General features: G+C 45.9%; 45 protein-coding genes and 6 tRNA genes (1 of these 51 only partly in view). 31 read left to right on the forward strand and 20 right to left on the reverse strand.

The features are described from left to right. Positions 1-22 precede the first annotated feature (22 nt). The 6 genes from rplJ (at position 23) to gorA (ending at position 13,010) form a co-directional block, all read left to right on the forward strand. Positions 23-526, forward strand: coding sequence for a 50S ribosomal protein L10 (gene rplJ / locus ACFBZI_RS04930; RefSeq protein WP_375715305.1), 504 nt, complete (start codon positions 23-25; stop codon positions 524-526). A 57-nt stretch (positions 527-583) separates the two neighbouring features. Continuing rightward, positions 584-958, forward strand: coding sequence for a 50S ribosomal protein L7/L12 (rplL, locus tag ACFBZI_RS04935; protein WP_375715306.1), 375 nt, complete (start codon positions 584-586; stop codon positions 956-958). 421 nt (positions 959-1,379) lie between these two features. Further along, complete coding sequence (rpoB, locus tag ACFBZI_RS04940; RefSeq protein ID WP_375715307.1) at positions 1,380-5,471, forward strand: DNA-directed RNA polymerase subunit beta; 4,092 nt, start codon at positions 1,380-1,382, stop codon at positions 5,469-5,471. A gap of 95 nt (positions 5,472-5,566) precedes the next feature. Further along, complete coding sequence (gene rpoC / locus ACFBZI_RS04945) at positions 5,567-9,799, forward strand: DNA-directed RNA polymerase subunit beta' (RefSeq protein WP_375715308.1); 4,233 nt, start codon at positions 5,567-5,569, stop codon at positions 9,797-9,799. Positions 9,800-10,133: 334 nt separating this feature from the next. Next, positions 10,134-11,360 carry a phosphoglycerate dehydrogenase gene (gene serA / locus ACFBZI_RS04950; RefSeq protein WP_375715309.1) on the forward strand — a complete coding sequence of 409 codons (1,227 nt, stop codon included), beginning with the start codon at positions 10,134-10,136 and terminating at the stop codon, positions 11,358-11,360. A 279-nt stretch (positions 11,361-11,639) separates the two neighbouring features. Further along, positions 11,640-13,010 carry a glutathione-disulfide reductase gene (gorA, locus tag ACFBZI_RS04955; RefSeq protein WP_375715310.1) on the forward strand — a complete coding sequence of 457 codons (1,371 nt, stop codon included), beginning with the start codon at positions 11,640-11,642 and terminating at the stop codon, positions 13,008-13,010. A gap of 107 nt (positions 13,011-13,117) precedes the next feature. On the opposite strand, the gene ACFBZI_RS04960 is transcribed toward gorA, so the two are convergent. Both ACFBZI_RS04960 and nagZ read right to left on the reverse strand, forming a co-directional pair. Next, a complete protein-coding gene (locus ACFBZI_RS04960; RefSeq protein ID WP_375715311.1) occupies positions 13,118-14,077 on the reverse strand; it encodes an arginase family protein in 960 nt (319 codons plus the stop codon). Between the two features lie 41 nt (positions 14,078-14,118). Further along, positions 14,119-15,192, reverse strand: coding sequence for a beta-N-acetylhexosaminidase (nagZ, locus tag ACFBZI_RS04965; protein ID WP_375715312.1), 1,074 nt, complete (start codon positions 15,190-15,192; stop codon positions 14,119-14,121). 408 nt (positions 15,193-15,600) lie between these two features. On the opposite strand from nagZ, the gene ACFBZI_RS04970 reads away from it, so the two are divergent. Further along, entirely contained in the window at positions 15,601-17,772 is a 2,172-nt protein-coding gene (locus ACFBZI_RS04970; RefSeq protein WP_375715313.1) for a carboxy terminal-processing peptidase, read from the forward strand. A 68-nt stretch (positions 17,773-17,840) separates the two neighbouring features. Here the strand turns inward: ACFBZI_RS04970 and ACFBZI_RS04975 are convergent, their stop codons facing one another. The 10 genes from ACFBZI_RS04975 to gatC all read right to left on the reverse strand — a co-directional run bounded on the left by ACFBZI_RS04975 (position 17,841) and on the right by gatC (position 27,038). Further along, positions 17,841-18,218 (reverse strand): type II toxin-antitoxin system VapC family toxin, encoded by a 378-nt coding sequence (locus ACFBZI_RS04975; RefSeq protein WP_375715314.1) that lies wholly within the window; start codon positions 18,216-18,218, stop codon positions 17,841-17,843. Next, positions 18,215-18,451: an antitoxin gene (locus tag ACFBZI_RS04980; protein ID WP_375715315.1), complete on the reverse strand. Its 237-nt coding sequence runs from the start codon at positions 18,449-18,451 to the stop codon at positions 18,215-18,217. Before ACFBZI_RS04980 ends, ACFBZI_RS04975 begins: the two co-directional genes overlap by 4 nt. Positions 18,452-18,659: 208 nt before the next feature. Beyond that, a tRNA-Pro gene (locus tag ACFBZI_RS04985) sits at positions 18,660-18,736 on the reverse strand. Positions 18,737-18,851: 115 nt separating this feature from the next. Beyond that, positions 18,852-20,876, reverse strand: coding sequence for a UDP-glucose:protein N-beta-glucosyltransferase (locus ACFBZI_RS04990; RefSeq protein WP_375715316.1), 2,025 nt, complete (start codon positions 20,874-20,876; stop codon positions 18,852-18,854). Positions 20,877-21,081: 205 nt separating this feature from the next. Beyond that, positions 21,082-22,770, reverse strand: a complete 1,689-nt coding sequence (locus ACFBZI_RS04995) for a DUF262 domain-containing protein (RefSeq protein WP_375715317.1) — start codon at positions 22,768-22,770, stop codon at positions 21,082-21,084. 66 nt (positions 22,771-22,836) lie between these two features. Further along, positions 22,837-24,309, reverse strand: coding sequence for an Asp-tRNA(Asn)/Glu-tRNA(Gln) amidotransferase subunit GatB (gene gatB / locus ACFBZI_RS05000; RefSeq protein WP_375715318.1), 1,473 nt, complete (start codon positions 24,307-24,309; stop codon positions 22,837-22,839). A gap of 14 nt (positions 24,310-24,323) precedes the next feature. After that, on the reverse strand, positions 24,324-24,722 hold the full coding sequence (locus ACFBZI_RS05005) for a type II toxin-antitoxin system VapC family toxin (protein ID WP_375715319.1): 399 nt from the start codon (positions 24,720-24,722) through the stop codon (positions 24,324-24,326). Beyond that, entirely contained in the window at positions 24,719-24,976 is a 258-nt protein-coding gene (locus ACFBZI_RS05010; RefSeq protein ID WP_375715320.1) for a hypothetical protein, read from the reverse strand. Before ACFBZI_RS05010 ends, ACFBZI_RS05005 begins: the two co-directional genes overlap by 4 nt. A 129-nt stretch (positions 24,977-25,105) precedes the next feature. Next, entirely contained in the window at positions 25,106-26,590 is a 1,485-nt protein-coding gene (gene gatA, locus ACFBZI_RS05015; protein ID WP_375715321.1) for an Asp-tRNA(Asn)/Glu-tRNA(Gln) amidotransferase subunit GatA, read from the reverse strand. 154 nt (positions 26,591-26,744) lie between these two features. Then, a complete protein-coding gene (gene gatC / locus ACFBZI_RS05020; RefSeq protein WP_375715322.1) occupies positions 26,745-27,038 on the reverse strand; it encodes an Asp-tRNA(Asn)/Glu-tRNA(Gln) amidotransferase subunit GatC in 294 nt (97 codons plus the stop codon). Between the two features lie 375 nt (positions 27,039-27,413). Between gatC and ACFBZI_RS05025 the strand changes: the two genes are divergently transcribed. The 7 genes from ACFBZI_RS05025 to tuf all read left to right on the forward strand — a co-directional run bounded on the left by ACFBZI_RS05025 (position 27,414) and on the right by tuf (position 31,977). Continuing rightward, positions 27,414-28,013 (forward strand): Maf family protein, encoded by a 600-nt coding sequence (locus ACFBZI_RS05025; protein ID WP_375715323.1) that lies wholly within the window; start codon positions 27,414-27,416, stop codon positions 28,011-28,013. A gap of 148 nt (positions 28,014-28,161) precedes the next feature. Then, positions 28,162-29,817: an Rne/Rng family ribonuclease gene (locus tag ACFBZI_RS05030; RefSeq protein WP_375715324.1), complete on the forward strand. Its 1,656-nt coding sequence runs from the start codon at positions 28,162-28,164 to the stop codon at positions 29,815-29,817. Between the two features lie 219 nt (positions 29,818-30,036). Next, positions 30,037-30,112: transfer RNA gene (locus ACFBZI_RS05035), tRNA-Thr, on the forward strand. Positions 30,113-30,195: 83 nt separating this feature from the next. After that, positions 30,196-30,279 (forward strand) — tRNA-Tyr (locus ACFBZI_RS05040). Positions 30,280-30,306: 27 nt separating this feature from the next. Then, positions 30,307-30,380: transfer RNA gene (locus tag ACFBZI_RS05045), tRNA-Gly, on the forward strand. 14 nt (positions 30,381-30,394) lie between these two features. Beyond that, a tRNA-Thr gene (locus ACFBZI_RS05050) sits at positions 30,395-30,469 on the forward strand. Positions 30,470-30,786: 317 nt separating this feature from the next. Then, on the forward strand, positions 30,787-31,977 hold the full coding sequence (tuf, locus tag ACFBZI_RS05055; protein WP_375715300.1) for an elongation factor Tu: 1,191 nt from the start codon (positions 30,787-30,789) through the stop codon (positions 31,975-31,977). Positions 31,978-32,218: 241 nt separating this feature from the next. On the opposite strand, the gene trxB is transcribed toward tuf, so the two are convergent. From trxB to aroE, 4 genes are all read right to left on the reverse strand, one after another. Beyond that, a complete protein-coding gene (gene trxB / locus ACFBZI_RS05060) occupies positions 32,219-33,163 on the reverse strand; it encodes a thioredoxin-disulfide reductase (protein ID WP_375715325.1) in 945 nt (314 codons plus the stop codon). Between the two features lie 141 nt (positions 33,164-33,304). Then, the gene (locus ACFBZI_RS05065) at positions 33,305-35,128 is read right to left on the reverse strand and encodes an acyl-CoA dehydrogenase C-terminal domain-containing protein (protein WP_375715326.1); all 1,824 of its coding nucleotides are present in this window, start codon (positions 35,126-35,128) and stop codon (positions 33,305-33,307) included. A gap of 315 nt (positions 35,129-35,443) precedes the next feature. Continuing rightward, a complete protein-coding gene (locus tag ACFBZI_RS05070) occupies positions 35,444-35,590 on the reverse strand; it encodes a hypothetical protein (protein ID WP_375715327.1) in 147 nt (48 codons plus the stop codon). 159 nt (positions 35,591-35,749) lie between these two features. Next, positions 35,750-36,553, reverse strand: coding sequence for a shikimate dehydrogenase (aroE, locus tag ACFBZI_RS05075; RefSeq protein WP_375715328.1), 804 nt, complete (start codon positions 36,551-36,553; stop codon positions 35,750-35,752). A 199-nt stretch (positions 36,554-36,752) separates the two neighbouring features. Between aroE and ACFBZI_RS05080 the strand changes: the two genes are divergently transcribed. The 9 genes from ACFBZI_RS05080 (at position 36,753) to ACFBZI_RS05120 (ending at position 44,843) form a co-directional block, all read left to right on the forward strand. After that, positions 36,753-37,352 carry a hypothetical protein gene (locus ACFBZI_RS05080; RefSeq protein ID WP_375715329.1) on the forward strand — a complete coding sequence of 200 codons (600 nt, stop codon included), beginning with the start codon at positions 36,753-36,755 and terminating at the stop codon, positions 37,350-37,352. Positions 37,353-37,358: 6 nt separating this feature from the next. Continuing rightward, complete coding sequence (locus tag ACFBZI_RS05085; RefSeq protein ID WP_375715330.1) at positions 37,359-38,243, forward strand: aminotransferase class IV; 885 nt, start codon at positions 37,359-37,361, stop codon at positions 38,241-38,243. 179 nt (positions 38,244-38,422) lie between these two features. Beyond that, entirely contained in the window at positions 38,423-39,532 is a 1,110-nt protein-coding gene (gene mltG / locus ACFBZI_RS05090) for an endolytic transglycosylase MltG (RefSeq protein ID WP_375715331.1), read from the forward strand. Between the two features lie 52 nt (positions 39,533-39,584). Further along, positions 39,585-40,208 (forward strand): dTMP kinase, encoded by a 624-nt coding sequence (tmk, locus tag ACFBZI_RS05095; protein ID WP_375715332.1) that lies wholly within the window; start codon positions 39,585-39,587, stop codon positions 40,206-40,208. A gap of 327 nt (positions 40,209-40,535) precedes the next feature. Then, positions 40,536-41,444: a 4-hydroxy-tetrahydrodipicolinate synthase gene (gene dapA / locus ACFBZI_RS05100; protein ID WP_375715333.1), complete on the forward strand. Its 909-nt coding sequence runs from the start codon at positions 40,536-40,538 to the stop codon at positions 41,442-41,444. A gap of 92 nt (positions 41,445-41,536) precedes the next feature. Then, on the forward strand, positions 41,537-41,809 hold the full coding sequence (locus ACFBZI_RS05105; RefSeq protein ID WP_375715334.1) for a hypothetical protein: 273 nt from the start codon (positions 41,537-41,539) through the stop codon (positions 41,807-41,809). A gap of 88 nt (positions 41,810-41,897) precedes the next feature. Beyond that, complete coding sequence (purC, locus tag ACFBZI_RS05110; protein WP_375715335.1) at positions 41,898-42,608, forward strand: phosphoribosylaminoimidazolesuccinocarboxamide synthase; 711 nt, start codon at positions 41,898-41,900, stop codon at positions 42,606-42,608. 140 nt (positions 42,609-42,748) lie between these two features. Further along, on the forward strand, positions 42,749-43,069 hold the full coding sequence (locus ACFBZI_RS05115) for a YqfO family protein (protein WP_375716316.1): 321 nt from the start codon (positions 42,749-42,751) through the stop codon (positions 43,067-43,069). Between the two features lie 268 nt (positions 43,070-43,337). Then, positions 43,338-44,843, forward strand: coding sequence for an anthranilate synthase component I family protein (locus tag ACFBZI_RS05120; RefSeq protein WP_375716317.1), 1,506 nt, complete (start codon positions 43,338-43,340; stop codon positions 44,841-44,843). Positions 44,844-45,065: 222 nt separating this feature from the next. Here ACFBZI_RS05120 and ACFBZI_RS05125 read toward each other — a convergent pair whose 3' ends face one another. Next, complete coding sequence (locus tag ACFBZI_RS05125; protein WP_375715336.1) at positions 45,066-45,500, reverse strand: Mpo1 family 2-hydroxy fatty acid dioxygenase; 435 nt, start codon at positions 45,498-45,500, stop codon at positions 45,066-45,068. A 295-nt stretch (positions 45,501-45,795) separates the two neighbouring features. Here ACFBZI_RS05125 and ACFBZI_RS05130 point away from each other — a divergent pair, with 295 nt between their 5' ends. The 4 genes from ACFBZI_RS05130 to ACFBZI_RS05145 all read left to right on the forward strand — a co-directional run bounded on the left by ACFBZI_RS05130 (position 45,796) and on the right by ACFBZI_RS05145 (position 49,537). After that, entirely contained in the window at positions 45,796-46,023 is a 228-nt protein-coding gene (locus tag ACFBZI_RS05130; protein ID WP_375715337.1) for a PspC domain-containing protein, read from the forward strand. Between the two features lie 116 nt (positions 46,024-46,139). Then, positions 46,140-47,093, forward strand: a complete 954-nt coding sequence (glyQ, locus tag ACFBZI_RS05135; RefSeq protein WP_375715338.1) for a glycine--tRNA ligase subunit alpha — start codon at positions 46,140-46,142, stop codon at positions 47,091-47,093. 174 nt (positions 47,094-47,267) lie between these two features. Continuing rightward, the gene (gene glyS / locus ACFBZI_RS05140) at positions 47,268-49,334 is read left to right on the forward strand and encodes a glycine--tRNA ligase subunit beta (RefSeq protein ID WP_375715339.1); all 2,067 of its coding nucleotides are present in this window, start codon (positions 47,268-47,270) and stop codon (positions 49,332-49,334) included. Positions 49,335-49,446: 112 nt separating this feature from the next. Beyond that, positions 49,447-49,537: transfer RNA gene (locus ACFBZI_RS05145), tRNA-Ser, on the forward strand. An 88-nt stretch (positions 49,538-49,625) separates the two neighbouring features. Here ACFBZI_RS05145 and aat read toward each other — a convergent pair. The 3 genes from aat to ACFBZI_RS05160 form a co-directional block, all read right to left on the reverse strand. After that, positions 49,626-50,372: a leucyl/phenylalanyl-tRNA--protein transferase gene (gene aat, locus ACFBZI_RS05150; protein ID WP_375715340.1), complete on the reverse strand. Its 747-nt coding sequence runs from the start codon at positions 50,370-50,372 to the stop codon at positions 49,626-49,628. Between the two features lie 134 nt (positions 50,373-50,506). Beyond that, complete coding sequence (glyA, locus tag ACFBZI_RS05155; protein ID WP_375715341.1) at positions 50,507-51,769, reverse strand: serine hydroxymethyltransferase; 1,263 nt, start codon at positions 51,767-51,769, stop codon at positions 50,507-50,509. 173 nt (positions 51,770-51,942) lie between these two features. Beyond that, positions 51,943-52,422 carry a chorismate--pyruvate lyase family protein gene (locus ACFBZI_RS05160; RefSeq protein ID WP_375715342.1) on the reverse strand — a complete coding sequence of 160 codons (480 nt, stop codon included), beginning with the start codon at positions 52,420-52,422 and terminating at the stop codon, positions 51,943-51,945. Between the two features lie 271 nt (positions 52,423-52,693). Here ACFBZI_RS05160 and ACFBZI_RS05165 point away from each other — a divergent pair, with 271 nt between their 5' ends. From ACFBZI_RS05165 to ACFBZI_RS05180, 4 genes are all read left to right on the forward strand, one after another. After that, positions 52,694-52,828, forward strand: coding sequence for a hypothetical protein (locus ACFBZI_RS05165; protein ID WP_375715343.1), 135 nt, complete (start codon positions 52,694-52,696; stop codon positions 52,826-52,828). Between the two features lie 24 nt (positions 52,829-52,852). Then, positions 52,853-54,451 carry an isocitrate lyase gene (locus ACFBZI_RS05170; RefSeq protein ID WP_375715344.1) on the forward strand — a complete coding sequence of 533 codons (1,599 nt, stop codon included), beginning with the start codon at positions 52,853-52,855 and terminating at the stop codon, positions 54,449-54,451. 166 nt (positions 54,452-54,617) lie between these two features. Next, positions 54,618-56,783 (forward strand): malate synthase G, encoded by a 2,166-nt coding sequence (locus tag ACFBZI_RS05175; RefSeq protein WP_375715345.1) that lies wholly within the window; start codon positions 54,618-54,620, stop codon positions 56,781-56,783. 291 nt (positions 56,784-57,074) lie between these two features. Beyond that, positions 57,075-57,671, forward strand: the 5' portion of a protein-coding gene (locus ACFBZI_RS05180; protein ID WP_375715346.1) for an N-acetylmuramoyl-L-alanine amidase. Its footprint extends 249 nt past the window's final position; the window shows 597 of its 846 coding nt (coding positions 1-597); the start codon lies at positions 57,075-57,077; its stop codon lies off the right edge, out of view.

A 57,671-nucleotide genomic window follows, 5' to 3' on the forward strand; every position in this document is an offset into this window, starting at 1 on the left:
GCAATAATAATGGAGACAACCCATGGCACTAAATCTTCAAGACAAACAAGCAATTGTTGCTGAAGTAAATGAAGCTGCCAAAGGTGCGCTCTCTGCTGTAGTTGCCGACTCGCGCGGCGTTGCAGTAGCACAGATGACCGAACTTCGTAAAGCTGCTCGTGAAGCAGGTGTTGATATGCGTATCGTGCGTAACACTTTGTTGCGTCGTGCCTTGGCAGACACTGCTTTTGAGTGCATGAACGACACATTCGTTGGTCCTACTTTGATTGCATTTTCTAACGAACACCCAGGTGCAGCAGCACGCTTGTTCAAAGAATTTGCCAAGGCCAATGACAAGTTCGAAATCAAAGGCGCAGCTTTTGAAGGTGAATTTATTGACGCAAAATCTATCGATCGCCTAGCAACCCTACCAACTTACGAAGAAGCTATCGCTCGTTTGATGGGTACAATGAAAGAAGCAGCAGCTGGCAAATTGGCTCGCACCTTGGCTGCTCTACGCGACAAGATGGAATCAGAAGCGGCATAATTTACCGTTTAATTTTACTTTTATTTACTCTCATACCTTTATTTAGGAATAATTGCTATGTCACTAACTAACGAACAAATCCTAGACGCAATCGCTGAAAAATCAGTAATGGAAATCGTTGAGCTTATCTCTGCGATGGAAGAAAAATTTGGTGTATCTGCAGCAGCTCTAGCAGCAGCTCCAGCAGCTGGCGGCGACGCTGGTGCAGCAGCTGAAGAAAAAGACGACTTCAATGTTGTTCTAACCAGCGGCGGCGATAAGAAAGTTGCTGTAATTAAAGTTGTGCGTGAAGTTACTGGTCTAGGTCTAAAAGAAGCTAAAGACCTAGTTGAAGGTGCTCCACAAACTGTTAAAGAAGGCGCATCAAAAGCTGAAGCTGAAGAGCTTAAGAAAAAGCTTGAAGAAGCTGGCGCAAGCGTTGAGCTTAAATAATTTAACCCAAATTGCTTTGGCTGCATAGCCAGCAGTTAAATTATTTATCCAAAAAGCCAATAATGTATTGCATTATTGGCTTTTTTTTATTATAATTTATTATTTGACCTTTTGTGTAACTGTTTTAGCTTTGAGAGCAAAATGGCCAGCACATTCCAAAAGGACAAACGCACCCATGCAAGCTGAACGAGACATTCATTTTTAGCATTTTTGCTAAATACCTAAGGGTATTTGGCGTTTTGTTGTGTCTGTATGATTTGCTCGGTGTGATTTTTCCAAAAAAAGTTCAAAAACGGGTGCATATTTGTGCGAATTGCAATGATTCGCAAAGAAGATTTTAGAAATCGTCCGTCAGTTGGGCAATTTCTTTGGCGGTGTTTGCCTAGCGGCGACATAATTTTAGTTAATCTAAGGAATCTTAATGGCATATTCTTATACCGAAAAGAAACGTATTCGCAAAAGTTTTTCAAAGCTTCCAGATGTCATGGATGTGCCGTATCTGCTTGCCATCCAAGTGGATTCTTATGAGCAATTTCTGCAAGAGCATAAGAAGCCAAAAGCGCGTGCCAATGTCGGCCTGCAAGCGGCATTTTCATCGATTTTCCCAATTGAGAGCCACTCTGGCAGTGCACAGTTGCAGTTTGTTGAGTACCATTTGGGCGAGCCTGAATTTGACGAGCGTGAATGTATCATGCGTGGCTCGACTTTTGCCGCACCACTGCGTGTAAAAATTCGCTTGGTTATCAAAGACAAAGAGAACAAAACCGCCATCAAAGATGTCCGAGAACAAAGCGTCTATATGGGCGAGATTCCTTTGATGACCGATAACGGTACTTTTATTATCAATGGTACTGAGCGTGTGATCGTTTCGCAGTTGCATCGTTCGCCAGGCGTGTTTTTTGACCACGACAAAGGCAAATCACACTCTAGCGGTAAGGTTTTGTACAATGCTCGCATCATTCCTTATCGTGGCTCGTGGCTGGATTTTGAATTTGATGTCAAAGATTTGGTATATGCTCGTATCGACCGCCGCCGCAAGCTGCTTGCCACCATCATTTTGCGTGCCATCGGCATGGATACGGCACAGATTTTGGATGCATTCTTTGAAAAAGTTGAAGTTTTTAAAGGCACTGAATCGTTTGAAATTGAGCTGATTGCTGACCGTCTAAAAGGCGAAATGGCACAATTTGACATCGTCAGCCCAGAAGGCAAGGTGATTGTTGAGCAAGGTCAGCGTATCAACGCACGCCGTGTCAAGCAAATCGTGGATTCTGGCATGACCAAACTTGCCGTGCCTGATGAATATCTGTACGAGCGTATCATCGGCGAAGATGTGATCGTTAATGGCGAAGTACTGGTGCGTGCCAATGCCTTGATTGACCACGAAACTTTGGTTAAATTGGCAGAAAACAATGTCCAATCATTCAAGATTTTGTTCACCAATGACATTGACCACGGTTCATTTATTGCCGATACTTTGCGTGCCGATACAGTTTTGACTCGTGAAGAAGCGTTGATTGAAATTTACAAAGTGATGCGTCCGGGCGAGCCACCAACGCTAGAAACTGCCGAAAAATTGTTTGAATCAATGTTCTTTAGTCAAGAGCGTTATGATTTGTCCAATGTTGGTCGTATGAAGTTTAACCGCCGCTTGGGTCGTGATTTTGTCGATACTGATGATATTGATATTCAGCGTGAGCAGGGTGTTTTGTCAAACCAAGACATCGTTGATGTGCTAAAAGAGCTGATCGAAATTCGCAACGGCCGTGGCGAAGTTGATGACATTGACCATTTGGGCAACCGCCGTATCCGCTCGGTCGGTGAGATGACCGAAAACCAATTCCGCATTGGCTTGGCTCGTGTTGAGCGTGCGGTCAAAGAGCGTCTGACGATGGCGGACTCTGACAATTTATCACCGCAAGATTTGATTAACTCAAAACCTGTGGCAGCGTCTATCAAAGAGTTTTTTGGTTCATCGCAGCTGTCGCAATTTATGGATCAAAACAACCCACTGTCTGAGATTACTCACAAACGCCGTGTTTCAGCCCTTGGCCCAGGCGGTTTGACTCGTGAGCGTGCTGGCTTTGAAGTGCGTGACGTACACCCAACCCACTACGGTCGTGTGTGTCCGATTGAAACGCCAGAAGGTCCAAACATTGGTTTGATTAACTCTTTGGCGACTTTTGCCAAAACCAACAATTTTGGCTTTTTGGAAACGCCATACCGCCGTGTCGTTGATGGCCGTGTGACTGATGAAATCGAATATGTCTCCGCCATCGAAGAAGTGGGCATGGTGATTGCACAGGCTGACTCGCCAATGAACGAAAATGGCGAATTGACCGAAGAGATGGTTAGCGTGCGATATGACGGCGAATCTGTTCGTATGAGCAGCGACAAAGTTACGCACATGGACGTATCGCCACGCCAAGTGGTATCGGTGGCGGCCAGTTTGATTCCATTCTTGGAGCATGACGATGCTAACCGTGCTTTGATGGGTTCGAACATGCAACGCCAAGCCGTACCAACTTTGCGTTCGGACAAGCCATTGGTCGGTACAGGCATGGAACGCCATGTGGCGCGTGATTCAGGCGTGTGTGTGGTTGCCAAGCGTGGCGGTGTCATCGAAGAAGTGGACGCCAGCCGAATCATCGTGCGTGTCAATGAAGACGAGATGACCGCAGGTGAAGCAGGTATTGATATTTATAACTTGATCAAATACACTCGCTCAAACCAAAACACCTGTATCAACCAGCGTGTTATCGTCAACGAAGGCGATGCCATCGCTCGTGGCGACATTTTGGCCGATGGCCCATCGACTGACCTTGGTGAACTTGCTTTGGGTCAAAATATGCGTGTGGCGTTTATGCCGTGGAATGGCTACAACTTCGAAGACTCCATCTTGCTGTCTGAGCGTGTGGTGCAAGAAGATCGCTTTACCACCATTCACATTCAGGAATTGACTTGTGTGGCACGAGATACCAAACTTGGCCCTGAAGAAATCACAGGCGATATTCCAAATGTTGGTGAAGCTGCTCTTGCCAATTTGGACGAAGCGGGCATCGTGTATATCGGTGCTGAAGTTGATGCTGGCGATATTTTGGTCGGTAAAGTAACACCAAAAGGTGAAAGCCAACTGACACCAGAAGAAAAGCTATTGCGTGCGATTTTTGGCGAAAAAGCCGCCGATGTCAAAGACACTTCATTGCGTGTGCCATCATCAACCAAAGGTACAGTCATCGATGTTCAGGTCTTTACTCGTGATGGCCTAGAAAAAGATAGCCGTGCCAAGTCTATCGAAAAAGCGATGCTGGATAACTACCGCAAAGACTTAAAAGAAGAGCTGGTCATTTTTGAAGCGGCAGCAAAAAGCCGTATCCTAAGCCTGCTTGATGGCAAAAAAGTCAGCGGTGGTGCAGGCTTTAAGGCAGGCACAGTATTGAGCATTGCTGATATTGAGAATTTGCCACTGGAAAGTTTGCTGGACATTCAGCCTGCTGAAGAAGATGTGTCAGAGCGTTTGGGTCAAATTGCCGAGTTCTTGAGCGACAAGCAAAAAGACATCGACAATAAATTTGCTGAGAAAAAACGCAAACTGACCCAAGGCGATGATTTGGCACATGGCGTACAAAAAATCGTCAAGGTGTATTTGGCGGTGAAGCGTCGTATCCAGCCGGGTGATAAGATGGCGGGTCGTCATGGTAACAAGGGTGTGGTTTCACGCATTATGCCTGTTGAAGACATGCCTTATGACGAAAACGGCAACCCAGTTGATATCGTGCTAAACCCATTGGGCGTACCATCTCGTATGAACATCGGTCAGGTACTTGAGACGCATTTGGGCATGGCGGCTCGTGGATTGGGCGATAAGATTAACGAAATGCTGCGCGCCCAAACCAGCATCGCCGAACTTCGTGAATTTTTGGATAAAATTTACAACAAAGTTGGCGGTGAGCAAGTGGACTTAGACAGCTTGTCCGATAAAGATTTGTTGGCACTTTGCCAAAACCTAAAAGGCGGTGTACCAATGGGTACGGCGGTCTTTGATGGTGCCAAAGAAACCCAAATCAAAGAATTGCTAAGTTTGGCAGGTCTATCAACCACAGGTCAGCAAACACTGTATGATGGCCGTACTGGTAAGAAATTTGACCGTCCTGTTACCGTGGGCTATATGTACATGCTCAAGTTGAACCACTTGGTTGATGACAAGATGCATGCTCGTTCAACTGGCTCGTACTCGCTGGTAACGCAGCAACCATTGGGTGGTAAAGCCCAATTTGGTGGTCAGCGTTTCGGTGAGATGGAAGTCTGGGCATTGGAAGCTTATGGGGCAACTTATACCCTGCAAGAGATGCTGACTGTGAAGTCGGACGATGTTGAAGGTCGTACACGCATGTACAAAAACATCGTTGATGGTGAGCAGTACATGAGTCCGGGCATGCCAGAGTCATTCAATGTCTTGACCAAAGAAATTCGCTCGCTGGGTATCAACATTGACTTAAAAGAAAAAAAGTAAGTTGAACCCAAGACCAAATTTACCCAGCCGCTCATTGCCTGCATTGCCTTGAGTGGTTGGCTATAAAATTACGACGAATACAACGGAGAAACCTTTTGAAAGATTTATTAGATATCATGAAAGGCCCTGCCGACAGTGGTGTAAAAGAGTTTGACAGCATTCAAATTTCCCTAGCATCACCTGAAGCGATCAAATCTTGGTCACATGGCGAAGTCAAAAAGCCTGAAACCATCAACTACCGCACCTTTAAGCCAGAGCGTGACGGTCTGTTTTGTGCCAAAATCTTTGGTCCGGTCAAAGACTTTGAATGCTTGTGTGGCAAATACAAACGCCGCAAATTCCAAGGCATCATCTGCGAAAAATGTGGCGTTGAAGTTACCGCTGCCAAAGTTCGCCGTGAACGCATGGGGCATATTGAGCTTGCCAGCCCTGTGGCGCACATTTGGTTTTTAAAATCATTGCCAAGCCGTATCGGTTTGCTGCTGGATATTACTTTGCGTGATATTGAGCGTGTGCTTTATTTTGAAAGCTACATCGTTACCGATCCGGGTATGACCAGTCTTGAAAAGTACCAACTGCTTGACGATGAAGAATATTTCACCGCACTTGAGCAATACGGCGATGAATTTGTCGCCAAAATGGGTGCTGAAGCGGTGCAAGATTTGCTGCGTGATATTGATGTTGATGGCGAAATTGACGAGCTGCGTGCTGCCATTCCGCAGACTGGCTCTGAAACCAAGCTGAAAAAAATGTCAAAACGCTTGCAATTGCTAGAATCTTTCCGTGATTCAAACAACAAGCCTGAATGGATGGTGATGACGGTTTTGCCGGTGTTGCCACCAGATTTGCGTCCTTTGGTACCGCTAGAAGGCGGTCGTTTTGCCACATCGGATCTGAACGATCTGTATCGCCGTGTGATCAACCGTAATAACCGCCTAAAACGCCTGCTTGAGCTAAACGCCCCTGACATCATCGTGCGTAACGAAAAGCGTATGCTGCAAGAAGCGGTGGACGCCTTGCTTGATAATGGTCGCCGTGGACGAGCCATCACAGGTTCAAACAAGCGTCCGCTAAAATCTTTGGCAGATATGATCAAGGGTAAGCAAGGTCGTTTCCGTCAAAACCTATTGGGTAAGCGTGTGGACTACTCTGGCCGTTCGGTCATCGTGGTTGGCCCAACGCTACGCCTGCATCAGTGCGGTCTGCCAAAGAAAATGGCACTAGAATTGTTCAAGCCGTTCACTTATGCTAAGTTGTTACAAAATAACATTGCCAGCACCATTAAAGCTGCCAAAAAAATGGTTGAGCGTGAAGAGCCGGCCGTTTGGGATATGTTGGCGATGGTTATCCGTGAACACCCAGTATTGCTAAACCGTGCGCCGACTTTGCACCGTTTGGGCTTGCAAGCCTTTGAGCCAGTTTTGATTGAAGGTAAAGCCATTCAGTTGCACCCATTGGTCTGTGCGGCATTTAACGCCGACTTTGACGGCGACCAAATGGCGGTGCATGTGCCGCTGACCTTAGAAGCCCAGCTAGAAGCTCGTGCTTTGATGATGTCCACCAACAACATTTTGTCGCCAGCCAATGGTGAGCCGATCATCGTACCATCTCAAGACGTTGTTTTGGGTCTGTACTATATCAGCCGTGCCTGCGTGAACGCCAAAGGCGAAGGCATGGTGTTTAGCACCGTGAATGAAGCGTTGCGTGCCATCGGTTCTGATGATTTGTCGGTCAATGCCAAAATCAAAGTGCGTGTATCTGAGACCGTTTTGGACGAAAAAACTGGCGAAAAAACCAGTCGTACCACCGTACAAGACACCGTTGCTGGCCGCTTGCTCATCTGGAATATCATGCCTGAAGGTATGGCGTTTAGCGAATGCAACAGCGAGATGACTAAGAAAAACATCTCAAAATTGCTCAACTCATGCTACCGCAAATTGGGCGTCAAAGAGTCGGTTTTATTTGCTGACCACTTGATGTATTTGGGCTTTGCGCAAGCAACTTTATCAGGCATCTCAATTGGTATGGAAGACATGGTTATTCCACCGACCAAAAAAGAAATCGTCGATGCTGCCGACGCTGAAGTGCGTGATATTGAGCAACAATTTGAGCAAGGCTTTGTTACTGCTGGTGAACGCTACAACAAAGTTGTTGATATTTGGGCAAGAACTTCAGACAAAATCGCCAATGCAATGATGGATAACTTATCCACTGACGAAGTTGTCAATGCTGATGGTGAAACCGAACGCCAAAAATCGTTCAACTCCATTTATATGATGGCCGACTCAGGTGCTCGTGGTAGCGCAACCCAGATTCGTCAGTTGGCTGGTATGCGTGGCTTGATGGCAAAACCAGACGGCTCGATTATCGAAACGCCAATTAAAGCCAACTTCCGTGAAGGTCTGACGGTGCTTCAGTACTTTATCTCAACGCACGGTGCTCGCAAGGGTCTGGCGGATACGGCACTAAAAACCGCAAACTCTGGTTATTTGACTCGTCGCTTGGTCGATGTGGCTCAAGACTTGGTCATCACCCAAGACGACTGTGGCACTGAAGCAGGTCAGCGCATGACGCCAGTGATTGATGGTGGTGAAATCGTTGAACGCTTGGGCGACCGTGTATTGGGTCGTGTGGCTGCCAAAGATGTGATTAATACCGATGGCGAAGTGGTGGTTGCTGCAGGTACTTTGATTGATGAACGCTTGGTCGAAAAATTAGACGCCAATGCCATTGATGAAGTGTATGTGCGTTCGGTCATCACCTGTGAATCATCTCAAGGTGTTTGTGCCAAGTGTTACGGTCGTGATTTGGCACGGGGTCATTTGGTCAATATCGGCGAATCTGTCGGCGTCATGGCGGCACAGTCTATCGGTGAGCCGGGTACTCAGCTGACGATGCGTACTTTCCACGTGGGTGGTGCAGCGTCTGCAGCGTCAGTGGATAACAGTGTGTCTGTGGGCAACACAGGCTCGGTGCGTTTCCATAACATGAAAACCGTAGAACATGCAGACGGTCATTTGGTTGTTGTTTCTCGTTCTGCCGAGCTTGGTATCGCTGATAGTCAAGGCCGTGAGCGTGAGCGTTATAAAGTACCTTATGGCTCAAGCGTACTGGTGCGTGATGGTGATGCGGTTGAAGCTGGCCAAGTGATTGCCAAATGGGATCCGCACACCCACCCAATCATCACCGAGTTTGCTGGTACGGCACGCTTTGCTGACATCACCGATGGCATGACTGCCACGGTTAAGGTTGATGAGATGACTGGTGTTAGCTCATTTGAAATTTTGGCAAGCAAAGACCGCCCAAGTATCGCCAAAGATTTGCGTCCTGCGATTATTTTGGACACCGAAGGCGGCAAAGAAGTTGTGTATTTCTTGCCAAACGACACCATTATCCGTGTTGCTGATGGCGAGTATGTTGCTGCAGGTTCGGTGTTGGGTCGTGTACCGCAAGCCACTTCAGGCACTAAAGATATTACCGGTGGTCTGCCACGAGTGGCTGACTTGTTTGAAGCACGCCGTCCAAAAGATCATGCCATCATGGCTGAGATGAGTGGTGTGGTGAGCTTTGGCAAAGAAACCAAAGGCAAAAACCGCTTTATCATCACTAACGAAAATGGCGATGTACACGAAGAGCTGATTCCAAAATGGCGTCAAATCAACGTGTTCGAAGGTGAAACGGTTGAGCGTGGCGAAGTTATCTCTGACGGTCCACAAAATCCGCACGACATTTTGCGTCTAAAAGGCGAAACGGCATTGGCAAATTATATCGTCAATGAAGTGCAGGAAGTTTATCGCTTACAAGGCGTAAAAATCAACGACAAGCACATCGAAGTTATTGTGCGTCAGATGCTTCGCAAGGTCGAAATCCTTGACGGTGGCGATTCAAGCTACTTCAAAGGCGACCAAGCTGAGTACTCAAAAATTCGTGCATTGAACGCCGAATTGGTGGCGAATAACAAATTCCCAGTACAATACGAGCGTCAGCTTTTGGGTATCACCAAAGCTAGTTTGGCGACCGAAAGCTTTATTTCTGCAGCGTCATTCCAAGAGACCACTCGTGTCTTGACCGCTGCTGCTGTGATGGGCAAAGTCGATGACCTAAGCGGTCTAAAAGAGAATGTGGTCGTGGGTCGCTTGATTCCTGCAGGTACAGGCTTGGCATATCACCAAAATCGCCAACGCAAAGCCCAAAATGCCGCTGCCGAGACCGCACAGGTGGACGCTTTGTTAAGTGGTTCGGCCGAACCAGCTGCCAGCGAAGCTGCACCAAGCATCGAAGACAGCTTTGCCAAAGCCTTTGCCGATGAGCTGGGTTCACAAGAATAAACCACACTTAGGCACAAAAAAGCTCGTTTTGATAAACGGGCTTTTTTATTGGGCGGTGTGAGCATTGTCGGTTGTAATTTTAGGTGGTCAAATTTTATTACTTTAAAAATTTAAAATTATCGCTGATTAAAAGCGACAATGAAACGGTTAAAAATTGACAAAATTTATCAGCTGGCTAAATTTTCACCACAACAATTGGCCGAATAAAACGACTAAGTGCTTTATGTTATGGCATTATTCCAAGATTTTATAATGAACATATTAGTAACTTATTGCAAATTTTTGTTAATAAGTGTATAACAGTAGTTTGATTTCACCTGCAAGGACTTTTGCCATGACTTTATCTCTGCACAAAGACAAAATCCGCTTTTTGCTTTTGGAAGGCGTTCACGAAAACGCCCTAAAAGTACTGAACGAAGCGGGCTACACCAACATTGAATACATCAAATCTGCCCTTGATGAAGCCGAATTGATCGAAAAAATCAAAGACGCACATTTTATCGGCATTCGCTCTCGCACGCAGCTGACTCGCAAAGTGCTGGAAGCTGCCGAAAAACTGATCTGCATCGGCTGCTACTGCATCGGCACCAACCAAGTGGACTTGCAAGCGGCATTGGAGCTGGGCATTCCTGTTTTTAATGCACCATATTCAAACACTCGCTCGGTGGCTGAATTGGTCTTGGCAGAGACCATCATGCTGATGCGTGGCGTTCCTGAAAAAAATGCCGTTGTGCATCGTGGCGGCTGGAACAAATCAGCCAAAGACAGCTACGAAGTGCGTGGCAAAACCATGGGTATCGTCGGCTATGGCTCTATCGGTTCGCAGCTGTCTGTGCTTGCCGAAAGTTTGGGCATGAATGTCATTTATCACGATGTAGTAACCAAATTGCCATTGGGCAATGCCGTGCAGGTGGGCAGTCTGGACGAGTTGCTTGCCAAGGCAGATGTGGTAACTTTGCATGTGCCTGATTTGCCAAGCACTCGCAACATGATCACTGCCAAAGAGCTATCACAGATGAAAGACGGGGCGTTTTTTATCAATGCGGCTCGTGGCGGCTGTGTGGACATTGACGCACTGGCGGCGGCACTGGCAAACAAAAAAATCTTGGGTGCAGCGATTGATGTGTTCCCAAAAGAGCCAAAATCTGCCGATGAAGAATTTGAATCACCATTGCGTGCCTTTGACAATGTGATTTTGACGCCGCATGTGGGCGGTTCAACCCAAGAAGCCCAAGCCAATATCGGTCTGGAAGTTGCCGAAAAATTCGTCCGCTATTCTGATCAAGGCGACACCACCAGTGCGGTCAATTTCCCAAATGTCGCCATTCCATTTAGCGAAGGCACGCACCGCCTGCTACATATTCACCGCAATGTGCCGGGCGTGTTATCGCAAGTGAACGCATCATTTGCCGATGCTGATATTAACATTGTGGCACAGTCATTGATGACCAAAGGCGATGTCGGCTATCTGGTGATGGATGTCGATGATAACGATTCTGAAAAAGCCTTGCAGCGTCTGCGTGCCGTGCCTGAAACCATTCGTGTGCGTGTGCTGTTCTGATTGCTTTTTGCCAAACAGTCATCAAGTAATTATCCAAACAGTTATTAAATAAACAACACCCAAAACCGCTGGCAAACTGCTGGCGGTTTTTTGTGGATCATTTGCCCTTGAAATTGCCCATCGGCGTAGCCATTTAAGATTTAGCTTGTTGATTTAGTCAATTTATCGGATAATACTGATAAGATAAATTGAATAAATGCAAGCGGTTTTTAAGGCGGTTTATTAAAAATATTTCTAAGATGTATTTACTATAAATTAAACAGATTGATAGGAAAAATTATGAGCAAGCATTATGATTATATCGCCATCGGTGGCGGCAGTGGTGGCATTGCGTCCATCAACCGTGCCGCCAGTTATGGCAAAAAATGTGCCATCATCGAAGCCAAACACATTGGCGGTACTTGCGTCAATGTCGGCTGCGTCCCAAAAAAAGTGATGTGGTATGCCGCACACATTGCCGATGCGATCAATAAATACGCCCCAGATTATGGCTTTGATGTCAAGCAGGGCAAGTTTGATTTTACCAAACTCATCACGGCACGCCAAGCGTACATTGAGCGGATTCATCAATCTTATCAAAATGTCTTTGACAAAAACCAAGTGGACATCATCAAAGGATTTGCCAGATTTGTCGATGCTCACACCGTAGAAGTGCTGGACGATCAGGGCAACAGCGAGATTATCACCGCTGATCATATTTTGATTGCCACAGGCGGTCAGCCACATCGCCCAGCGATACAAGGGGCGGAATATGGCATTGATTCTGATGGATTTTTTGAATTGGACGAATTGCCAAAATCGGCAACGGTCATCGGTGCAGGCTACATTGCCGTTGAATTGACAGGTGTACTAAACAGCTTGGGCGTGCAGACCAATTTGGTTATCCGTGGCGATAGACCGCTTAAGCAGTTTGATGCAGCGATTGTTGATGTGCTGATGCAGGTGATGCAGACCGATGGCATCAAGGTGCATACTCGTGCCGTGCCAGAGCGGATTTGTCGCCATGATGATGGCACGCTGTCGGTTGTGGCAGCAGATGGGCGACAGATCAAGAGCGATTGTGTGATTTGGGCGGTGGGGCGTAAGCCTGCGACCGATAAGCTCAATCTGGACGCAGCAGGTGTGGCAACCAATGATAAAGGTCAAATCCGAGTGGATAAATTCCAAAACACCACCGCCAAGCACATTTATGCAGTGGGCGATATTGTCGAAAATGGCATTGAGCTGACGCCAGTGGCGGTCGCTGCTGGTCGCCGTTTGTCCGAAAGACTGTTTAATCACAAAACCAACGAGCATTTGGATTATCAACTGGTGCCGACGGTAACTTTTAGTCACCCACCGATTGGCTCGATTGGACTGAGCCAAGAAGCTGCCATTGCTCAATACGGCGAAGCGGCGATTAAGGTTTATACTTCCAACTTCACGCCGATGTACAGTGCGGTCACCACGCATCGTGAGCCTTGCCGTATGAAATTGGTTTGCCTAGGCGATGATGAAAAAATCATTGGCTTGCACGGCATTGGTTTTGGCGTTGATGAGATGATTCAAGGCTTTGCCGTGGCGATAAAAATGGGTGCAACCAAGGCGGACTTTGACAATACGGTAGCGATTCACCCCACAGGTTCTGAAGAATTTGTTACCATGCGATAATTTTGTTACCATGTGATAATACCGGCAAACAAAAACCGAGCTTGCGTGGCTCGGTTTTTTTAAGGTAAATTGGTTCAATCAGCAAACCAATCAATAGATACCTTAAATCATGCTTGACGCTGATTGATGCGGTCTAAGGCATAATCCAGCAAGGCAAAGATGGTTTGGTGTTTGTCGCTGTCATCGTCCAAAGTTGGGTTAAATTCGGTAATTTCAAACAATTTCACCGAATCAAGACCAAGCAGGGCGTCAAATATCGAGCGAGTCTCATCGGCAGTGTAGCCGTGCGGCTCTGGCGTGCCAGTGGCTGGAATCAGGCTGGCGTCCAGTGCATCAACATCAAAGCTGACATAGACGGCATCGAGAGTTTGTAGTTTGTCGATAAGTTGGTCTAAGATGACGGTCAATGGCTTGTTGCTGTCATTGCCACCAATGCTTGCTCCTTGAGCAGAATAAGCAAAAATTTGCTGACTGGCGATGATATGCTCTTCGGGTGCTTCATAGCTTCTTAGCCCCAAGAAAAACACATCGCTTGGGCGAATGCCTGCGTGGGTAGATAATGCCTTTAAAGACTGCCATTGATTGGCCAAATTGGCATCTGGCGTGTTAATTTGGCAGTCCAAATTATCAAGACGCAAGGCAGTTGCCAAAGGCATGCCGTGCATATTGCCAGATGGTGTGGTATAAACAGAATGCAAATCGGCATGGGCATCAATCCACACCACACCAATGCGAGCGTCTTTGTGGTGATTCATAAATGCTGCCAGATTGCCGATGGCGTTTGAGTGATCGCCACTGATAATCACAGGAAAATGTTGGCTTTGCTTGCTGTTATCAAGCAGACCTTGAACTGTTGGCATCAGTTTGTCTTGAAAAAACGGCAACAAATGCTCAATGTATTTGGCAGATGGCTGCTTTGGCGATTCATCGACTGGCTGAGCAAAAATTTTATGCACAGCAGCAGGCTGATGCTGCTCACAATGCTTGGATAACATATCAACGCCATGCACAGTGCCGTGTTTGCCAGCACCGATGTCAGAATATACTTCAATCAATTCAATATTCATAAAAAACCACAAAATATCCGTTTGGTTGCTACATTTGGTTGTTAGGATTTTTGGTAATGGGTGGGGTCGCTGCCTGTTGTCTGGCAAGCATCGGCAAAAAATGCCGCTTGCACACGCTCACGCACCGCTTGATAATCGGCAAATTGCTCGCAGGTCTTTTCTAGGCTGCCTTGCCATGTGGGGATATTGCCTTTCATGCGAAGGAAGCGATTGTGCGGCGGTGTATGCAGGCGTTTGGCAGCGTCGATGGCAAGCAACGCCCCTTCTCGGTGGTTGCACACCAACGCCATATCGCAGCCTGCGTCAATGGCGGCAAGCACTCTGGCATCGACATCGCCAGCAATGTGTGCCGCCTTCATGCACAAATCATCAGAGAACACCACGCCGTCAAATTTTAGCTGACGGCGGATAATGTCGTCAATCCAAATTTTTGAAAAGCCCGCTGGCTTGTCATCCACTTGGCTAAAAATCACATGGGCAGGCATCAGTGCATCGAGCTTGTCCAGTGTTTTGACAAAGGTCTGGGTGTCAAAATTAAAAATCTCATCAAAGCTGCGAGTATCGATGGCATCAGCCACATGCGAATCTGGAGCGATAGATCCATGACCGGGAAAATGCTTGCCAGTGGTCGCCATGCCAGCATCTTTCATGCCGTCCATAAATCGAGCAGACAGGGCAATGATAGCATCTGGCTTGGCGTGAAAGGCACGATCGCCAATCACTAGGCTGACACCATTAATATCCAGCACAGGAGCAAAACTAAAATCAACGCCAACCGCCAGCACTTCGCACGCCATCAGATAGCCGCAGTCATACGCCAATGCTAAAGCACGCTCAGGCTCATTGTCATAAAGCTCGCCCAGTTTTCCCATCGCAGGCAACGGCGAAAACCCTTGGCGAAAACGAGCCACTCGCCCGCCTTCTTGATCGACAGCGATTAGCACATTAGGGTTTGCCGCCCGCATCGCATCGGTGAGCTGCCGCACTTGCTGTGGTGATTCGACATTGCGAGCAAACAAAATCATGCCGCCGATTTCTGGATTTGCCAGCAGTGCTTTGTCGCTATCGTCCAGTGTTTTGCCGGCGACATCTGCCATGATAATACCTGTTGCCATCATTTCCCCTTGTTGGTGAATTTATTCAAGCCAGTTTACCAAAGTCAGTTTATTGAAGTAAATTGCCAAAGTAAACCACTAAAGTAAATTTATTAAAATCATTAAAGTCATGCAAATTGAGCCAATTGTCAAAAATTTGCTCAATCATTTGGACAATTATCGGTGTATTATGCCACGAAATTGACCAAAAAATACGGTTTTTGTGCGTGCCAAATGCGATTTTGTGGATAATTTTGAGTTTTTGTAACGATTGCTTAGGCTGTTTGTACAAAAACCATCACTTATGTAAAAAATTTTCTAAATTTTTGTGGTAATATAGGACTGATTTTCATTTAGGCAAATGCCTTTTCGTAATAAAGTAGATTTTCTAAATTTTTATTGTAACATTGATAACATAAGGATATCCGTATGTCCAAACAGTTTTTTTTCTCGTCCGTTGCGGTGGCGGTGGCTGGTATTTTATTCACCAACAGCCTAGTATCGGCACAGGCTGCCGACCGCACCGCCTTTGAGCCGACGCCAGAGCAGCGAGTGACGGCTCGGCAGGTGTCGGTGTTGCTTGATCGCACGCATTATACTGGTCAAAGGCTGGATACGGCGATGGGTGAGCAAGTTTTGATGATGTATTTTGACAAACTTGACCCGAATCACACGATGTTTTTACAGTCGGATATTGACGAATTTACCGCCAAATACGCCAAAACCTATGCCGAGCGACTGTTGCGTGGCGACATTCAGCCGGGTATTGAGATTTATGAACGCTACCACACTCGCTCTTTGGAATATTTTGAGCTTGCCAAAGCGTATCTGGCAGGCGACATTGATTTAAATACCGATAAGAGCATTATTTTAGACCGTGAAGATGAGCCGTATTTTCAGACCAAAGCTGAGCAAGAAGAATATTGGAAAAATCAAACCGCAGCGTCTTTGATTACCATTACCCTAAACCAAGAAGACGACAAAGCCAAAGACCAAGCCTATCTGGACAATCCAGAGCTGACTCGTGGTCAGGATTTGGTTAAGGCGGAGCAACGCACGCCTGTTGAGATTTTGTTAAACCGCATCAAGCGACAACAAGAGCAGCTGATTCGTGTCAAAAATGATGAAATCATGGAAAAAGTGCTGGACGCTGCCACCAGTGCTTACGATCCACACAGCAATTATTTTGCCCCTGTGCAGGCCGAAGACATGCAAATCCAGTCCAGTTTACAGCTAGAAGGTATCGGCATTTCTATCCGCCCAGACCGCAAAAATCCTGACTATATCCGTGTGATTAGCTTGGTTGATGGTGGACCTGCTGCCAAGTCTGGGCAAGTGTACGCCAACGATTTGATTATCGGTGTCGCTCAAGCAGGCGGCGAGATGGTTGATACGGTCGGTTATAGCACTCGTGAAATTGTCGCCTTGATTCGTGGGGCTCGTGGCACCGAAGTTACCATCAAAGTGCGTCAGCCGAACACGCCAGACTCACAAGCTCGCACAGTAACGCTGGTGCGAGATGTGGTACAACAAGAAGAATCTGGCGTACAGCATCGCATTATTGAGCTGCCGTACCAAGGACAAACCAAGCGTGTGGGCGTGATTGAAATCCCCAGTTTTTATCTGAATTTTAAGGCACGCCGTGAAGGTTTGGACATCAACCAATATCGCAGCGTCAGTAACGACACCGAAAAAGCCCTAAAAGCGTTAAATGCCCAAGGCATTGATGGCTTGGTGGTGGATTTGCGAAATAATCCGGGCGGCTCGCTGGACGAAGTGGTCAAAATGCTCAGTATGTTTGTAAAAGAAGGCCCGCTGGTGCAGATTCGCAACAATCGTGGCGATGTGCAGATTTATACTGACAAAGACGGCGGCCGTCAGTTGTATGATGGCGATTTGGCAGTGCTGATTAATTTGGGTTCGGCGTCTGCTAGCGAGATTTTTGCCGCAGCGATTCAGGACTATGGTCTGGGCTTGGTGGTGGGCAGTACAACCACAGGCAAAGGTTCGGCACAGGTGCAGCGTGATGACATTGCACTGGGTTCAGCGACTTTGACCCAGAGCAAATTTTATCGTGTCAATGGCGGCAGCACCCAAAACAAAGGCGTGGTGCCAGATGTTGAACTGGTAAATATTTATGAAGGGATAGAATTTGGCGAGCGTGAATACAAAAATCCGCTGCCGTGGGACACCATCAAATCCACCAATTATCAAGCGGTGGGCAAATATTCTGCCAACACCATTGAGTCGCTGAACGAGCAATCCAAAGCTCGCCAAGCTACCGATCCGCAGTTTGTGTATTTGTCAGAGCTAAACGCCATTCGTGCTTTGGACGATGATAAAAAACCGTCAGAAATTAATCTGCAAAAACGCCGTGCCAAGATGCAGATGATAGACAATCGCACGCTGATTGCCGAAAATGCTCGCCGCCAAGCGACTGGCGAAGCACCATTTGCCAATTGGTCAACTTATCAGGCAAATCTAGAAGCACTGGCCGAAGAGCGTGGTGCGATGAAAGAAAACGAACGCCCAAAACTGCCAGAGAGTGAAGCTTATGTGCTTGAAGCGGCACGCTTGATGTTTGATGCTAATCAGCATTAATCACTTGATAAATCGATAAATCAAAACCACTGCAGACTTTGGGTTTGTGGTGGTTTTTTTAAATACCATCACGTCTGTACCCAGTTTTCAACGTGAATATCATACCGCTCAAAATCTTTGGCATTGTTCGTTACCAAAATCAATCCGTGGGCTTTGGCGTGGCAGGCAATCAAGGTGTCAAAACTGGGTTTGTGGTTTGCTGTTTGCATATATTCACCAAAACACATCGCACATTTTTCATCAAAGGGTAAAACGCCAATCAATGCTCGCAGGCGTGCAAATTCCGCCTTAGGTTCGTATTTATCCAAGCCACGCAATAGCTCCGCCCATGTGATGGCACTGATACCGACTTCACCAACTTGACAACTGGCAAAACGCTCCAGCACGCTTTTTGGTTGGTGTTTTAGCAGATAAATACAAATGTTGGTATCTAACAAATATTTCACCAATCACGCTCCGTATCGTCCAGTTCCATGCGTTCAAAATCACCAGTCATCTTATCGCCCAAGGCGTGAAAAATGCTCGGTACATCGGCTAAACTGGTAACAGGTCGGATAGTGATAACGCCATTTTCTTTGTTCAAAATCAAAGGTGTATCGGCAGGGTAGGCAAATTCTTTGGGCAATCTTACCGCCTGTGAATTGCCAGCCATGAATGGCTTTGTGTGAATGGTCGGCATAAAATAGCCCTTTTGTAATTACGGTTTGTGATTACATTATAGGGTGGTTGGGTAAAGTGTGCAAGATTTTTCGCTCTTTTTCCCTTGCTTTTTCAAGTACAAAAAAAGGTGTATAGTTTGCATGACACCCCATAGGACAAGCAAAAGGGCGAAAAGCCTTGAAAATAAAAGGGTGTCGCACCAAAGTGGACACCCTGAAATAATAAATTGGTCGGAATGATAGGATTTGAACCTACGACCCCTTGCACCCCATGCAAGTGCGCTACCAAGCTGCGCTACATTCCGATGGGGTATATTTTAGCGGATTTTGGCAAATTGGCAAGTGTTTTGTGTGTTTTGTGCAAAATTTTTGCCAAAAATCCCCAAGCGATAAACTTGGGGATTGGCTTAAGACGCTTGATTATGCTTTGTCTGTCTTGGCGGTTTTAGTGGTTTTACGGCGAGTGGCTGGTTTTTTGGCAGCGGTTGCCGTGTCGGCTAACTTTTTGGTTGGTTTTTTGGTGGCTTTGCCGTCCGCTTTTTTGGCAGTTTTGCTACCAGTTTTGCGGGTGGTCTTTTTGGCAGGCGTGCCGCCCAATAAGCCACGCTCTTTGACTTTTGCCAAAAGCTGCTCGCCCATCGGTTTTGGATTGCCAGTAAATAGCGTCGCCAAGCCGTTATTTTCGATAATATGGCGGCGAAGTTCTAGGCGTTCTTCGTGATTTTCAATCAGCTCAATGGTGCGTTCGACATATTCGTCCACTGTTTTGGTGACCAATTTATCCATCGGCAAGCCCAGACGCTGGAACAGACCTTCATCGATATGCTCATGCACTTCAGGGCCAGTTTTGCACACGCCGACCAAGCCCAGCGTTACCATATCAATGATGCCATTGGTATTGCCAAATGGGAATGGGTTGATCATCATGTCGCACTGGTGCAAGATGCGTAGATAGTTATGATACGGACTGTGTGCGTGTGCGGTCGCATCATCGCCCAAATAGGTCTTGATAAAGCGTGTCACATAAGGGTGCGTAACGCCGCTGGATTGACCCAAAGCAAAATGGAAATGCACTTTGACCTTGGCACGATCTCTGATGGCTTGGCAGGCTTGCAAGAAGTATGGGTTTAGTTTCATCGTGGTTGATGCCACGCCGATATTGACCACTTCTGGGTTTTGGCGTAGGCGGTATTCGACACTGCTTGGTGCCAGTGCTGATGGCACATACGGCAGGGCATCTTTTGGCAGGCGAATCAGTTTTTCGCTAAAGCAGTCTTCTGAGCCGACATAATCATCTTCAACGATGACATAATCAATGAATGGTGAATGTGTGGTCGCAGGGTGTCCTAGGGCAATTGCTTGCACTGGGGCGATTTGAGTATTGCTTAAGAAAATGGTGGTCAAATCCATGCCGATACTTGGCATGTATAGCACGGCAGGCTGTAGCTCATCGGCGATTTTTTTGATTTCAATCAAATTGCCCACGGTTGAGCTGGTGCCAATTTCGTGAAATTCATCAAACACTTGGCGACCTGCTTCATCGACCGCCGAGCCGCCGATCCCCACCAGATAAAAATGCTCACGAGCAGCAACCATCGAAGTTGAATGCGTGCGATAGATGGAATGGGCATTGTGGAAATGCTCAAGCACAACCAACATCACAGGTTTGCCATTTTTTTCGCCGATTTGGCCGACATCACGGTCTTGCCAGTCCAGCTTAAGCAAGTGCTTGCGGATCACTTGGTTTAGGCTTTCTTTGACACGGTGCTTGTCGACATCGACATCGTAGCTACAATGCATATACACATCGTGCGAGATGGCAGACGGCAAATCAGACAAATCTTCAAAGGTTGCCAATTTTGCTGGGAACCATCTTAGGATATTGGCACGCTTATTAAAGGCAGCTTCTGTACCGATAAAGCGTGGCGACTGCAAGGCAAAGCACAGCGAGCCGCACAGCTCTGGGCTGCTGCCCCACAGTGCGTCCAGTGATAGTGGAATGTTGGATTCGCCAGTGTACAAGACGCAGAATTTTTTCCAGACATTTAAATTGTCTGGCAGGTGGAAGTTGTTGATGTCTTTGCTGGGATTGACATTATAAGTGGCAAGAATGTGGTCGGCATTGACATAGCTACTGGCAGCAAAAATCAAGCCCAGCCAGCGATGCAAAGTCATAAAGCGTGAAAAACCTGAGTCCGACAGCCCAAAGTCGTTTTGACCATCAAATAAGGCAGTGGTCGCCACGGCAACACGAGTACAAAAATGCACCGTGCATTCGTCTTTAGAATGGGTCAGCTGCACTGGGTAATCGCATTCGATATCGTGCGTATCACCAAAGTTGCTGTCAAGTTTGCTTAAAATAGACAAAAGTTCATTACAAGCGGTTTCAAAATCTTTGTTGGCAACCGCTTGTTCGTAGCGGATTACACTGGCTTGGGTTGTCATAGTTACACTCATCTATAAAATCAAATAATCGCATCTAAAAATTGCAACGGCATATTATAATCTGTTTTTGGTCAGATACAGAGCGATTTGTGTACTTAAAATGTTAATTTTGGCAAAAGTTGCACCACGTCTAGGCTGCACCAAAATCAGCCAAGCTAAATTAAAAATCATACCATTTTACAAAAGGTGATGGTGCTGTCTATGTTTATTTTGCTCGATTTTTATGAAAAAATGCAATCAAATCTTCTTTGATTTGCTGTTCTCTTTTGAAGATATCATCTTTTAACCAATCATCTTTTGGGTAATTGGCGAGTTCTTTAACGACTTCAATAGATGATTGGCTATATTTCTCTTTTTTCTTGCCAAAATAACCATTGCCTGCTTGGGTGTTGAGCTTTTTTTCAAGGACAATTTTGTTGCCAAGATTGTTAAGATAAGCGTCAGCATCGTCTTTTTGCCAGCCATTGTAATTGGTATTTTGCCATTTGACTGGAAAAATATGCTCAATATCAAAATTATTTAAAATAAGTTTTTCTTGGCTTTCATTTAAATAAGCGTGCAATAACAATAAAGCTTTGGTCATTCTTGATGACGAATGCTCACTAATTTTCTGGGCAAAAATTTCACTATCCAACTCTATTTTATACTCATAATGATAATCGCTAGATTTTTCAAAACCAACATAGGTTTTAAAAATGTCATCTTTAATTGCATTAACGGTTGGTTTGTCAATAAATTTGGCAAATAAGAATGCAGTTAATTTTTCTAACATTTTTTCAAAGATAACTGTAAAATTATCACTATCTTTATATTTCATAAAAAATACACTAACCGCATACTTCCAGTACTCATTTGGATAGTGCCACAAACAGTCTATCCATTGTTTGGATTTTTGTGATACTTTATAATCAATATCGTCGATTGTATAATCCAAGAAAATAAATTTCCAAAAATTTGCCAGAGTAATGAGTTCTGTGATATCCACTTTATTGAGCTGGGCAGATTTGTCATCCATATAAAATCTACGCAAGGCAATTTCTTTGCCTGAGTTGTTGTCTCTTGCTCTTAAGATATGCATATAATAGCGAAAAATATCATCAATGGTGATATTGGCTTTTTCGCAAATCTGTGCTAATTCTTTCCAAGTCTCAGAAAATTCTTTCCTGTCTTTGCTTTTGCGATATAATTGAGCTTTAAAAATGTCAGAGTCGGATAATGGCAATCCTCTGTCATTCAATGTTGAGAAGATGGTTAAAGCGGTATCTTGAGTGTCGCATTCAATGGGTAATATGATGCATTTTTTTAAAATGCAAATACAAAACTTTTTCCAATTTAATGGTGCGTTTTTAGCATATTCATCACATTTGTCTTTAAAGAATAGGTAATTGGTAGAGTAAGCATCTTTACTTTTGTTGTCTGCATTACCTGTTTGCAATATATGATGAAAAATCTCGTTATTTTCTTCGGTTACCACTTCGGATAAGATATGAATGGTAGAAAAATCAGTAACGTTCTCCGATAATTCATCAATATCCCAAAGACATTTTCCAATTTGCTTTTTTAACCCATTGACTTCATCATCTTGTGGCATATTTTCTAATTTTTTATAAAAAGCTCGCAATAATAACATTAGAGAAGTGATGCGCTGTTGCCCATCGATGATTTCTTTATTGCCCTTTTCGTTGCCATGAGAAACGATAGTGCCTAAAAAATAGGTTGATTCTTTTTTATTTCCTTCATTTTGAAAGAAAAATTCCAAATCATTCCAAAGTGTTTCACAGTTTTCAATTTCCCATTTATAGGGTCTTTGATAATCTGGAATAATGAATCTTTTGTTATCCATAGAACCAAAAAATTCTGCAATCGTCTTTTTGCTTACATTTAATTCTGCCATTTTAATTTCTCCAAGATGTCTGTAACAAGCAAACCTAAGCTCATTTTGAACTTAGGTTTGTTTTTCTTAACCAATCAATTTTTTCATCAATTCATTGACTTGGGCAGGGTTTGCTTTGCCACGGCTGGCTTTCATCACTTGTCCCACCAGTCCATTAAAGGCTTTTTCTTTGCCGCCTTTATATTCATCAACCATCGCTTGGTTATTGGCAAGCACTTCTTTGATAATCGCTTCGATTGCTCCAGTGTCGGTTTCTTGCTTCAGCCCATGTTCGGCGATGATGTCATCGGCACTCTTATCGGTGCTGTCCCACAGATGGGCAAAGACTTGTTTGGCAATCTTACCGCTGATGGTGTTATCAGTGATGCGGACAATCATGCCGCCCAAACGCTTAGCACTGATGGGTGATTGGCCGATGGTCAAATCGGCTTTATTCAACGCCCCAGACAGCTCGCCCATCACCCAGTTGGCGGCGATTTTGGCGTTATTTTTACCAATAATTTCAATCACTTGCAAGAAATAATCCGACAACTCACGGCTGCCATTTAGCACATTGGCATCATAAGTGGGCAGCCCCAACTCATTGACAAATCGCTCTTTTCGCACGCTGGGCAGCTCTGGCATATCGGCTTTGACTTTTGCCAAGGTTTCATCGCTAATCACCACAGGCAGTAGGTCGGGGTCAGGGAAGTAGCGGTAGTCGTTGGCTTCTTCTTTGGTACGCATGGCACGAGTTTCGTCACGCTCAGGGTCATATAAGCGAGTGGCTTGCACGACTTTACCGCCGTCTTCAATGACATCGATTTGACGCTCGATTTCTGATTTGATGGCTCGTTCAATAAAGCGGAATGAGTTGAGATTTTTTAGCTCGCAGCGTGTGCCAAATGGCGTATTTGGCTTATGCACCGACACATTAATATCAGCACGGAATGAGCCTTCTGCCATGATGGCGTCCGAGATACCAAGCCATGTTACCAGCTCGTGAATGGTCTTGACATAGGCGACCGCTTCGGCAACCGATCGCATATCAGGCTCAGAGACGATTTCGATCAGTGGCGTGCCAGCACGGTTAAGATCCACGCCTGTCATTTGCGGTACAGCGTCATGCACCGATTTGCCAGCATCTTCTTCTAGATGGGCTCGTGTGATGCCGATGCGTTTGCTGTATTCGTTTTTTTCGCCAGCATTGACTAGAATATCAATGTAGCCTTCGCCGACGATGGGGTTTGCCATTTGGGTGATTTGGTAGCCTTTTGGCAAATCTGGATAAAAATAGTTTTTGCGGTCAAAGGTGTTATACATGCCCAATTTGGCATTGACACCCAGACCAAATTTTAAGGCGCGCTCAATCACGCCTTCGTTTAGGACAGGCAATGCCCCAGGAAAGCCCAAATCCACGATGGTCGCTTGGGTGTTGGCATCAGCACCAAAAGCGGTTGGTGCATTTGAAAAAATCTTACTGTCAGTGTTTAATTGGCAATGAATTTCAATACCAATCACGACTTCATAGCCGTCAATTAGGGGAGCTTGGTTTGTCATAAATTTTCCTATAATTAAGTTAAGTGATTTACGCCATCTGTTTTGGATAATTTTTTATCAAATGTCCAAAAGGAATAACCGTTGTCTTGACTATTGGTAAATATTAGATAGTCTGAAAAATCGGCATTGCTATTTTTAAATAAAGACAAAGCGGCCTTGAATTGATTGGGTTTTTCCAAAACAAACACCGAATGTTTCATCAGTGTTTCTAACACAAAAACAACTTGCTCTTTTGCAAATTGATAGCTGCTCTCTAGCACCCAGACCAATTCCAATTGCACAATTTGCGAAATATAAACTTCGCTTTTATCTTTTAAAAGATTTCTGACGGCTGTAATTTGTTTTTGGTTGCTGTCATCTTGCACAAAAAGACGAACCAAAACATTGGTATCAATTGCGATTGCCTTTGTCATAAACTACCGCCACGCATTTTAATGGCATTGCTCATATCGTCTAAACTGATATTTTTATCACTTTGTAAAATACCAAAAAATTCATCAAACGCCCCCTGTGGTTCGGCGGCTTGGGTCTGATGATTGATATTTTTGATAAAATCAATATGCGGTTTTAGCGTATCAAGAATAAAGCTCTCTACATTTTTTTGACCTGCATAATTAATCAGATATTCATAATCTGCATTATCCAGATGTAAAGTAATCGTCTGCATTTGCTATTCCTTAATTCTTGCCATCAATGCCCAATGTCCAATGCCAAGCACAGCTCAACCGTCAGATTGACCAATCAGCTGTCAAATTAATGACGGTTGCATGGCTTGGCTTATCAATTTGGCTGATAATCAGCTTTGGGCAATCAAAGACAGCTGTTTATGAAACTGTGTGTTCGCCTGATAAATGTGTGCCGTCTGCAAAAGCTCACTTTCTGCCCAGTGCTTACCGATTAGCTGCAAACCCACAGGTAGGCCATTTGCTGTGCCGACAGGGTGGCTTAGTGCAGGTAAGCCTGCCAAGTTTACGCCGATGGTATAGACATCACCCAGATAGATGGTCGCAGGATCCAGACTTTCGCCAAGTTTATAGGCGGTGGTCGGTGCGGTGGGGCTGGCGATGATGTCGCATTTTTCAAAGGCTTTGTTAAAATCTTCAGCAATCAAGCGGCGAACCTTTTGGGCTTTGATGTAATAAGCATCAAAATAGCCTGCCGACAGGGCGTAAGTTCCCATGATGATGCGGCGTTGCACTTCTGCCCCAAAGCCTTCGGAGCGGCTACGAGTATATAGGTCTGCCAAGTCTTTTGGATTGTCACAGCGATAACCAAAACGCACGCCATCATAGCGAGATAGGTTTGAGCTGGCTTCGGCAGGGGCGAGCAGATAATAAGTGGCAAGCGTGATGGCAGGATCGGTGATGTCCACTTCCACAATCTCTGCCCCCAGTGCTTCATATTGGGCAAGGGCGGCACGGATAGACTGCTCAACTTCGCCATCAAGTCCAGCACCAAAATATGCTTTTGCCACACCGATTTTTTTGCCAGCCAGTGGCTTATCGCTGTCGGTATCGGTTGCCAAAATGTCCGACACTAGGCTGTCGGTTGGGCGGTTGATACTGGTGGCGTCTTTGGCGTCATAGCCTGTCATCGGCTCAAGTAGATAAGCACAGTCTAGGGCAGATTTGCCAAATGTCCCAGCCTGATCAAGGCTTGATGCGTAGGCAATCATACCATAGCGAGACACTCGCCCATAGGTAGGCTTGATACCTGTCACACCACAAAAACTGGCTGGCTGGCGAATCGAGCCGCCTGTATCTGAGCCAGTCGCCACAGGCACAAAGCCACTGGCAACGGCAGCGGCACTACCGCCTGATGAGCCGCCCGGCACTCTGTCCAAGTCCCAAGGATTATGCACCGCCCCAAAATGCGAGCTTTCGTTATCCGAACCCATGGCAAATTCGTCCATGTTTAGCTTGCCTAGGCTGATAAAGCCAGCATTGGCGATGTTTTCGACCACAGTGGCGTCATAAGGCGAGACGAAGTTATGCAGCATCTTTGAGCCTGCGGTGGTCAAAGTACCCTTAGTGCATAGGTTGTCCTTATGAGCCATCGGCACGCCAAGCAGCACACGAGTGTCGCCATCATGACGCAGTTTGTCGGCAAGTTCAGCGTGTTTTAGAGCGTTATCAAAATCTTTGGTGATAAAGCTGTTGGTCTTGGTGTCCAGACTATCGATGCGATTGGCAAAATGCTTAACCAAATCGCTGCTGCTAAAAGTTTTGTCTTTTAGACCTTGGGCAAGTTCGTGAACGGATAGGTGATGAAGTTGTGTCATATAAAAATCGCTTATCAATCAATTGCTTATAAATTAATCACTGATAAAATCAATGTCGTTAATTGGCACTACCAAATTGCCGCTAAATATTTATCACTAACTACCATTTTTAAATATTGTCTTTAAATATCGCAGCAATAGCAAAATTGCCTGTTTATTCAATCACTTGTGGCACCAAGTACAGCCCATCTTGTGCATTGGGAGCGATTGCCTGAAAAGCATCACGGTTAATCTTGGCATCGGGCGTATCGGCACGCAATGCTTGGCAGGCTTCGTGAATATTGGCAAGCGGCTTGATGTTATCGGTGTCCACGGCGTCCAGCACGTCCATCATGGCGAGAATTTTTTGTAAATTATCGGCATAGCTGGCGGCGGTTTGCTCATCAACGGCCAATCGGGACAAATTGGCAGCGTTTCGGATATCGTCTGTGGATAACTGCTGACTCATAATACATTCCTTAAAAACAAAAACATCGTCTGGTAAAAATGCCTTAATTGTACCATAGCTTGACACAGGCTCAAAACAAAGTTTAAATCTGTTAGTAAAATTAGTAAAATTAGTAAAATTAGTAAAATTAGTAAAATTAGTAAAATTAGTAAAATTAGTAAAATTAGTAAAATTAGTAAAATTAGTAAAATTAGTAAAATTAGTAAAATTAGTAAAATTAGTAAAATTAGTAAAATTAGTAAAATTAGTAAAATTAGTAAAATTAGTAAAATTAGTAAAATTAGTAAAATTAGTAAAATTAGTAAAATTGCCGTAGAATTTGACCGCATGGCATAAAAGGGCGATAATGTCGCTTTTGGACAAATGGCGATAACGATGAATCACACCCAACTGCCGATTATTTTGGCGTCCACTTCACCACGCCGCCGAGAGCTGCTTACGACTGCTGGCGTCAATTTTCAGACTTTGGCGGTGGATATTGACGAAACTTGGCAACACGGCGAGCAGCCAGTGGACTACATTCGCCGCATGGTCGAACAAAAAGCAGTGCAGGCGAGTTGTTTGGCGACTTTGCCCACATCTTGCCTACTCATTACCGCCGACACCATTGGCGTCAAGGACGGCACGGTTTTGACCAAACCGCTTGATAAAGCCGATGCTTATCGCATGTGGGCGATGCTGTCTGATAGCACGCACGAGATTTGGACGGCGGTCTGTGCCAGTTTGGTTGAGTGCGGCAAAATTTGCCAACAAAAGATGATTTGTGAATGCACGCAGGTGGATTTTGTCGCTATCAGCGAGTCGATGAAACAACGCTACTGGGAGACTGGCGAACCTAGCGACAAAGCAGGAGCGTATGCAATCCAAGGCGGTGCGATGGCGTGGGTGAAGGGCATTCGTGGCAGTTATACCAATGTGGTGGGCTTGCCATTGTCGCAGACGCTGGCGTTGATTGATGAATTTATCAAGCCATAAATGATGACTGCATTTAAATAAGGCAATTTTTAAGTTAAATTTAAATAAATAAATCCGATAAATTGGCAGAAAAAAGCTGTCTGGCTTGCACATTTGGCAAATATCGCTTACTATAACAACCATTAAAATTATCAATCAAAGAATCAAAATGTCAGAAGAGCTGTTGATTAATTATACTCCGATGGAATCTCGGGTGGCGGTGCTAAGTGATGGCGTAACCAGTGAGATTTTAATCGAACGCCATCAAAAACTGGGCTTGGTCGGCAATATCTATCTGGGTACGGTGGTGCGAGTATTGCCCGGAATGCAGGCGGCGTTTATTGACATTGGACAGGCACGCACGGCATTTTTGCACGCCAATGATATGCAAAAACCCAAACGCCTAACCGACAATCTGGACGAGCCATCACAGACGCCCATCACACGGCTGTGCATCGCCCATCAAGGCACGACTGCCAATGCCGATACGCCGATACCAAGTGATGATTTTGCGGATATGGCGGACAAAGGGCATAGTCCTGCCATCAATATCAAGCCGCCAGCGGTGATTAAGCGTGCCGAACCACAATCCGAACTGATTCAGCACCGCCTTCGAGAAGGCGATAAAATCTTGGTGCAGGTCATTAAAGACGAACTGGGCAGCAAAGGGGCAAGGCTAACCACCAACATTTCTTTGCCATCACGCTATTTGGTCTATTTGCCGACCAGTGATGAATATGTCGGCGTGTCCATTCGCATCGAAGAAGCTGACGAACGCATACGGCTCAAAGAATCTTTGGCGGTTTTGATGAAAAATGCCAAACTGCAAGGTGGTCTGATTGCTCGCACTGCTGCCGAAAAGATGAGCGATGCCAAACTTGAAGAAGACATTTATTATCTGATGCAGCTGTGGCGTACCATCATCGCTCGCCAGTCGTCTGCCAAATTGCATTCTAATAAGCGGTTTGAGCTGATTTATCAAGAGCTGTCCTTGCCTTTGCGGTGCATTCGTGATTTGGTCAATGAAAAAACCACCAAAGTGCTGATTGATCATGAGATGATGTATCATGAAGTGGCACATTTTGCCCGTGAATTTGTCCCAGCGATTGCTCCGATGGTGGCACATTACACTGGTGAGTTGCCGCTGTTTGACTTATACCGTGTCGAAGAAGATTTGCAAAACGCCCTAAAACGCCGTGTGGATCTCAAATCTGGCGGTTATTTGATCATTGACCAAACCGAAGCGATGACCACCATTGATGTCAATACTGGCTCATATGTCGGTGCTCGCTCGCTTGAAGATACGGTGTACAAGACCAATCTAGAAGCAACCCATGTCATCGCACGCCAAATTCGCCTAAGAAATATCGGCGGTATTATCATACTTGATTTTATTGATATGGCAGAAGAAGAGCATCGCAGCGATGTGCTGGCAAGCCTACAAGAGCAGCTGGCACACGACTATGCCAAGACTAACATCACGCAAGTCAGTGAGCTGGGCTTGGTGGAGATGACTCGCAAGCGTACCCGTGAATCGCTGCCGCAGCAGCTGTGCGAGCCGTGTCCTGTGTGCGAAGGCAGGGGGCATGTCAAAACTGCCGAAACGGTATGCTTTGAGATATTCCGTGAAATCATGCGATACGCTCGCACCTACAATACCCCACGCCAGTTCACGGTGATTGCTCATACTAAGGTCATCGAGCTGATGCTAACAACAGAGACGGCAACGGTGGCGGATTTGGAATATCTAATCGGTAAGCCGATTCGCTTTGAAGCAGACGAGCGTCTGCACGCCCAAGAAAAGTATAATATTATTTTGGATTGATGGATTTTTGGTAAATTTGCCAATTGTATTGCTTGTTAATAAGCAAGAAGGGCATTGATTGTGGTTTTAAATAGCCATTTTTCAGCCAAATGATATTTAAAAAAATAAATAAAAATCAACAACTTACAAAATATTCTGCATTTTTGCCAAAAATTTTAAAAAAAAGACTTGCACAATCTGAAAAATTTGATATTATATGCACCACTTAGGAAATACACCGCCGGCTTAGCTCAGTTGGTAGAGCAACTGACTTGTAATCAGTAGGTCGCCAGTTCGACTCCGGCAGCCGGCACCATTCCTAAGAAAGCATTAGGTCAAGCCCACCACATTCAGTGGGCTTAACTTTTACCAGACCAGTAAAAGATACCTATCCGTTTTGGTGGGGTTGGGGAGCGGTCAAACCCAACAGACTGTAACTCTGTCGCGAAAGCTTCGAAGGTTCGAATCCTTCCCCCACCACCATTATTTCCCTACCTAGGTTACTACCCTGCGGGTGTAGTTTAGTGGTAGAACCTCAGCCTTCCAAGCTGATGGTGCGGGTTCGATTCCCGCCACCCGCTCCAGATATTAGCATTTTGCTCTTGTAGCTCAGGGGTAGAGCACTCCCTTGGTAAGGGAGAGGTCACGAGTTCAATTCTCGTCAAGAGCTCCATATCTAAAAGCCTTGCAACCGTTGTGTTTCAAGGCTTTTTATTTACTCATGCCAATTGGCGTTAGTGCTTTTGCGTTGTTTTAAAAACTCTTAAAACAACGCAAATCGGATTAAATAACGCCAAATACTGATAATTTATGGCTTGGCATGAGTCATAACATAAGTTATATAAACCATTTTATCCAATTCTGATAAATAAATCCATCTAATGTATTTCAATCAAAAATCTTGTATGGTATAATGCGTCAGAATATGGTTGGTTTTTGGTATCGCCAAAGACTGACCATGGATTTTAATTCACAATCGAGGAAACCATCATGGCAAAGGCCAAGTTTGAACGTGTAAAACCACACGTAAACGTTGGTACCATCGGTCACGTTGACCATGGTAAAACCACTCTAACTGCTGCTATCGCAACCGTTGCTGCTAAGCACCACGGTGGTGAAGCAAAAGACTACGCTGCGATTGACTCAGCTCCTGAAGAAAAAGCTCGTGGTATTACCATTAACACTTCTCACATCGAGTATGACACTGCAAACCGTCACTACGCACACGTTGACTGCCCAGGCCACGCTGACTATGTTAAAAACATGATCACTGGTGCAGCACAGATGGACGGTGCTATCCTAGTTGTATCAGCAACTGACGGCCCAATGCCACAAACTCGTGAGCATATCCTACTATCTCGTCAGGTTGGCGTACCATACATCATGGTATTCATGAACAAGTGCGACATGGTTGATGACGAAGAGCTACTAGAATTGGTTGAAATGGAAGTTCGTGAACTTCTATCTGACTATGACTTCCCAGGTGATGACACTCCAATCATCAAAGGTTCTGCTCTAGAAGCCCTAAACGGTTCAGATGGCAAATACGGTGAGCCAGCAGTTCTAGAACTACTAGACACGCTAGACAGCTATATCCCAGAGCCTGAGCGTGACATCGATAAGTCATTCCTAATGCCAATCGAAGACGTATTCTCAATCTCTGGTCGTGGTACTGTTGTTACTGGTCGTGTTGAATCAGGTATCATCAAAGTGGGTGACGAAATCGAAATCATCGGTATCAAACCAACTGCCAAAACTACCTGTACTGGTGTTGAAATGTTCCGCAAACTGCTAGACGAAGGCCGTGCCGGTGAAAACTGTGGTATCCTACTTCGTGGTACTAAGCGTGAAGAAGTTCAGCGTGGTCAAGTATTGGCAAAACCAGGTTCAATCACACCACACACCAAATTTGACGCAGAAGTCTATGTACTGTCAAAAGAAGAAGGTGGCCGTCACACCCCATTCCTAAATGGCTATCGTCCACAGTTCTACTTCCGTACCACTGACGTAACTGGTGCAATCACCCTACAAGAAGGCACTGAAATGGTTATGCCAGGCGATAACGTTGAGATGAGCGTTGAGCTAATCCACCCAATCGCTATGGACAAAGGTCTACGCTTTGCTATCCGTGAAGGCGGTCGTACCGTAGGTGCTGGTGTTGTTGCAAGCGTTAAAGACTAATACGCTCAACAAACCAAAAACACAAAAAGGCAAACTCATTTGGGTTTGTCTTTTTTTTGATTAAATAAGTGGGAAAATTGTTGGGTGAAATTTATTAAGATTAATCCAAAAATGATTGGTTTACTTTTTTTTAACTTGATAAAAAATATCCGCCCATTTGGACGGATATTTAAAAAACAACATTGAGATTGGATATTGTCGATTAACTAATTTTAATCAAGATTGGCTAAAAATTTAAAAATCACAAATTATCCAAATATTTCTCAGCGTCCAGTGCCGCCATACAGCCTGTGCCTGCTGATGTGATGGCTTGACGGTACACATGGTCAGCAACATCACCAGCGGCAAACACACCAGCGATACTGGTTGCTGTGGCATTGCCATTTAAGCCGCTATTGACCACCAGATAGCCATCATTCATTGCCAGCTGATTTTCAAATAGGGCGGTATTTGGCTTATGGCCGATGGCGACAAACATGCCCATCACATCAAGCTGCTTTATGCTGCCATCTTCGGTGGATTCGATAATGATGCCAGTCACGCCCATCTCATCACCGACAACTTCTTTGACCTGATGATTCCACTCGATTTTGATGTTGCCGTTTTTGACTTTTTCAAACAATTGATCTTGCAGGATTTTTTCGGCACGCAGGCTGTCACGACGATGCACCAAAGTGACTTCACTGGCGATATTGGACAAATACAGAGCTTCTTCGACAGCGGTATTACCACCACCGACGACTGCAACTTTTTGATTTTTATAAAAAAATCCATCGCAGGTGGCACACGCCGAGACGCCTTGCCCCATGAATTTTTGTTCAGAATCCAGACCCAAATATTGAGCGGTCGCCCCTGTGGCGATAATCAGTGCATCGCAGGTATAAGTGCCACTATCGCCAATTAGGGTAAATGGGCGATTTTGTAGATCCACTTGGTTGATGCTGTCATAAATCAGCTGTGTGCCAAAGCGTTCGGCATGTGCTTTCATGCGATCCATCAGCCCGTTGCCAGTCAGTCCGTGAGCATCGCCCGGCCAGTTGTCCACTTCGGTGGTGGTGGTTAGCTGACCACCGACTTGTAGTCCTGTGATAATCACAGGGTTTAGGTTGGCACGAGCGGCATAAACAGCGGCAGAGTAGCCAGCAGGCCCTGAGCCTAAGATGATAATGCGGTGATGATTTGACATAACGATTCCTATTTTTAATAAACGATTGGCAAAAAATGATTAGTCATATATCTGCCTTAGTATATAGGGCAATTAGGAATAATTGCAAGCCAAAGCCCAAACCAAGATGATTTGGGCAAGTGATTTATCCGATTGAAAAAATCAATCCAAGAAAGCAAAATGCTCAATATCCATCTGCATCATGATTTCGCTTGGCGTGGTCATGCTCTCAGCGTGTGCTGAGCTGCGTGGCAGGATTTTTTCAAAATAAAATTCGGCAGTTTGGGTTTTGGCGATATAAAATTCTTTGGGCTGTTCGCCATCGCCATTTTTGATTTTTTGGAAAGCGACTGCCGCCATGCGAGCCCAGTGGTACGCCATCATCACATAGCCTGAGTACATCAAAAAGTCATCAGACGCCGCCGAAACAATATCACGATCTTTGCGAGCGGTCAAAAGTAGGCGAGCAGTCAGCATGTTCCATTCGGCACACAGCTTGGTCAGTGTCCAGACAAATTTACGCATGTCTTTATCTAGGGCATATTCACCGCACCATTTCATGATGCCAGCGGTGTAGTCACGGATTACCTTGCCACCGCCGTGCAGCAGCACTTTGCGACCGAGTAAATCCAATGCCTGCACGCCTGTTGTGCCTTCGTATAGAGTTGAGATGCGAGCATCACGAGCGATCAGCTCCATGCCAGATTCTTTGATGTAGCCGTGTCCGCCGTAGATTTGCTGGCCGTGCTTGGCCGCTTCGATGCCCAATTCGGTCAAAAAGCCCTTTAAAATGGGGGTATAAAAGCCCATTTTGTCGTCCCATTTTTTGATGGCGGCTTCATCACCTTTGGCGACCGCTTCGGTCAGCTTATCAGCGTAGCGAGCGGTATGGTAAATCATCGAGCGAGCCCCTTCGCTAAACGCCTTTTGGGTAAGTAGCATTCGTCTGACATCGGCATGATGAATGATGGCATCGGCGGCTTGCTCTGGCTCTTTGGTGCCTGACAATGCACGCATGGAGCGGCGTTCTTTGGCGTATGGCAGGGCGTTTTGGAATGCCAATTCCATGTGCGACAAGCCTTGAATGCCTGTGCCGATGCGTGCGGTGTTCATATAGGTAAACATCGCTTTTAGCCCTTTATTTGGCTGACCAATCAAAAACCCTGTCGCCCCATCAAAGTTAATCACGCAAGTGGCCGATGAAGTGATGCCCATTTTATGCTCAATCGAGCCGCAGCTGACAGCATTACGCTCGCCGACCCCGCCTTCGGCATTTGGCAAAAATTTTGGCACGATAAACAGCGAAATGCCCTTGGTGCCAGCAGGAGCATCTGGCAAGCGAGCCAGCACGATATGCACGATGTTCTCGGTCAAATCATGCTCACCTGCCGAGATAAAAATCTTACTGCCAGTGATGGCGTAACTGCCGTCATCGTTTGGCACAGCTCGAGTTTTCATTTGGTTTAGGTCAGTGCCGCATTGTGCTTCGGTCAGACACATGGTTCCTGACCATTCGCCAGAGATGAGTTTTGGCAGATAAGTGGTTTTTTGGCTTTGATCACCGTATTGTAAGATGGTATTAATCGAACCTGTGGTTAGCCCCGGATACATCGCCCATGGCCAGTTTGCCGTTCCCATCATTTCAGATTTGATGAGATTGAGCGACATGGGCAAGTTCATGCCGCCGTACTGCTCAGGATAACTGATGCCTTGCCAGCCGCCTTCAACGAACTGCTGATACGCTTGCTTAAAGCCTGTTGGCGTGGTTACTTCACCGTCTTTGAAGGTGCAACCTTCGGCATCGGCAGGCTGATAAAGTGGCGATAACACATTTTCGGCAAAGTCGGCAAAACCTTGTAAAATCATCTCCACCGTCTCAGGATCGGCAGCCGAGCCATTATCCAAGGATTGATAATGGGCTTGATAATCAAGCATTTCATTCATCAAAAATTTGATATCACGCAAAGGAGCTTTGTAACTTAGCATAGACAATTTCCTTATTCATCAAGATGGGTAAAAGTTGGGTAGAACAGCGAAAAACGACAAAATCGCTGTCGATTGCTATCCACTATACAGGGATTTTTGGCTTTGTAAAAGGGCAAAAGCCCAATTCATAACTTATTTTCATATAAAAATAGATTTATTCTAATACTTTTTTATAAATTAATTGATAAAAAAGCGTTGATTGATGCCAGATACCATCAATCAACGCCTTAAGTTTAATTTAAGTTTAATTAAATTGACAAAGCAGAAAATGACTGCAAGATAAATTTAATCGGATAATTTGTATTATGGTTGATATTACAATTTGCAAGCACCGCCTTCGCAGCCGTCATCGTTGATGCTGTCCACGCCACCTTCGACAGCGATGCCGTCAAAGTCATCAAACAAATCGTCCAAATTATCAAAATCCAAATCATCGCTTTGGGCGGCTAGATTGTCAGTCATGAGATTCTCCAAATGGTCTGTGATTGATTTTAAAAATACTTAAAATAAAAGCTAAAAATTTAAAAGAAATGGTAAATTGTCAAGAATGAGTATGCAAAATGGGTAGTTTGCCACAAATTTCAAGGCATTTTTGTACATTTGGCAGAGTTTGGGCGAAATTTATGACGGTTTGGCAAGATTGACTTGGGACAAATCTAGCGTTTTGCCCGTCCACTGCTCAAATGCCAGCTTGGCTTGATGAATGAGCATGCCGTAGCCGTCAGAAGTAGTTGCACCTTGGTGGGCAAAATGTGCCAAAAACGCTGATGGCTTGCCGTACATCATATCATAGGCAAAATCAGCACGACAGTCGCCCAAATCCAGCGTCTGCCCTGTGGTGGTCGCTGAAGTGGCGTTGATGATGATGTCAAATTTATCGGCACATTTTAGCTCATCAAGCGAGCCTGCACGGACAGTGTCGTAGCCTAGGGTGTGAATCAGATTTTCGGCTTTGGCTTTGGTGCGGTTATAGATGCTCAGTTGGCAACCTGCGTCCAGTAGCGGCAATATCGCCCCACGAGTCGCACCGCCAGCACCGACGATGGCGACTTGTTTGCCGCTCAAGGCGATATTTTGGGCAAGCAAATCCGCCACCAAGCCACGGCCATCGGTGTTGTCGCCATAAGGCTTGCCATCGACGAGCATCAAGGTATTGACCGCACCAGCAGCGGCAGCATAAGGGCTTAGCTTGCCATGCGATTTTACCCAGTCAAAGGCGATTTGTTTAAAGGGCAGAGTCACATTTGCACCCACACCACCGCCAGCAAAAAACGCATTGACCACCGCCACAAAACTGTCGGCATCATTTGGACAAAATTGCCGCTGATAACTGATGGGCAGATTGACGCTATCAGCAAAAGCTGCATGAATTTCTGGACTTTTTGAATGATTGATGGGATTGCCGATGACGATAAAATGTTGCATAAGAATCACTCCGCTGCATAAAAACCAAGACCAATTGGACGGATAAATAAAAACCGATAAATCGATACACTGACAAATTGATAAATAAATTAATCAATCAAATAAACAGCGTAATTTTACCAAAAATCGCCACCGATGGGGTGGTGTGTGTCAGCTTTTGTGTTAAAATTGTCAAAATTTTATTGTTTAAGGTTTTTGCATGGCAGCTGACCCAACCACACCCCAAAAATCCACGCCCACTCGCAAGGGGCGAAAAATCCGCTTTGTCGGTGCTGTTGTATTGGCATGTGTCGTGGTGCTGTGGCTGATTTTTCGCCCAGTTGCTGATGATGAAGTGGTATTGGACGATACACCAAAGACTTATGAGCCTGTGGTTTATGACACCAGCGACTGGCAACAGGCCAGCACCCAAAGCAGCGACATTGAGCAGCTAATCGCTGAGCTTGGCAGTGTGGCAACCACCGAAGATGCGTTGGATTTTTATGGCAATCACGCCACACGCTACCGTTACAGTGCGGTGCATGAGCCACCGCTGTATGCCACTTGGTCGCCCAATTTGCTAGAAGTGGTGTGGTATTATGCCGACACTTATGATGACGAAGCAACCAAAGCACGCTCGGTGGATTTTGCCAAGCGAAGTTTTCGCCTGATGAGCATGGCAGGCGGTGAAACAGGGACAAATGTCATCCATCAAATCCTGCACGGTACAGAGATGGGCGTGCAGCCAGTGGGGCAATTTGTCCTACAAAAAGCAGCGTGCGGTAATTATCGTTGTCAAATTGTGCTGAAAAAATCTTAAATTCAAATGACTTTAAATCAAAACCATATGGACAGCGGCAATCAATTTTATCAATGGCAACAATCGGCATTATTCGCCTGTGATGCTCGCATGGACGAGCGTGCTTTTGCGTTCGGCGATGGATTTTTTAGCACCATTGGCGTGTATGATGGGCAGATGATTTGTGCCGATTTGCACCAAAAGCGGATTTTGGCTGGGCTTGCGGCATTTAAGCTGGGGCTAGATGATGAGTGGCTGATGTCTGATTTGGCAGAGCTTGCTTGGCAAATCAATCAAGGCATCATCAAAATCATCATCACCCGAGCGGTGCAGTCGGTGCGAGGTTATGGCTTTGTTGCCGACCACCAGCATGGCAACACTGCCCAAGTTTTTATCAAAGTGATGCCATCGCCCATCTATCGGCAGGTGGCGTTTGTCCGTGGTATCCCAGTGCAGCCAGTGCAGCCACGCAGTATGGTGCTACTAGATAGCCAAATTGCCCATCGTCCAGCCAGATTGTCAGGGATTAAGCTGATTGGTTGTGCCGAGCAAGTACTGGCACACAGCGAACTTTTGGCACATCAGCAGGCAGATGGTAGTATTGCCGATGGCTTGGTTGCCAATGTGCATGGCGACTGGGTATGTGCCACGATGGGTAATATTTTTTATCAATTGGGCGAGCAGTGGTACACGCCGCCAGTGGACAAATCAGGTGTTTTGGGGGTGATGCGTACCGCTATTATCCATCAAAATCTCTTGGGTGCAGTCAGTGAGCGAGTGCTAACCACAGCGGATTTGGTGAGCGTTCGCAAACTTATCAGTACCAATGCGGTGCGTGGCGTCACACCGATGAGCCAGCTGTGCGTTGGTGATGACAGATTGCCATTGGATAGCCAAATTTTATTAAGCTGATTGGGCGGTGATTTGGGCGGTTTATTTGTTGGATTGTTGGCATTAAATTGGCATTAATCCGATTTGTATTTACATTTTTTTAACAGTTTTTACAAAAGCATTACCATATTTTATTGGTCGCTTGTGGGGGATTTTTGTTAAAATGGTCAGATTTATGACGATAAAGATTGATAATTCAGATGACCAAATCTCCCAAAAAATCTCACAATCACCGACAAAGCAGCAAGCGAAAACAGCCAAGCCGCTCTAATAAACTGTCATTTGCCAAAGTGCTTTTGGTGGCGGTGACAGCGGCAGTACTATTGGCTTTGGTGATTTTATACCAAAGCATCTACGCCAAGACCAGCCATGCAGCACAGACCATCGTGGTCAATCAAGGCGACTCTTATCACAGCTTATTATCCACCAAGCCGTGGTCGGATTCACGCTTGGCATCGACTTTGGTGATTAAGGGTTATTTGGCATTGACAGCAGATAAGCCGCTGCAGGCAGGCAGTTATCAAATCCCTGAGAATGCCAGTCTGGCACAGGTGGTGGAGATTTTTAATCGTGGCGCTAAGGCGGAGCATTTTACGCTGCGGATTATCGAAGGCAAGACGCTCAAGGACTTGTACAACACCATCAAAAACACTGATGGCGTGTCGTTAGAGTTGTTATCGCCACCTGCTGACGGCTATGCTTGGGCAGATGTGATGCGTGATAACGAAGCGGTCGCTAAGGCGTTGGAGATTGACACGCCCAATGGCAATTTGGAAGGTTGGTTTGCCCCAAACACTTATCAATTTGTCAAAGGCACAACAGATACGGCGATTTTAAAGCGTCTGTATGCCGATCAGCAGCAGATTTTGGAGCAGGCGTGGCAGGCTCGTGATAAAGATTTGCCTTATGATACGCCGTACCAAGCCTTGATTATGGCAAGCATCATCGAAAAAGAAACAGGCATTAAAGATGAGCGGCATTTGGTGTCGGCGGTATTTGTCAATCGCCTGCGTCAAGGCATGAAATTACAAACCGATCCGACCATCATTTATGGGTTATTTGACCGCTACGATGGTAAAATTTATCGCAGTAATATCCGTGAAAAAACCGAGTACAACACTTATCAAATCGAAGGTCTGCCGCCAACACCGATAGCCCTACCGTCAGCGGCAGCGATTGAAGCGACCATGCACCCTGCCGAGTCTGATGTGCTGTTTTTTGTGGCGACAGGGCGTGGCGGACACACCTTTAGCCGCACTTATCAAGAGCATGAGCAAGCGGTGGCACAATACCGTGCTACTCGTAAATAAACCTTAAACAAATATGAAACAAATCTTAAATCATAAATAAGCGAGCAACACCATGAGCATGGGGCGATTTATCAGCTTTGAAGGAACCGAAGGCGTGGGCAAGACCACAGCGATCGATGGCTTGTGCCAGCGGCTGACGCAGCAGGGCATCGAAGTGTTGCGGACTCGTGAGCCGGGCGGCAGTGAGCTTGCCGAGCATTTGCGGCAGATTTTTTTGAATCCTGCTCATCACATTGATGCTGATACGGAGATTTTATTGCTGTTTGCTGCTCGTGCCGACCACTTGCACCGTGTGATTGTGCCAGCACTGAATATGGGCAAATGGGTAATCTGCGATCGATTTTTTGACAGCACCGTTGCCTATCAAGGCTTTGGGCGTTATCATGGCGATGCCAAGGCGTTGGCAAAGATTGAGCTTTTGATTGAGCAATTTGTCCAAATTCAGCCTGAGCTGACTTTATGGCTGGATTTGGATATTCGCCTAGGCATGCAGCGTGCCGCCAAACGCAGCACCGCCGACCGCCTTGAAGCCAATGACATTGCGTTTTTTGAGCGTGTGCATCAAGGCCTAAGCTATCAACAACAAAAGCACCCCAAGCGAATCTGCCGTATCGATGCCAGTGGAAGCAGCGAGCAAGTTGCCCAGCGTATCGATGCTGCTTTAGGCTTGTCCTGACCATTGCCAAGGATTGAATCATGGATTCAATCCTTGATAAAAATCATGGCTTTGATGATTTTTTGATAAAAATTCAATCAATCATTTGGCAAAATCGAACACACATCGGACAAAATTCAGTGGTTTTTTGCTATCGCATATAAAGCATGTATGATTTGGCATAAACTTGGCGTATCGCCCAAAGATTATCAACAAAAGATTAAAATAACTACAAAAACACCGCTCAAATATGATACACTAGCAAAAGCGAATGATAAAGTTTTTGATGCTTTGTTATTCGGCACTGAATCTTGAGAATTTAATAAAACCGATTAATCGGGGCTTTTTATGACAGATACCTATCAAGAGATAAAATCCAAGCTCAAAGGGGCGATCACCGCCCTTGTTACGCCGATGAAACCAGATGGCTCGGTGGATTATGATGCCCTTGCTGGCTTGATCGATTGGCAGATTGACCAAGGGATTCATGCACTGGTGGCGGTAGGGACGACAGGCGAATCGGCGACTTTGTCGATGGACGAGCATACCGAAGTGATTCGTTTTTTTGTCAAGCAAGTGGCAGGGCGTGTGCCAGTCATCGCAGGGACAGGTGCCAATTCCACGCATGAAGCGATTGCTCTGACTGCCCAAGCCAAGCTGGCTGGTGCTGATTGTGCGTTGCTTGTCGCACCTTATTATAATAAGCCAACCCAAGAAGGCATGTATCAGCACTTTAAGGCAATCGCCGAAGCGGTGGATATGCCGCAGATGCTGTATAATGTGCCGGGTCGCACGGTGGTGGATTTGTCCGAAGATACGGTCAATCGCTTGGCAGATATTGACAATATCGTCGCCATCAAAGATGCCACAGGCGACCTTGAGCGTGGTATCAGCTTGATTCGCCGTGTTGGTGATCGCATGGTGGTGCTGTCAGGCGACGACCCAACGGCACTTGAGTTGGTAAAATACGGTGCTAAGGGCGATATTTCGGTAACTTCCAATGTCGCACCAGCGGCGATGAGCCAAGCGTTTGCTTTGGCACTACAAGGGCGTTTTGATGAAGCGGCCAAAGTCCACGAAACTGTCGCTCATTTGCACAAAGATTTGTTTATTGAGTCCAGTCCGCAGCCAACCAAATACGCCCTGCACAAGATGGGCAAAATTGACACAGGGATTCGCCTGCCGATGCTGTGGCTGTCTGAGCAGTACCATGCAGCGATTGACAACGCCCTAAAGCAAGCTGGACTAATTGATTAATCAATCACTGATTATTGGGCGATTTGTATAAGATAAATTTATTCATTTTATTGATAAAATAATCTTATCAATGCCAAAAACTGGAATGTTTTATGAAATTTATAAAGACAACCGCAAGCGTGATGGCTGCCATCGTGATGCTGACAGGCTGTGCGGCAACCAAAAATATCCTAGCCAAGCGTGATAATGGCAGCTTGGATTATCGTTCCGTGCAGCCACTGGCTCCGCTAAAGTTGCCTGCCGATCAGCCAGCAGCAGCCTTTACGCCGCTGTATCAAGTGCCACAAACTCAAGCCGAGTTACCCAATTTTATCAATGAGTCTGGCAAGCAGTATCAGTTACCAAGACCGCCAAATGCTCGTTAATGCCATCAAAATGTAGTAAGTTGCTTACTACATTTTTGTGTTTTTATTTATCAATCAAATCATTATCAATCAAAATACTGAGGCTTATATGCAAAAGCAAGCACTACTTTATACCGGTAAAGCCAAATCTGTCTATGAAACTGACAATCCTGATTTTCTGATTTTGCATTTTCGTAATGACGCCAGTGCCTTTAATGGCGAAAAAATCGCCAGCCTAGACCGCAAAGGCATGGTTAATAACCGCTTTAATGCCTTTATCATGCAAAAATTGAGCGAGGCGGGCATTGAGACGCATTTTGAGCAGCAATTGTCAGACGAAGAAGTGCTGGTTAAGCGTCTAAAAATGATTCCTGTTGAGGCGGTGGTGCGTAATTATGCCGCTGGTGGCTTGATGAAACGCTTGGGGCTTGCCGAGGGCTTGCCACTGTTGCCACCAACTTATGAGCTGTTTTATAAAGATGATGGCTTGGGCGATCCGATGCTGTCAGAATCTACCGCCATCGCTTTGGGCTATGCCACCGCCGATGAGCTGGCACAGATGCAGGCTTTGACGATGAAAGTCAATGAAGTGCTGTCAAAATTGTTTGACGATGCAGGCTTGATGCTGGTGGACTTTAAATTGGAATTTGGTCTATTCCACGGCAAAGTGGTGCTGGGCGATGAATTTTCGCCAGACGGCTGCCGCTTGTGGGACAAAGAGACCAAGAAAAAACTGGACAAAGACCGCTTCCGCCAAGGCTTGGGCGATGTGGTTGAAGGCTACGAAGAAGTGGCTCGCCGCATTGGTGTACCGCTGTAATTGCAGGCGATTGACAGGTTTATTGACATTTGCAAGACCAAAAACAATCAAGGTGAGATTTGCTTTCACCTTGATTTACTTTTTATGAAATTTTAATTAATTACAAATCATGAGTTGAAAGAGTTTGTATGTATTTTCAAATGTATAAAATCGTTACTTACATTCCAGAGCCAGCCCTAGAGACGGTCAAAAACGCTATGTTTGCCGCTGGAGCAGGGCATTTTGGGCATTATGAATGCTGCAGTTGGCAGACGCTGGGCATGGGTCAATTTCGCCCTTTGGCAGGTGCAAACCCAACCGTCGGCGAAATCGGTGAAATCACCTGCGTGTCTGAATGGAAAGTTGAGATGATGGTGCCAGAAAATAAGCTGTGCGAAGTCGTGGCGGCGTACAAACAAGCCCACCCTTACGAAGTGCCAGCCTACGAAGTGTACCAAACGGTCGATGTCGAAAACGACTGATTGGCGTTTTATCATTGCATAAACTTCACCAAATAAGCCCTTGTTTGTACAAGGGTTTATTTTTAGGCAAAAGAATAAAAAAAATAATAATGTGCGGTTGGCAGCGTGGCAGTGGCGTGGATTTGGTGTTTTTATCAAGGGGTTTTTGTGCTATGATAGCACATTGGCGGCGTTTGCCAGCTTATATCAGCTTAATTTTATTTTTAAATTTTACTAATTTTAATTTATTTTTAATGACAATCAATTTGGAAGGATAACCATGTTACAACTGATGAGCAAAGATGAATTTTTGCGTCTAAAAAATCAAGGTTATAGCCATGTGCCACTGATCAAAAAACGCCTGATGGACGATGCCACGCCCGTATCGGTATTTGCCAATATCCGCAAGCTCAATCCCAAGGCGTATTTGTTTGAGTCGGTGGTTGGCGGCGAAAGATTCGCCCGTTATTCGATGATTGGCTTGGGTAAGGGCGTGTATTTTGAGTATCAAGATGGCGTGATGCGAGTCGGCTCGGAGCTGGTCGGCACGGTTTCAAGCACGACAACCGATAAGCCATTTGACGAAATTCGCCGCTTTATGCAGCAATTTCGTATGCCAACCGACAAGGAAGTGGCAAATTTGCCAGTGTTTAGCGGTGGTTTGGTTGGCTATTTTGGCTATGATTTGATTTGTGCCATTGAACCGTCCGTGGGGCAGTCTGACGCTCCCAATCCGCTGGGCTTGCCTGATCTTTGGCTGATGCTGTCCACCGAAGTGGTGGTGTTTGACAATCTGGAGCATACGCTGTCGATTGTCGTGTATGCCAATTGCGATGTTGAAAATGGCTACGAAGACGCCTTATCTCGTTTGCACGCCATCGAAGACGCCCTAAACCAACGCCCTGATTTGGTTACACATAAGCGAGCCAAGCCCAATTTTGTCTCACAAACGGGCGAGCGTAAGTTCTGTGATGATGTTAATAAAATCAAAGAATACATTTTGGCAGGTGATGTGATGCAAGTCGTCCCTGCCCAAAGGCTGAGTGCCGAATTTGATGGCGATGCTTTGAGCGTGTACCGTGCTTTACGATACCTAAACCCATCGCCGTACCTGTTTATGCTGCATGGCGAGACTTTTGGAGCAGACAAATCGCCATTTGATATCATCGGTGCGTCGCCTGAGATTTTATCACGCATCGAAAATGGCACAGTAACCGTTAGACCGCTGGCAGGCACTCGCCGCCGTGGACGAGATGTTGCCGAAGATTTGGCATTAGAGCAAGAGCTGCTATCTGACCAAAAAGAAATTGCCGAGCATCTGATGCTGATTGACCTTGGGCGTAATGACATTGGGCGAGTGTGCGATATCGGTTCGGTGCAGGTTACTGACAAGATGTTTATTGAGCGTTATTCGCAAGTAATGCACATTGCCAGCAATGTCGAAGGGCGAGTGCGTGATGATGTTGATGCTTTAGATGTGTTTTGTGCCACTTTCCCAGCAGGCACTTTGTCAGGTGCGCCAAAGATTCGTGCGATGCAGATTATCAATGAAGTTGAGCCAGTTCGCCGCACGGTATTTGGCGGTGCGGTGGGCTATCTGGGCTGGCATGACAACATGGATACGGCAATCGCCATTCGCACAGCGGTGCTAAAAGACGGCCAAGTCCATGTGCAGGCAGGGGCAGGCGTGGTTGCCGACTCAGATCCGCAAGCGGAATGGGACGAAACCAACAAAAAAGCTCTGGCAGTGGTCAAAGCAGTTGAGATGGCGTGTGCAGGACTTGAAATTGAGTAAACTTGCCTAATTTGCCAATTTGTTAGTTTGTTCAATTTACTGCATTTAAATCAATGCCAAACCAAACACCCCAAGCCAATGTTAAACTTGTCATTGGTTTGGGGCATTTTATCGGTTTATTAAATTTGGCAAGTGAAAATCCAAGATAACAATGGTAAAATCAGCTCTAAAATTGCCCACAATGTTCATCAACAGCTCATTTAAATTGCAGTGAAATTAAAATTATCGGCTGATTTTTCGCCAAATGTCGCACGCCACCCAAGCAGGACCGATGAGCAAAAATTGCAAATCTTCAAAAAATGACGGCTTGGCACCTTCGATTTTATGACCGATAAATTGCCCAATCCAAGCAACGACAAAAACCGCCAGCCAAAACCAAATCGCCATTGGCAAATAATGTGCTGCCGACAAGCACAACGCCACAAATGCTGTCATTAGCACAAATAAACCCAGTGATAAGCGTAAATAAAACCACAGCACACCAGCGGCGACACCAAAGCACAGCCATGGGTGAATGGCGTACAGCAGGGCGACAATGCACAAAAAGATTATCGGCACGCACAGCCAGTGAATGGCTTTATTGGTGGGGTTTTGGTGGCTGGTGGCATATTCACTAAGCCAAGTATCCAATGGCTTTTGGCTGACAAAAATCGACATGACAATTTCCTTTTGTTGGCGGTTTTTAATTTGAATGCATGGCAGTGCATGGCTTTGGGCAGTATGAGTTTGGGCAGTTTTTAAGCCTGATGATTTACTATAATCAATTTTGTGGGGCTTTTCAAGCATTCAATTTTTTTTTAAACCTTGAAAAACCGCACCCAAGCAACCATATATTAACCATCTTGATAAAAAATCGCTCAATGATTAAAATTTTTAATGAGATTTGTCAAAACGCCAATCGGTTGGCGTTTGGTAAATTGGCACAAATCAGGGTAAATATTAAGGGGGAGATATGGCAAAATTGGTCAAATTGCACCGCTCACAAAGACATCGCATGATTGCAGGCGTGATGGGCGGCATCGCTGAATATTTGGGCTGGTCGCCAAGTGTGCTGCGTTGGCTGTTTGTGCTGTCGATTCCGATGACGGCAACAGTAACGCTGTGGGGTGGTATTTTGGCGTATCTTGTGATGTGGCTGATTATGCCAGAAGCAACCGCCGATTCTTATGTATATCATTAATCGAGCAGCCTAAAATCCAATAATTCAACAATTCCCACAAAACCGCCATTTGTGCGGTTTTTTTATGCCAAAATTATGCTAAAATAGAGCATTTATTCCGTTACAGTGATTTGATTATGCAAAAAACCTTAACTTTTCAAGAAATTATCCTAACTTTGCAAAACTACTGGGCAGAGCGTGGCTGTGTGGTGTTGCAGCCTTATGATATGGAAATGGGGGCAGGTACATTCCACACGGCGACTTTTTTGCGTGCTTTGACGCCCGAAAAATGGAACGCCGCCTATGTGCAGCCAAGCCGCCGCCCAACTGATGGCCGTTATGGCAATAACCCCAACCGCTTACAGCATTATTATCAGTTTCAAGTGGTGCTAAAGCCAAACCCTGCCAATATCCAAGAGCTGTATTTGGGATCACTTGCGGCATTGGGCATTGATACGCTAACCCACGATGTTCGCTTTGTTGAAGATAACTGGGAGTCGCCGACGCTGGGTGCGTGGGGCTTGGGCTGGGAAGTGTGGCTAAACGGCATGGAAGTAACGCAGTTTACTTATTTTCAGCAAGTCGGCGGCATCGAGTGTTTCCCTGTGACTGGCGAGATTACCTACGGTCTTGAGCGTCTGGCGATGTATATCCAAGGCGTTGATAGTGTTTATGATTTGGTGTGGACGGACGGCGAATTTGGCCGTGTTAGCTATGGCGATGTGTTCCACCAAAACGAAGTGGAGCAATCGACTTATAACTTTGAATACGCCAATGTTGATAAATTGTTTGAGTTGTTTGATTTTTATGAAAGCGAAGCCGATCGCTTGGTTTTGGCGGATTTGCCGTTGCCAGCTTATGAAATGGTGCTAAAAGCCAGCCATACTTTTAATCTGCTGGACGCTCGTGGGGCGATTAGCGTAACCGAACGCCAACGCTTTATTTTGCGTGTGCGGACTTTGGCTCGCAAAGTGGCAATCAGCTACACCCAAGCTCGTGCCAAGCTGGGCTTTCCTTTGGCGGACGATGAGCATAAAGCAGAAGCATTACAAAAATGGTTGCCCAAAGAAACTAAAGAAAATGACCAATAATTTGCTAGCCTTCGCCATGGACAGTGCGATTGGCAAATTGGCATAAAATTTTAGCTTTTATCCAAATGCCAAATGCGATATTAGCGAACAATATTAAAAAATTTAAAAATTTTTCAATGATTGATAAATTTGGTGATAAATTAGGTTAATCATTGCAATTAAAAAAGGTAAACCATGACCACAATATTATTTGAACTTGGCACCGAAGAGTTGCCACCAAAAAACCTAAAAACCCTAAGAGATGCACTAAGCGACAATGTCAAAGAAACCTTGGTCGCTCAAGACATCGGCTATGATGAGATTAAGGCGTATGCAGCACCACGACGGTTGGCTTTGCAAATTGTCGGCATCAGCGATAAGCAGCCAGACAAAGTGGAACAAAAACGGGGCCCTGCCCTAAAAGCCGCCTTTGATGGCGAAGGTAATTTGACTCGTGCCGGCCAAGGTTTTGCTGATGGGCTTGGCATCAGCAAAGATGAGCTGATTACCATTGGCACCGACAAAGGCGACTACATCGGCTACAATCTGACCGTGGCAGGCAAGCCGACCACTGAGCTGTTGCCAGAGATTTTACAAAAAGCACTGGACAAGCTACCGATTGCCAAGCGTATGCGTAGTGGAGCAGAACGCAGCGAATTTGTGCGGTCTGTGCAGTGGGTGGTGCTGATGGCGGATAATCAGGTGATTGATGCCACTATCCAAGGACATCGCACGGGCAGTAAGACACGGGGACACCGTTTCCATGCCCCTGAGTTTTTTGAGCTATCACACGCTGCCGACTATGAGACAGCACTTGCCGAGCGTTCGGTTGTGGCGGATTTTGATAAGCGTCAAGCTGACATCACCGCTCAAGTTAATCAGCTTGCCAAGCAAGTGGCAGGCGTGGCGATTGTACCGCAGGATTTGCTTGATGAAGTTACTGCCTTGGTGGATTTGCCAGTAGCACTGCTTGCCAGCTTTGAGGACAGATTTTTGGCAGTGCCACAAGAGGCACTGATCAGCACCATGCAGGCGGATCAAAAATATTTTTGCCTAACCGATGAGCAGGGCAAACTTAAGCCAAACTTTATTTTTGTGAGTAATATCAAGAGCAAAAACCCTGAAGCGGTGATTTTGGGCAATGAAAAAGTCGTGCGTCCACGCTTATCCGATGCCGAATTTTTCTTTTTGCAAGACCAAAAACAGCCGCTGTTTGCCCTAAGTGAAAGTCTAAAAAATCGAGTATTTCAGGACAAATTGGGAACGATTTGGGAAAAATCAGAGCGTATCGCCAAACTTGCCGCCTTTATCGCCGAGCAAATCGGTGCTGATGCCGAGGCGGCCACTCGAGCGGGCTTGTTGGCAAAATGCGACTTGGCAAGCACTTTGGTGGGTGAATTTCCAGAGCTGCAAGGGATTGCCGGCACTTATTATGCACGCCTAAACAACGAGCCACAAGCGGTGGCAGATGCTATCGAAGAGCAATATTTGCCCAAATTTAGCGGTGATGATTTGCCAGCGACCGACATTGGTATCGCATTGGCATTGGCGGATCGCTTGGACACTTTGGCAGGGATTTTTGGTATCGATGAAGCCCCAACAGGTTCAAAAGATCCGTTTAGCTTAAGACGGGCATCGATTGGTATTTTGCGTATTCTAATTGAAAAAAATCTTAATCTAAATTTATCAAATTTGCTAGAGCAAGCGTTGGCAGGTTATGGCGATAAACTTGCTGATACAGCCAAAACCTTTAACGATGTGATGGAGTTTATCAACGCTCGCTATCGTGCGATGTACAGCGAGCAAGGCGTGGCGGTGGATACCATCTTGGCGGTGCAGGCGGTGCAGGTTGATGTACCGATGGATTTTGACAAGCGTATCCATGCTGTAACTGCTTTCCGCAGTTTGCCGCAAGCGAGCGTACTGGCACAAAATAACAAGCGAGTGGCGAACATTTTGACCAAGTCTGAAACCGTCATCACAGGCAGCGTTCAAGAGCAAGCCTTAATCGAAGATGCCGAAAAGGCTTTGAATGCTGCCATCACCGATGCCAAATCTGTGGTGCAGCCACTGCAAGCCAAGGCCGATTATCAGGCGGTGCTGGCGGCATTGACCAGCTTGTCTGAGCCGCTCAGTGCGTTTTTTGAGCATACGATGGTGAATGCCGAAGACGAAACGCTAAAAAACAACCGTTTGGCACTGCTTTGGCAGGTGCGGACGCTGTTTTTGAGTGTAGCGGATATTGGTTTGTTACAAGATTGATGGTAAATTGATGATAAAGAGCGGAGGCAAAGTGGTCGCCGCTCAAGATATTTGCATAAAATGTAAGAATTTTCATGACAACGGCATGATTTTTGAGTATAATATCGACTCTGGTGACGTGGCTGAGTGGTCGAAAGCGCACGCCTGGAAAGTGTGTATACGTTAATAGCGTATCGAGGGTTCGAATCCCTCCGTCACCGCCAAATAATAAAAATGCCTAATATTTTAGACCCTTGCGATTAACTTGCGAGGGTTTTTTCGCATCTTTACGCTTTTAATTTATCAAACCCATCAAAGCCCATCAAGCAAATCTTGGCAATTAATCAGGTGCATTTGGTGATTTAACCCAGTGCAGGGCGTTGTTACCAGTGTATCCAGTATGGTCAAAAACTCATCTTTGTCGATGATTTTTGCTCCCAGACTCATCAGATGTGGATTTTCAAGCTGGCAGTCAATCAGTGCAATTCCTGAATGTTTTGCCAGATGCATCAATGCCCAAAAAGCGATTTTTGACGCGTCCGTTTGTCTGTGAAACATGCTTTCGCCACAAAATATCGCCCCAAAATTCACGCCGTACAAGCCGCCAATCAGCTCGCTGTGCAAAGGCTGTCCTGCCCACACTTCGACACTGACGGCAACACCCAGCTTGTGCAGCTGTTGATAGGCAGCTTTCATCGAGTCGTGAATCCAAGTCTCGCTGGTATCACGCCGTGGCTGGCTGCAAGCGTCAATCACTGCAGCAAACGCCAGATTGGTACTGATACGCCAAGGCTGTTTTTTGGCGGTGCGAATCAGACTTTTACTTGGATAAAAATCCGCTGGCGGCAGCACACATCTGGACTTGGGCGACCACCAACAAATCGGCTCATCATGACCAAACCACGGAAAAACGCCCGAACGGTAGGCGTGCAATAAGCTGGCTGCGTCTAAATCACCGCCTGTGCCAAGAAAGCCATCATGATCAGATGAGCGTGCCGCCGCCCTAAAGTCATAAGGGCAAGTATCGGCAAGTGCGTGTAGCTGAGTTAAAGTATCCATCGCCAAATTTTTATTTTATTTAAACTGTTTTATAAAAATTAACAAAAAGCCGACCAATTTAAACATTGGACGGCTTAGCAATTTGCAAATTTTGCCAAAATCTGCGTCAAACGCAAACGCTTGGCAAATCCCAATTATTTGGCATTGCGTTCATAGACAGGCAATTTTTTGCAAATGGCGGCGACTTTTTCACGAGTGGCAGCCAATACCGCTTCATCGCCACGAGCGTCCAGCACATCACAAATCCAGCCTGCCAGCTCACGAGATTCTGCTTCGCCAAAGCCACGAGTGGTAATCGCTGGCGTGCCGATACGGATACCTGAAGTCACAAACGGTGATTTTGGATCGTTTGGCACAGCGTTTTTATTGACGGTGATGTGTGCATCGCCCAGCCATTTGTCCGCTTCTTTGCCAGTGATGCCTTGTTTGATTAGGCTAATAAGCATCAGATGGTTTTCGGTGCCACCAGAGACGATGTCATAGCCACGAGATTGGATTACTTCTGCCATGGCTTTGGCGTTGATGACCACTTGTTGTTGATAAGTTTTGTACTCATCGCTCATCGCTTCTTTAAAACAAACCGCCTTGGCAGCGACAGCGTGCATCAATGGGCCGCCTTGGTTGCCCGGGAATACGGCAGATGCCAATTTTTTCTCAATTTCTTCGTTGGCTTTTGCCAAAATAAGACCTGAGCGTGGGCCACGCAAGGTTTTGTGGGTGGTGGTCGTGGTTACATCGGCGATTTGCACTGGGCTAGGATAGACACCAGCTGCAACAAGACCTGCCACATGGGCCATATCCACCATCAAATAAGCACCGACTTCATCGGCGATATCACGGAATTTTTGCCAATCAACCACTTGGCTGTATGCCGAAAAACCAGCGATAATCATTTTTGGCTTATGCTCGCGAGCCAGACGAGCCACTTCGTCATAGTCAATCAAGCCAGTTTCGGTGTCCAAGCCATATTGTACGGCGTTATAGTTACGGCCTGAGAAACTCACCGTCGCACCGTGCGTCAAGTGTCCGCCATGTGCCAAACTCATGCCCAGCACTGTGTCGTTTGGTTGCAGCAGTGCCAAAAACACCGCACTGTTGGCGTTTGAGCCTGAATGCGGCTGAACATTGGCGTAGTCAGCACCGAACAGCTCTTTGGCACGGTCAATGGCGATTTGTTCGATGACATCGACATGCTCACAGCCACCGTAATAACGCTTGCCGGGGTAGCCTTCGGCGTATTTGTTGGTCAATGATGTGCCTTGTGCTTCCATCACAGCAGGCGAGCAGTAGTTTTCTGAAGCAATCAGCTCAATATGGTCTTCCTGACGCTGAGTTTCGGCGTCCACTTGGGCGGCAATTTGTGGATCGTATTGATGAAGTGAAATTTCTTTAAACATGGATATTCCTATATTTACCAAATTAAGAAAAGGGTGCGTGTTTAGTGTAGCATATTTGCCAAGGGTACACTAGGGGCAAGGCAAGTTTTTCAATGAGAAAAATTCAAGCAAACCATCGCCAAATTCAGTCAGCGGATTTTACCGATTTACAGTTCGTTTGCGATTTTGGTCGGCTAATCAGCTAGGCGTGCCACAAAACTTGGCAAAAATTGCTCATCAATCAAAATCTTATGCCCATCAACGGCATAAACGGTGCGTCGCCCATAATTGCCAGTATCGTTTTGATAAAAGCTGCGTTCATAAGGCAAGGTGCGATATTGGCGAAACAGCACATAACCGATGGGCGTTTTGCCCAAAAATTTGAGCCGCTTAAGCCTACCAACCAACGCCGATAACGGAAAAACGCTATTGGCAAGCACCCAAGCATCATCATCGCTGCCATACAGCCGCACGGTACGCACCCACGCTAAGTGCATTTTTGGCGGCAAGCCAAGCAGGGATTTTTGTTGGTGTGTCAAGGGGCGTAAGCCTTCGGACAGTACTTGCACTTGCAGCGGTTTGCCAGCTTGCTGCTCCAACAATGCGGTCAAAGAGCCTGTTTGCGACAGCACTTTGGCAAGTTTTGGCAAGTGGTGTGGAAAATTTTTGGACATTAAAAACAAAACCCATCGGCAAAATCTGGTACAGGTGTGCAATTTTAGCATAAAACGGATCTTTTACAGCCAAATTGTTACAAAATTCTCTGTTATTATTTATAAAATCTAATTTATTAAATAACTAAAATACCGATAGACAACTCAAAAAATCCCTTAAAAATCATCATTGAGCCATTTTATCGGCTGATTTATTTGATAATTTAATGGAAAAAAATTAGTCATTTATTTTAAAAATGGTGAACATTGGTGCAGGCTATTGGATAAATTGGTGAATTTTGAGTATTCTGTAACAACGGTCAAGATGGTGAATGCACTAGGAAAATACCCCAATCATCGCCTGCTTGACCACCTGTCAGCACTTCGGTGCGGCATTGATCCAGTGTGTTATGTTTCGATGTCTTAAAAGTTAATTAAAAAGGAGTTAGCCATGACTTATCAATCAGCGCTAGAACATGTTCGTAATGTTAAGGAAAAATTGGGCGGTACTTGGGACGCAATTCGCCCAGAAGATGCTGCACGCATGATTGTCCAAAACCGCTTTAAAACCGGTCTTGATATTGCCAAATACACCGCTGCGATTATGCGTCGTGATATGGCAGAATACGATGCTGACAACAGCAAATACACTCAATCATTGGGCTGCTGGCATGGCTTTATCGCTCAGCAAAAAATGATTGCCAACAAAAAATACTTCGGCACTACCAACAAACGCTACATCTACCTATCAGGCTGGATGGTTGCTGCACTTCGCTCTGAATTTGGTCCATTGCCTGACCAATCAATGCACGAAAAAACCGCTGTGCCTAAGCTTATCGAAGAAATCTATACTTTCTTACGCCAAGCTGATGCCAAAGAGCTAAACGATTTGTTCCGTGCCTTACAAAAAGCCGAGCAAGCTGGCGACGCTGCCAAAGTTAAAGAAATCGAAGCACAAATCGACAACTTTGAAACGCATGTTGTGCCAATCATTGCTGACATCGATGCAGGTTTTGGTAACGAAGAAGCCACTTATCTATTGACCAAGCAAATGATCGAAGCAGGTGCTTGTGCAATCCAAATCGAAAACCAAGTGTCTGACGCTAAGCAATGCGGCCACCAAGCAGGTAAAGTTACTGTACCGCACGAAGACTTCCTAGCGAAGATTAACGCTGTTCGTTATGCGTTCTTGGAGCTTGGCGTGGACGACGGTGTTATCGTGGCTCGTACCGACTCTGAAGGTGCTGACCTTACCCAAAAAATCCCAGTATCTCGTGAACCGGGCGACTTGGCATCTAAGTACATCAGCTACCTAGAAACCACCGAAATTGACATCTCTGAAGCCAAAGAAGACGAAATCCTAATCAAGCGTGATGGCAAATTGCATCGCCCAACTCGTCTGCCATCAGGTCTGTATCAGTTCCGTGAAGGCACTCAGCATGACCGTGTGGTACTAGACTGCGTTACTTCACTACAAAATGGTGCAGACATGATCTGGATCGAAACTCCAACGCCAGATGTTGCAGGTATCGCAAGTTTTGTTAATGACATCAAAAAACAAGTGCCAAACGCAAAACTGGTTTATAACAACTCACCATCATTCAACTGGACCATCAACTTCCGCCAACAAGCCTATGACCGCTGGGTCGCTGAAGGTAAAGATGTTTCAGGCTATGACCGTGCTAAGCTGATGGACGCTCAATATGATGACAGCGAATTGGCTCGTGATGCTGACGAAAAAATCCGCACATTCCAAGCTGACGCTGCTCGTGAAGCGGGTGTATTCCATCACCTAATCACCTTGCCAACTTACCACACTGCAGCCCTTTCTACGCACGAATTGGCAAAAGGCTACTTTGGTGAAGAAGGCATGCTTGCCTATGTCGCTGGCGTACAACGCAAAGAAATCCGTGGCGGTATCGCTTGCGTTAAGCACCAAGCCATGGCAGGTTCTGACATCGGTGATGATCACAAAGAAATCTTCTCTGGTGAAAATGCCCTAAAAGCAGGTGATGCCAGCAAGAACACCATGAACCAATTTGGCGGCTAATTCCCCACTTGGTTGTTAAAACAGCAGGCGGTGTTTTGATTGGTTTGACCAGTTAAAGCACCGCTTTGCTATTTTGGCGATAAAAATTTGTGATTTCAACAAATAAATTGACCAAAAAAAACTCACCAACTGATTGATAACTCATTGATTTTTTAAGGATAAAAATATGGCAACTACTCGTATTACCAAAGGCAGCTTGGCGATTGATCAGATTTTATTTGATTTTATTGAAAAAGAAGCCTTGCCGCTATCAGGCGTGTCCAGTGATGATTTTTGGGCGGGTTTTGAAGCGATTATCAAAGATTTGACCCCAAAAAACAAGGCATTGCTCGCTCGCCGTGAGCAATTGCAAGCACAGATTGACCAATGGCATACCGACAATGCTTATGATTTGGACGCTTATAAGGCGTTTTTGAGCCAAATCGGCTATCTTGAGCCAGAAGTGGCGGATTTTAGCATCAGTACCGAAAATGTCGATGATGAAATTGCCACCATTGCAGGGGCGCAGCTGGTCGTGCCAGTGCGTAACGCTCGCTATTGCCTAAACGCTGCCAACGCTCGCTGGGGTTCGCTGTATGATGCCTTGTACGGCTTTGATGTGATTGCAGAAACGAACGGCGCCGAAAAAGGCAAGGGCTACAACCCTGTGCGTGGTGCTAAGGTGATTGAATTTGCCAAAAATTTCCTTGACGAAACTTTCCCATTGGCGGACGGCTCGCACAGCCAAGTTACTGCTTATGCGATTGCAGATGGCAAATTGGCAGCAACCATTGGCGATAACCAAACCACGCTTGCCAAGCCAGAGCAGTTGGCAGGTTTTAATGGCGATGCCGATAAACCAGAGCAAATTGTCCTAAAAAACAATGGCTTGCATGCCATCATTGAGATTGATGCAACCAGCCCAATCGGTCAAACTGACAAAGCTGGCGTTAAAGATGTTATCCTAGAAGCGGCAGTTACCACCATTCAAGATCTGGAAGATTCAGTAGCGGCGGTTGATGCCGAAGAAAAAGTGGAAGGCTACCGCAACTGGCTGGGCTTAATGAAGGGCGATTTGACCGAAGTGATGGAAAAAAATGGCAAAACCATCACTCGCCGCCTAAACGAAGACCGCAGCTATACCGATTTGGCAGGCAACACGCAGACGCTACACGGCCGCTCGGTGATGCTACTTCGCAATGTGGGGCATTTGATGACTAACCCTGCGATTTTGGTTGATGGCGAAGAAGTGTTCGAAGGCATCATGGACGGCGTGATTACACCGCTATTGACTGTGGTGGATTTGCAAGGTAAAAACACGCTAAGAAACTCACGCACAGGCTCGATGTATATCGTTAAGCCAAAAATGCACGGCTCTGACGAAGTGGCATTTGCTGTTGAATTATTTGAGCGTGCCGAAAAACTGCTAGGACTGCCTGCCAAGTGCCTAAAAGTGGGTATCATGGACGAAGAACGCCGCACTTCTGCCAACCTAAAAAATTGTATCGCTCAAGCCAAAGATCGCACCATCTTTATTAACACAGGCTTTATGGACAGAACTGGGGACGAGATTCACACTGCCATGAAAGCAGGGGCGTTTGTCCGTAAAGGCGAAATCAAAGGTCAGACTTGGTTTAATGCTTATGAAGGACGCAATGTGTCCATCGGCCTAAAATCTGGTCTGCTTGGCAAAGCCCAAATCGGTAAAGGCATGTGGCCAAAACCTGACGAGCTTGCTGATATGTATAAGAGCAAAATCGAACACCCACAAGCAGGGGCAAGCTGTGCTTGGGTACCAAGTCCATCAGGTGCGGTCATTCACGCCATTCACTATCATCAATGCAATGTCGCCGAGCGTCAAGCGACACTACAAGCCCAAGCTGTGCCATCGCTTGATGATCTGCTGACCATTCCTTTGGCAACAGATACTAACTGGAGTGATGAAGACAAAACTCGTGAGCTTGAAAACAACTGCCAAGGTATCCTAGGCTATGTGGTGCGTTGGGTAGATTTGGGCGTGGGCTGCTCAAAAGTGCCTGATATTAACAATGTCGGCTTGATGGAAGACCGTGCAACTTTGCGTATCTCAAGCCAGCATGTCGCCAACTGGCTGGCTCATGGCATCGTGAGCGAAAGCCAAGTTTGGGAAGTGCTAAAACGCATGGCAAAAGTGGTTGATGAACAAAATGCGTCTGACCCAGCTTATCGTCCGATGGCGGCGGATTTTGACAATAATATCGCCTTTAATGCCGCAGCCGACCTAATCTTTAAGGGGGCAAGTCAGCCATCAGGCTATACTGAGCCGTTGCTGCACGCCGCTCGCCTAAAGCTAAAAGGCTATACTGGTGACTGATGATTCACCAATAAAACCAAACAAACACCCCAAAGTCTGCTGATTTTGGGGTGTTTTTTTGAGTCAAAGGGTAGTTTTTTGGGTTTGCTTTTTGCTTCATTTACCTAAGTTTGATTAAATTTGTTCGGCAAATCGGCAAATCGGCAAATCGGCAAATCGGCAAATCGGCAAATCGGCAAATCGGCAAATCGGCAAATCGGCAAATCGGCAAATTCATCTGAATTTTGGGCGATAATGGCTTATAATGACGATGAACAAATTTAACCCTAAAACCTTTGAACCGATGAAACGATGAAACGATTTAAAAAATTACTGTCCGTTTGCCTGCTGGCGGTGCTGCCCATTGCAGGCTGCACAACTCATGGCTTGTTCATTGACAAAAGCCATTACGCCCAAGGGCAATCACAGCGTATCGAGTACCTTGTTTTGCATTATACTGCCGAAAATGACGCAAATTCACTGGCGGTACTGACGCAAGGCGAAGTGAGTAGCCATTATCTGATTTCATCAGGCGACACGGTGCGTGTGTATCAGCTGGTCGATGATGGCAAAAAGGCTTGGCACGCAGGCGTGAGCCATTTTCGTGGCAAATCATCGTTAAATGACATCTCAATCGGCATTGAGATTGTCAATGACGGTGTGGCGTCTGCCTATCGGGGTCATCGTGGTTATTTGCCAAATCAGGCGTATGTGGCGTATGGTGATGAGCAAATTCGGCAACTTGCCCAGCTGTTGCGATCATTATCGGACAAATACGACATCGCTCCAGAAAATATCGTGGGGCATTCAGACATTGCACCATCACGCAAGATTGACCCCGGTGCCAAATTCCCTTGGGAATACCTGTATCGCAATTATGGCATCGGTGCATGGTATGACGAGACGGAT

It is taken from the genome of Moraxella marmotae, assembly GCF_042219885.1.
Taxonomy (GTDB): Bacteria; Pseudomonadota; Gammaproteobacteria; order Pseudomonadales; family Moraxellaceae; genus Moraxella; species Moraxella marmotae.

Coding starts and splice junctions, on each gene's coding strand:
- ACFBZI_RS05125 (WP_375715336.1), bottom strand. CDS start 45,500: ATGTCGATTTTTGTCAGCCAAAAGCCATTGGATACTTGGCTTAGTGAA.
- ACFBZI_RS04960 (WP_375715311.1), bottom strand. CDS start 14,077: ATGAATATTGAATTGATTGAAGTATATTCTGACATCGGTGCTGGCAAA.
- rplJ (WP_375715305.1), top strand. CDS start 23: ATGGCACTAAATCTTCAAGACAAACAAGCAATTGTTGCTGAAGTAAAT.
- rpoB (WP_375715307.1), top strand. CDS start 1,380: ATGGCATATTCTTATACCGAAAAGAAACGTATTCGCAAAAGTTTTTCA.
- mltG (WP_375715331.1), top strand. CDS start 38,423: ATGACCAAATCTCCCAAAAAATCTCACAATCACCGACAAAGCAGCAAG.
- gatA (WP_375715321.1), bottom strand. CDS start 26,590: ATGACACAACTTCATCACCTATCCGTTCACGAACTTGCCCAAGGTCTA.
- ACFBZI_RS04990 (WP_375715316.1), bottom strand. CDS start 20,876: ATGACAACCCAAGCCAGTGTAATCCGCTACGAACAAGCGGTTGCCAAC.
- glyA (WP_375715341.1), bottom strand. CDS start 51,769: ATGTTTAAAGAAATTTCACTTCATCAATACGATCCACAAATTGCCGCC.
- serA (WP_375715309.1), top strand. CDS start 10,134: ATGACTTTATCTCTGCACAAAGACAAAATCCGCTTTTTGCTTTTGGAA.
- ACFBZI_RS05175 (WP_375715345.1), top strand. CDS start 54,618: ATGGCAACTACTCGTATTACCAAAGGCAGCTTGGCGATTGATCAGATT.
- rplL (WP_375715306.1), top strand. CDS start 584: ATGTCACTAACTAACGAACAAATCCTAGACGCAATCGCTGAAAAATCA.
- ACFBZI_RS05130 (WP_375715337.1), top strand. CDS start 45,796: ATGGCAAAATTGGTCAAATTGCACCGCTCACAAAGACATCGCATGATT.
- ACFBZI_RS05065 (WP_375715326.1), bottom strand. CDS start 35,128: ATGCTAAGTTACAAAGCTCCTTTGCGTGATATCAAATTTTTGATGAAT.
- ACFBZI_RS04980 (WP_375715315.1), bottom strand. CDS start 18,451: ATGCCGACCATTCACACAAAGCCATTCATGGCTGGCAATTCACAGGCG.
- ACFBZI_RS05070 (WP_375715327.1), bottom strand. CDS start 35,590: ATGACTGACAATCTAGCCGCCCAAAGCGATGATTTGGATTTTGATAAT.
- ACFBZI_RS05030 (WP_375715324.1), top strand. CDS start 28,162: ATGTCAGAAGAGCTGTTGATTAATTATACTCCGATGGAATCTCGGGTG.
- ACFBZI_RS05010 (WP_375715320.1), bottom strand. CDS start 24,976: ATGCAGACGATTACTTTACATCTGGATAATGCAGATTATGAATATCTG.
- ACFBZI_RS05085 (WP_375715330.1), top strand. CDS start 37,359: ATGACTTTAAATCAAAACCATATGGACAGCGGCAATCAATTTTATCAA.
- ACFBZI_RS04995 (WP_375715317.1), bottom strand. CDS start 22,770: ATGGCAGAATTAAATGTAAGCAAAAAGACGATTGCAGAATTTTTTGGT.
- aat (WP_375715340.1), bottom strand. CDS start 50,372: ATGGATACTTTAACTCAGCTACACGCACTTGCCGATACTTGCCCTTAT.
- ACFBZI_RS05105 (WP_375715334.1), top strand. CDS start 41,537: ATGAAATTTATAAAGACAACCGCAAGCGTGATGGCTGCCATCGTGATG.
- aroE (WP_375715328.1), bottom strand. CDS start 36,553: ATGCAACATTTTATCGTCATCGGCAATCCCATCAATCATTCAAAAAGT.
- ACFBZI_RS05005 (WP_375715319.1), bottom strand. CDS start 24,722: ATGACAAAGGCAATCGCAATTGATACCAATGTTTTGGTTCGTCTTTTT.
- tuf (WP_375715300.1), top strand. CDS start 30,787: ATGGCAAAGGCCAAGTTTGAACGTGTAAAACCACACGTAAACGTTGGT.
- ACFBZI_RS05025 (WP_375715323.1), top strand. CDS start 27,414: ATGAATCACACCCAACTGCCGATTATTTTGGCGTCCACTTCACCACGC.
- ACFBZI_RS04970 (WP_375715313.1), top strand. CDS start 15,601: ATGTCCAAACAGTTTTTTTTCTCGTCCGTTGCGGTGGCGGTGGCTGGT.
- ACFBZI_RS05115 (WP_375716316.1), top strand. CDS start 42,749: ATGTATAAAATCGTTACTTACATTCCAGAGCCAGCCCTAGAGACGGTC.
- dapA (WP_375715333.1), top strand. CDS start 40,536: ATGACAGATACCTATCAAGAGATAAAATCCAAGCTCAAAGGGGCGATC.
- ACFBZI_RS05160 (WP_375715342.1), bottom strand. CDS start 52,422: ATGTCCAAAAATTTTCCACACCACTTGCCAAAACTTGCCAAAGTGCTG.
- tmk (WP_375715332.1), top strand. CDS start 39,585: ATGAGCATGGGGCGATTTATCAGCTTTGAAGGAACCGAAGGCGTGGGC.
- gatC (WP_375715322.1), bottom strand. CDS start 27,038: ATGAGTCAGCAGTTATCCACAGACGATATCCGAAACGCTGCCAATTTG.
- gatB (WP_375715318.1), bottom strand. CDS start 24,309: ATGACAAACCAAGCTCCCCTAATTGACGGCTATGAAGTCGTGATTGGT.
- ACFBZI_RS05170 (WP_375715344.1), top strand. CDS start 52,853: ATGACTTATCAATCAGCGCTAGAACATGTTCGTAATGTTAAGGAAAAA.
- gorA (WP_375715310.1), top strand. CDS start 11,640: ATGAGCAAGCATTATGATTATATCGCCATCGGTGGCGGCAGTGGTGGC.
- ACFBZI_RS05080 (WP_375715329.1), top strand. CDS start 36,753: ATGGCAGCTGACCCAACCACACCCCAAAAATCCACGCCCACTCGCAAG.
- trxB (WP_375715325.1), bottom strand. CDS start 33,163: ATGTCAAATCATCACCGCATTATCATCTTAGGCTCAGGGCCTGCTGGC.
- glyS (WP_375715339.1), top strand. CDS start 47,268: ATGACCACAATATTATTTGAACTTGGCACCGAAGAGTTGCCACCAAAA.
- purC (WP_375715335.1), top strand. CDS start 41,898: ATGCAAAAGCAAGCACTACTTTATACCGGTAAAGCCAAATCTGTCTAT.
- nagZ (WP_375715312.1), bottom strand. CDS start 15,192: ATGGCAACAGGTATTATCATGGCAGATGTCGCCGGCAAAACACTGGAC.
- glyQ (WP_375715338.1), top strand. CDS start 46,140: ATGCAAAAAACCTTAACTTTTCAAGAAATTATCCTAACTTTGCAAAAC.